Annotated in this window: 49 protein-coding genes (2 of these 49 cut by a window edge); 27 read left to right on the top strand and 22 right to left on the bottom strand. The window is 42.7% G+C overall.

The annotated features are described in order from the left end of the window. The 3 genes from ppc to cdd form a co-directional block, all read left to right on the top strand. A protein-coding gene (gene ppc, locus BET10_RS01450) for a phosphoenolpyruvate carboxylase (protein WP_070983045.1) crosses the window boundary here: on the top strand, positions 1-2,323 show its 3' portion. It extends 311 nt beyond the left edge of the window; the window shows 2,323 of its 2,634 coding nt (coding positions 312-2,634); the start codon falls outside the window, past its left edge; its stop codon occupies positions 2,321-2,323. Positions 2,324-2,516: 193 nt separating this feature from the next. Next, complete coding sequence (locus tag BET10_RS01445; protein WP_070983044.1) at positions 2,517-2,885, top strand: hypothetical protein; 369 nt, start codon at positions 2,517-2,519, stop codon at positions 2,883-2,885. A gap of 44 nt (positions 2,886-2,929) precedes the next feature. After that, entirely contained in the window at positions 2,930-3,796 is an 867-nt protein-coding gene (gene cdd / locus BET10_RS01440) for a cytidine deaminase (RefSeq protein ID WP_070983043.1), read from the top strand. 60 nt (positions 3,797-3,856) lie between these two features. Here cdd and udp read toward each other — a convergent pair whose 3' ends face one another. Further along, positions 3,857-4,609: a uridine phosphorylase gene (gene udp / locus BET10_RS01435; RefSeq protein WP_070983042.1), complete on the bottom strand. Its 753-nt coding sequence runs from the start codon at positions 4,607-4,609 to the stop codon at positions 3,857-3,859. A gap of 156 nt (positions 4,610-4,765) precedes the next feature. On the opposite strand from udp, the gene BET10_RS01430 reads away from it, so the two are divergent. The 3 genes from BET10_RS01430 to BET10_RS01420 all read left to right on the top strand — a co-directional run bounded on the left by BET10_RS01430 (position 4,766) and on the right by BET10_RS01420 (position 7,803). Next, entirely contained in the window at positions 4,766-5,545 is a 780-nt protein-coding gene (locus BET10_RS01430; protein WP_070983041.1) for a DUF2189 domain-containing protein, read from the top strand. Positions 5,546-5,853: 308 nt separating this feature from the next. Then, positions 5,854-6,966 (top strand): arginase family protein, encoded by a 1,113-nt coding sequence (locus BET10_RS01425; protein ID WP_070983040.1) that lies wholly within the window; start codon positions 5,854-5,856, stop codon positions 6,964-6,966. 141 nt (positions 6,967-7,107) lie between these two features. Continuing rightward, entirely contained in the window at positions 7,108-7,803 is a 696-nt protein-coding gene (locus tag BET10_RS01420) for a type 2 periplasmic-binding domain-containing protein (protein WP_070983039.1), read from the top strand. A gap of 25 nt (positions 7,804-7,828) precedes the next feature. On the opposite strand, the gene BET10_RS01415 is transcribed toward BET10_RS01420, so the two are convergent. Further along, positions 7,829-8,074 (bottom strand): VF530 family protein, encoded by a 246-nt coding sequence (locus BET10_RS01415; RefSeq protein ID WP_070983038.1) that lies wholly within the window; start codon positions 8,072-8,074, stop codon positions 7,829-7,831. A 24-nt stretch (positions 8,075-8,098) separates the two neighbouring features. Then, positions 8,099-8,389: a DUF1496 domain-containing protein gene (locus tag BET10_RS01410; protein ID WP_070983037.1), complete on the bottom strand. Its 291-nt coding sequence runs from the start codon at positions 8,387-8,389 to the stop codon at positions 8,099-8,101. Between the two features lie 113 nt (positions 8,390-8,502). Between BET10_RS01410 and BET10_RS01405 the strand changes: the two genes are divergently transcribed. Further along, on the top strand, positions 8,503-8,733 hold the full coding sequence (locus BET10_RS01405; RefSeq protein ID WP_070983036.1) for a TIGR02647 family protein: 231 nt from the start codon (positions 8,503-8,505) through the stop codon (positions 8,731-8,733). A gap of 3 nt (positions 8,734-8,736) precedes the next feature. Here the strand turns inward: BET10_RS01405 and maiA are convergent, their stop codons facing one another. Together maiA and hmgA are read right to left on the bottom strand one after the other, a co-directional pair. Beyond that, on the bottom strand, positions 8,737-9,363 hold the full coding sequence (gene maiA / locus BET10_RS01400) for a maleylacetoacetate isomerase (RefSeq protein ID WP_070983035.1): 627 nt from the start codon (positions 9,361-9,363) through the stop codon (positions 8,737-8,739). A 70-nt stretch (positions 9,364-9,433) separates the two neighbouring features. Continuing rightward, positions 9,434-10,729, bottom strand: coding sequence for a homogentisate 1,2-dioxygenase (hmgA, locus tag BET10_RS01395; RefSeq protein WP_070983034.1), 1,296 nt, complete (start codon positions 10,727-10,729; stop codon positions 9,434-9,436). A gap of 128 nt (positions 10,730-10,857) precedes the next feature. On the opposite strand from hmgA, the gene BET10_RS01390 reads away from it, so the two are divergent. Then, positions 10,858-11,292, top strand: coding sequence for a MarR family winged helix-turn-helix transcriptional regulator (locus BET10_RS01390; protein ID WP_070983033.1), 435 nt, complete (start codon positions 10,858-10,860; stop codon positions 11,290-11,292). Positions 11,293-11,347: 55 nt separating this feature from the next. On the opposite strand, the gene BET10_RS01385 is transcribed toward BET10_RS01390, so the two are convergent. The 3 genes from BET10_RS01385 to BET10_RS01375 form a co-directional block, all read right to left on the bottom strand. Continuing rightward, positions 11,348-14,560: a TonB-dependent receptor gene (locus BET10_RS01385; RefSeq protein WP_070983032.1), complete on the bottom strand. Its 3,213-nt coding sequence runs from the start codon at positions 14,558-14,560 to the stop codon at positions 11,348-11,350. A gap of 208 nt (positions 14,561-14,768) precedes the next feature. After that, positions 14,769-17,861, bottom strand: a complete 3,093-nt coding sequence (locus BET10_RS01380; RefSeq protein ID WP_070983031.1) for a TonB-dependent receptor — start codon at positions 17,859-17,861, stop codon at positions 14,769-14,771. Between the two features lie 38 nt (positions 17,862-17,899). Next, positions 17,900-18,751: a S1/P1 nuclease gene (locus tag BET10_RS01375; RefSeq protein ID WP_070983030.1), complete on the bottom strand. Its 852-nt coding sequence runs from the start codon at positions 18,749-18,751 to the stop codon at positions 17,900-17,902. A 383-nt stretch (positions 18,752-19,134) separates the two neighbouring features. On the opposite strand from BET10_RS01375, the gene BET10_RS01370 reads away from it, so the two are divergent. Next, on the top strand, positions 19,135-19,872 hold the full coding sequence (locus BET10_RS01370; RefSeq protein WP_338053280.1) for a PhnD/SsuA/transferrin family substrate-binding protein: 738 nt from the start codon (positions 19,135-19,137) through the stop codon (positions 19,870-19,872). Further along, positions 19,862-20,785, top strand: coding sequence for a hypothetical protein (locus BET10_RS01365; protein WP_070983029.1), 924 nt, complete (start codon positions 19,862-19,864; stop codon positions 20,783-20,785). Before BET10_RS01370 ends, BET10_RS01365 begins: the two co-directional genes overlap by 11 nt. A gap of 31 nt (positions 20,786-20,816) precedes the next feature. Here BET10_RS01365 and ushA read toward each other — a convergent pair whose 3' ends face one another. From ushA to BET10_RS01350, 3 genes are all read right to left on the bottom strand, one after another. Then, positions 20,817-22,397: a bifunctional UDP-sugar hydrolase/5'-nucleotidase UshA gene (ushA, locus tag BET10_RS01360; protein WP_070983028.1), complete on the bottom strand. Its 1,581-nt coding sequence runs from the start codon at positions 22,395-22,397 to the stop codon at positions 20,817-20,819. A gap of 73 nt (positions 22,398-22,470) precedes the next feature. Beyond that, positions 22,471-22,656, bottom strand: coding sequence for a hypothetical protein (locus BET10_RS01355; protein WP_070983027.1), 186 nt, complete (start codon positions 22,654-22,656; stop codon positions 22,471-22,473). A gap of 99 nt (positions 22,657-22,755) precedes the next feature. Continuing rightward, positions 22,756-23,145, bottom strand: a complete 390-nt coding sequence (locus BET10_RS01350) for an MAPEG family protein (RefSeq protein ID WP_240503614.1) — start codon at positions 23,143-23,145, stop codon at positions 22,756-22,758. 150 nt (positions 23,146-23,295) lie between these two features. On the opposite strand from BET10_RS01350, the gene BET10_RS01345 reads away from it, so the two are divergent. Next, positions 23,296-26,178 carry an insulinase family protein gene (locus BET10_RS01345; protein ID WP_070983025.1) on the top strand — a complete coding sequence of 961 codons (2,883 nt, stop codon included), beginning with the start codon at positions 23,296-23,298 and terminating at the stop codon, positions 26,176-26,178. Positions 26,179-26,238: 60 nt separating this feature from the next. Beyond that, positions 26,239-26,748 carry a GNAT family N-acetyltransferase gene (locus BET10_RS01340; protein WP_070983024.1) on the top strand — a complete coding sequence of 170 codons (510 nt, stop codon included), beginning with the start codon at positions 26,239-26,241 and terminating at the stop codon, positions 26,746-26,748. Here the strand turns inward: BET10_RS01340 and BET10_RS01335 are convergent. From BET10_RS01335 to BET10_RS01325, 3 genes are read right to left on the bottom strand one after another with little or no spacing between them, the layout of a single operon-like run. Continuing rightward, entirely contained in the window at positions 26,720-27,334 is a 615-nt protein-coding gene (locus BET10_RS01335; protein ID WP_070983023.1) for a PqiC family protein, read from the bottom strand. The two genes, BET10_RS01340 and BET10_RS01335, sit on opposite strands and share 29 nt — an antisense overlap. After that, positions 27,335-28,990 (bottom strand): intermembrane transport protein PqiB, encoded by a 1,656-nt coding sequence (gene pqiB / locus BET10_RS01330; RefSeq protein ID WP_070983022.1) that lies wholly within the window; start codon positions 28,988-28,990, stop codon positions 27,335-27,337. After that, positions 28,983-30,191, bottom strand: coding sequence for a paraquat-inducible protein A (locus tag BET10_RS01325; protein WP_070983021.1), 1,209 nt, complete (start codon positions 30,189-30,191; stop codon positions 28,983-28,985). The genes pqiB and BET10_RS01325 overlap by 8 nt, the downstream gene beginning before the upstream one ends. A gap of 196 nt (positions 30,192-30,387) precedes the next feature. Here BET10_RS01325 and BET10_RS01320 point away from each other — a divergent pair, with 196 nt between their 5' ends. Next, a complete protein-coding gene (locus BET10_RS01320; protein ID WP_083330390.1) occupies positions 30,388-31,158 on the top strand; it encodes a substrate-binding periplasmic protein in 771 nt (256 codons plus the stop codon). Here BET10_RS01320 and BET10_RS01315 read toward each other — a convergent pair. Then, positions 31,155-31,946 carry an acyl-CoA thioesterase gene (locus tag BET10_RS01315; RefSeq protein ID WP_070983020.1) on the bottom strand — a complete coding sequence of 264 codons (792 nt, stop codon included), beginning with the start codon at positions 31,944-31,946 and terminating at the stop codon, positions 31,155-31,157. The two genes, BET10_RS01320 and BET10_RS01315, sit on opposite strands and share 4 nt — an antisense overlap. 237 nt (positions 31,947-32,183) lie before the next feature. Between BET10_RS01315 and dnaK the strand changes: the two genes are divergently transcribed. From dnaK to BET10_RS01275, 7 genes are all read left to right on the top strand, one after another. After that, positions 32,184-34,109: a molecular chaperone DnaK gene (gene dnaK / locus BET10_RS01310; RefSeq protein WP_070983019.1), complete on the top strand. Its 1,926-nt coding sequence runs from the start codon at positions 32,184-32,186 to the stop codon at positions 34,107-34,109. A 122-nt stretch (positions 34,110-34,231) separates the two neighbouring features. Continuing rightward, positions 34,232-35,365: a molecular chaperone DnaJ gene (gene dnaJ / locus BET10_RS01305; protein WP_070983018.1), complete on the top strand. Its 1,134-nt coding sequence runs from the start codon at positions 34,232-34,234 to the stop codon at positions 35,363-35,365. A 379-nt stretch (positions 35,366-35,744) separates the two neighbouring features. Further along, positions 35,745-36,203, top strand: a complete 459-nt coding sequence (gene ybaK, locus BET10_RS01295; RefSeq protein WP_070983016.1) for a Cys-tRNA(Pro) deacylase — start codon at positions 35,745-35,747, stop codon at positions 36,201-36,203. A gap of 240 nt (positions 36,204-36,443) precedes the next feature. Then, complete coding sequence (locus tag BET10_RS01290) at positions 36,444-37,280, top strand: ion transporter (RefSeq protein WP_070983015.1); 837 nt, start codon at positions 36,444-36,446, stop codon at positions 37,278-37,280. Between the two features lie 353 nt (positions 37,281-37,633). After that, positions 37,634-39,883, top strand: coding sequence for an acyl-CoA dehydrogenase (locus BET10_RS01285; RefSeq protein WP_070983014.1), 2,250 nt, complete (start codon positions 37,634-37,636; stop codon positions 39,881-39,883). 120 nt (positions 39,884-40,003) lie between these two features. Beyond that, entirely contained in the window at positions 40,004-40,963 is a 960-nt protein-coding gene (locus tag BET10_RS01280; RefSeq protein WP_083330384.1) for a phosphotransferase, read from the top strand. Positions 40,964-40,965: 2 nt separating this feature from the next. After that, the gene (locus tag BET10_RS01275) at positions 40,966-41,784 is read left to right on the top strand and encodes a DMT family transporter (RefSeq protein WP_070983013.1); all 819 of its coding nucleotides are present in this window, start codon (positions 40,966-40,968) and stop codon (positions 41,782-41,784) included. Between the two features lie 45 nt (positions 41,785-41,829). On the opposite strand, the gene BET10_RS01270 is transcribed toward BET10_RS01275, so the two are convergent. Next, on the bottom strand, positions 41,830-43,449 hold the full coding sequence (locus BET10_RS01270; RefSeq protein ID WP_070983012.1) for a S8 family serine peptidase: 1,620 nt from the start codon (positions 43,447-43,449) through the stop codon (positions 41,830-41,832). Between the two features lie 200 nt (positions 43,450-43,649). Beyond that, the gene (locus BET10_RS01265) at positions 43,650-44,708 is read right to left on the bottom strand and encodes an ABC transporter substrate-binding protein (RefSeq protein ID WP_170829087.1); all 1,059 of its coding nucleotides are present in this window, start codon (positions 44,706-44,708) and stop codon (positions 43,650-43,652) included. 144 nt (positions 44,709-44,852) lie between these two features. On the opposite strand from BET10_RS01265, the gene BET10_RS01260 reads away from it, so the two are divergent. Then, positions 44,853-45,245 (top strand): cytochrome b562, encoded by a 393-nt coding sequence (locus tag BET10_RS01260; RefSeq protein WP_070983010.1) that lies wholly within the window; start codon positions 44,853-44,855, stop codon positions 45,243-45,245. Between the two features lie 146 nt (positions 45,246-45,391). Then, on the top strand, positions 45,392-45,655 hold the full coding sequence (locus tag BET10_RS01255; protein WP_070983009.1) for a hypothetical protein: 264 nt from the start codon (positions 45,392-45,394) through the stop codon (positions 45,653-45,655). 325 nt (positions 45,656-45,980) lie between these two features. Here BET10_RS01255 and BET10_RS01250 read toward each other — a convergent pair whose 3' ends face one another. After that, on the bottom strand, positions 45,981-46,634 hold the full coding sequence (locus tag BET10_RS01250; protein WP_070983008.1) for a DUF6058 family natural product biosynthesis protein: 654 nt from the start codon (positions 46,632-46,634) through the stop codon (positions 45,981-45,983). A 425-nt stretch (positions 46,635-47,059) separates the two neighbouring features. Between BET10_RS01250 and BET10_RS01245 the strand changes: the two genes are divergently transcribed. From BET10_RS01245 to BET10_RS01230, 4 genes are all read left to right on the top strand, one after another. Beyond that, positions 47,060-49,774 (top strand): TonB-dependent receptor, encoded by a 2,715-nt coding sequence (locus BET10_RS01245; protein WP_070983007.1) that lies wholly within the window; start codon positions 47,060-47,062, stop codon positions 49,772-49,774. Between the two features lie 216 nt (positions 49,775-49,990). Next, entirely contained in the window at positions 49,991-50,905 is a 915-nt protein-coding gene (dapA, locus tag BET10_RS01240; protein ID WP_070983006.1) for a 4-hydroxy-tetrahydrodipicolinate synthase, read from the top strand. Between the two features lie 58 nt (positions 50,906-50,963). Further along, on the top strand, positions 50,964-52,268 hold the full coding sequence (locus BET10_RS01235; RefSeq protein ID WP_070983005.1) for a DEAD/DEAH box helicase: 1,305 nt from the start codon (positions 50,964-50,966) through the stop codon (positions 52,266-52,268). Positions 52,269-52,649: 381 nt separating this feature from the next. Further along, complete coding sequence (locus BET10_RS01230; RefSeq protein WP_139158571.1) at positions 52,650-52,835, top strand: hypothetical protein; 186 nt, start codon at positions 52,650-52,652, stop codon at positions 52,833-52,835. A 240-nt stretch (positions 52,836-53,075) separates the two neighbouring features. On the opposite strand, the gene BET10_RS01225 is transcribed toward BET10_RS01230, so the two are convergent. The 3 genes from BET10_RS01225 to BET10_RS01215 all read right to left on the bottom strand — a co-directional run bounded on the left by BET10_RS01225 (position 53,076) and on the right by BET10_RS01215 (position 54,800). Continuing rightward, positions 53,076-53,453: a hypothetical protein gene (locus BET10_RS01225; RefSeq protein WP_070983003.1), complete on the bottom strand. Its 378-nt coding sequence runs from the start codon at positions 53,451-53,453 to the stop codon at positions 53,076-53,078. Between the two features lie 123 nt (positions 53,454-53,576). After that, a complete protein-coding gene (locus BET10_RS01220; protein WP_070983002.1) occupies positions 53,577-54,089 on the bottom strand; it encodes a RipA family octameric membrane protein in 513 nt (170 codons plus the stop codon). Between the two features lie 234 nt (positions 54,090-54,323). Next, the gene (locus BET10_RS01215; protein ID WP_070983001.1) at positions 54,324-54,800 is read right to left on the bottom strand and encodes a LabA-like NYN domain-containing protein; all 477 of its coding nucleotides are present in this window, start codon (positions 54,798-54,800) and stop codon (positions 54,324-54,326) included. A 139-nt stretch (positions 54,801-54,939) separates the two neighbouring features. Here BET10_RS01215 and BET10_RS01210 point away from each other — a divergent pair, with 139 nt between their 5' ends. Beyond that, on the top strand, positions 54,940-56,664 hold the full coding sequence (locus BET10_RS01210) for a collagenase (RefSeq protein ID WP_070983000.1): 1,725 nt from the start codon (positions 54,940-54,942) through the stop codon (positions 56,662-56,664). Between the two features lie 54 nt (positions 56,665-56,718). Here the strand turns inward: BET10_RS01210 and zapE are convergent, their stop codons facing one another. Continuing rightward, on the bottom strand, positions 56,719-57,671 hold the 3' portion of the coding sequence (gene zapE, locus BET10_RS01205; protein ID WP_070982999.1) for a cell division protein ZapE. 142 nt of this gene lie beyond the right edge of the window; 953 of the gene's 1,095 nt are visible here — the last part of the coding sequence; its start codon lies off the right edge, out of view; it ends in the stop codon at positions 56,719-56,721.

Here is a 57,671-nt window from a genome sequence, read left to right as displayed (position 1 = left end):
GAAGCACACGCTAAGCGAACTTAAAGTGCAACTTGATAATGGTAAACTTAACCTCAATGAGGTGGCGGATGCGGTTGCCAATTTGAAAATGGATCTTGTGCTTACAGCCCATCCGACGGAGGTAACAAGGCGCACCATTATCAGTAAACATGTTGAATTGAGTGAGTGTTTAGAGGCCTTAGAACTGCACGAGCTTGACGAACATCACAAGGACTATTTGTACAATAGAATAGAACAACTGATCAGTCAGGCGTGGCATACCAATGACATTCGAGACAAGCGACCAACCCCTCTCGATGAAGCAAAATGGGGTTTTGCTGTTATTGAAAACAGCCTGTGGCATGCCGTACCTTTGTTTATCAGGCAATTTCATCGTTATAGCAATGAAATTCTTGAGCTTAATTTGCCACAAGACTTTTCTCCTGTTTCTTTCACATCGTGGATGGGAGGAGACAGAGATGGCAATCCTTTTGTGACCGCTCAAATTACCCAAACGGTTCTAGACCATGGACGCTGGATGGCGCTTGATTTGTACTACAGAGATTTAGATAAACTCAGTGCCGAACTCTCAATGCACTGCGCAAGCGATGAATTGAAAGAGCAAGTGGGCTCACATAATGAGCCATATCGATACTTACTCAAAATTCTCAAAGCGCAAGTGAGCGAAACCATCGCAGCATTGGAGCATAAAATCAAACAGGAGCCGAGTAAAAAGCAAGACAAAATAACTCATGTATCACAATTAAAAGCACCGCTGGAGCTTATCTACCGCTCATTGACGCAGGTGAACATGGGAGTGATAGCCAATGGCCTGCTGCTAGATGTTTTGCGCCGTCTCAATTGTTTTGGCATAAATCTGTGTAAGTTAGACATAAGACAAGATTCTGCTCGCCATACTGAAGTCTTCAGTGAACTCACCGGTTACTTGGGCTTGGGCAAGTATGCGGATTGGTCAGAGCAAGACAAACAGGCGTTTTTACTTGCTGAACTTAACTCTCGACGCCCCTTGCTTCCAAAACATTGGCGCCCAAGTAGTAATGTGCAAGAAGTGCTAGATACCTTTGAGGTTATTGCCAATCAAGATGCGCAGGCGCTGGGTATCTACATTATTTCTATGGCGCAAAATGCATCTGATGTATTGGCGGTTGAATTACTATTACAAGAAAGTGGTTGTAAGTTCAAAATGCCTGTTGCGCCGTTGTTTGAAACATTAGATGACCTTAATCGCAGCGCGGAAGTGATGACTCAGCTGTTTGCGCAATCATGGTATCGTCAACACATTAACCGTAAACAGTTTGTTATGATTGGCTACTCAGACTCCGCCAAAGATGCTGGAATGATGGCAGCAGGATGGGCGCAGTACAGCGCCATGGAAAAACTGGTGGAACTGTGCGATAAGCAAGACATTGAGCTGAATTTGTTCCATGGACGTGGTGGTACAATTGGTCGCGGTGGGGCGCCTGCCGCACAAGCGCTTCGTTCCCAGCCGCCAGGCTCGCTTAAAAATGGGCTACGGGTAACAGAACAAGGTGAAATGATCCGCTTTAAGTTTGGTTTGCCAAAAGTGGCCGCCCAAAGCTTGGCGATATATAGTAGTGCCATTATTGAAAGTAACCTTTTACCACCACCACAACCTGAGGTGAGTTGGAAAGAGGTTATGGCGCTAATTACAGAGGCATCTTGCGCGCATTATCGCAGTATCGTACGCGAAGATCCGCAGTTTGTACCGTATTTCAGAATGGCAACACCTGAGGTTGAACTGGCCAAGCTACCACTTGGGTCAAGACCTGCTAAGCGTAACCCGCAAGGTGGTGTGGAAAGCCTCAGAGCGATCCCTTGGATCTTTGCTTGGAGTCAAAACCGTTTGATGTTGCCAGCGTGGCTAGGGGCATTACAAGGTTTACAAGCAGCGGTGGATCGCTATGGAGAACAAACGCTAAAACATATGAGCACACAATGGCCATTTTTCAGAACTCGTCTAGAAATGTTGGAAATGGTATTTTGCAAAGCGGATAGCTGGCTTAGTGAACATTACGAGCAGGGGCTTGTGGATGATGAATTAAAGCCTCTTGGCCAAAAGCTTAGAAATGAACTTGAGCAAGTGCGGGACTTGGTACAAAGACTCGCCCCAGATTCAACGTTGCTATCAGCTCAACCATGGATAAAAGAGTCTATTGCATTGCGCAACCCTTATACCGACCCACTTAATGTATTACAAGTGGAGTTGCTAAATCGAGCTCGAACAGGTCACAGCGCAGACATAGACAATGCACTGATGATCACAATGACTGGCATAGCCGCAGGTATGCGTAACACGGGCTAATCACAAATAATTAACGGTCATTGACAAAAGGGTGAGGTAAAACTCACCCTTTTGGGTTGTCTATTTGGGTTTTTATCGTTTTTTATGGTTAATTTATTGACATTGTATCTAGCTAACATAAAATCGTTCACTGGTTATACCAGATGGCTTTTTTATTGCTCCGACGCAGGGGCATTTTTTGACTAGAGGTTCAATGTCTACTCTTTCTACCAGTATCACTTACGATGATACGACGTCTTTGATCTTGATGACGCTACGTGGCCGCGTTAATGCAGAGGACGTGGTGAATGTCTATCAAATAGCGAACGATTATGCAAAAGTGCATAACAGCTCGAAGATTCTAATTGACTTAAGTGACGTAGAGCATTGCTTTGCGGCGATAGATATTGTTGACTTTATGCCGAAAGTTGCCCATTACCTGCGTGATTTCACAGTTGCTCGAGTCGTTGGCTTCGAAGGCTATATGCATGACTTATTTTTGCAAAAAGCAAGGCGCTACAACGTTAATGCAGAAAATTTTGAGTGCTTTAAATCTGCAAAGCAATGGTTGTGTAATTTGTAGAATCTGCTTAAACTGTGCTGCCATTAATCAATCATGTTTTAATAATGGCAGTATTTAATCCGCAACAATTAAAAAAACTAGAACAGCAAGCAAAACGCAATCGCGGTCACTTTTCTCACGCACAACTGAATGAGCTACAAGCGCAACTCAGTTGTGATCTAGATACACTTCTAAAAGCTTTATTACCTGTGGCTGCTACCTTTTCTCAGGCTCCTATTTCACATTTTAACGTTGGAGCAGTTGCTTATGATAAGACAACTGGAGGTGCGTACTTGGGAGCAAACTTAGAGTTTTCTCATCAGGCATTAAGTTTGGTGGTACACGCTGAACAATCAGCAATAAATAATGCTTGGCTAAATGGTGCCAATGAGATCAGTCGTATGGCCATCAGTGATGCCCCATGTGGCTATTGCCGACAGTTTATGAATGAACTAGATAAGTGTGCAGAACTTGCCATCATGTTGCCAACCTTGAATACCAGCTTGAAAGAATTATTGCCCAGTGCTTTTGGTCCACAAGATTTAGACAACTCCCAGCGTTTACTAGCAAGCACTCAAAGCAATATTAAAAGCTTGTCTCATGAAATTAGTGATACGCTTAAAACACATCTACAAAACGCGTATGCGCCGTATACAGGCAATTTATCAGCGGTAGAAATAAGCACGCAATCCCACGGACAATTTTACGGTCGCTATGCGGAGAATGCGGCCTATAGTCCAAGTTTGTCTCCTATGCAGGGGGCATTGAGTCAACTCGCCTTAGCCGGATTAAAGCTTGATGAGGTAGCGATAAACGCGATTACTCTAGTCGAGACCAAGGGATATGAGAATCAGCAAGCTGTGGCTGATGCAGTATTGAAAAGCTATGCTACGGATGCGGCGTTGCTGCACGTACTGGCGGAAATGGAGTGAGATTAGATGTTCAGTCGCCTCAGGCTTTATAAGTGATTGAGGCGACTGTGGCGCGCTAAGTTATAGTAACAACTCAGCCGCTTTGATAACCACTGCTACAGAGTCATTCTCAACTTTAGCATGGTCGACCGTTGGAATTTCTTGACGGGTTCGATTAACTAGCACACCTGCCACACAGGCAGCCTTGAGTCCTAACGCCGCACACATGGTAAATAAAGTCGCAGACTCCATCTCATAATTCATAACATTGAGGTTTTGCCACTCTTGGCAACTTCCCTGAAAGGCTTTACTCACATAGCCTGAGTAGGTATCGTAACGCTCCTGACCAGGATAAAATGTATCGCTTGAAGCCGTAATGCCGATATGATGGTCAACGCCCAGCTCAATACACGCGTTAACCATAGCCTGTGTACAATGAAAATCAGAAACAGCTGGGTAGCTCAAAGGTGCAAAGTGTTGGCTGGCACCGTCCAATCTTACAGACGCAGTGCTAACTAGCACATCACCTTCATTAATATGTGGTTGAATGGCACCAGTTGTTCCTACTCGCAAGAATGTCCGAACCCCAAGTTGAGCCAGTTCCTCAACGGCAATAGAGGTAGAAGGTCCACCAATACCTGTTGAGCAAATCACCACTGACTGACCACGCAGCGTTGCCAAGTACACATGAAACTCACGTGTTTGTGCTAAACAGATAGGATCGCTTAGTTTGTGAGCTATGCGTTTAGCTCTCTCAGGATCGCCTGGTACAATGGCTAAAGTCGCACCGTTAAGTGCTTGTTTGTTTAGCCCTAAATGAAATACCTTGTCCATAGTAAACCTTATTTTTGTATAAAGCGTAATGTTTGTTATTAACAGCATTAAAGTACAGGACAGATGTCCGATTTAGCTTATGTGCCTACTCGCTTACTTGCAACTTTATTGCTCATCTTCTAAACCTAAAGTGTAGCAATAATAAGAGGAACCACTATGCCTACATCAGCACCGATTGATAAACATACGGAATTTGCGCGTTGTTTTGAAAGTAATAAAATAAGTACATTTTCTCCCTTTCATTGGCTGGCTCTAGCGTTAAAAGATATTGCCAGAGCGCCGGTGCTAAGTTTAATTTACGGGCTAATATTTACCCTAATACCCGCCACTATAATGTGGCTTGTGTATCAATCTGGTACGCACCTTGTGATACTACCTGCGGTTGTAGCATTTGCATTGATAGGCCCAGCTTTCGCTGCGGGTTTGTATGATGTAGCGTGGGAGCTAGAAAAAGGCCATACGCCTACCTTTACTCACAGCCTAAAATCTATGTTTAGAAACCCAGCGGGCGAATGGGGCTTTGCTGTACTTTTGATGGTGATTATGATCGTCTGGATGCGACTTGCCGCACTTATCCATGCCTTATATCCGAATGTAACAAACCCTACCTTTGAACAACTGTCAGCGTTTCTAACGCTTGGCACTTTGGTTGGGGGCATATTAATGGTATCTGTATTTGCTATTTCGGCATTTACGCCACAAATTATGATGGAGCGCAGAGTCGATATCATGACCGCGGTGGTTACTTCAATTCATGCGGTAAAATCTAACGTGGGTGCAATGCTTGTGTGGTGTGGCATTATCGTGACGTTAGTCTTGGTCGGATTTTTAACCGGCACTGCCGGCTTTATCGTGATTATGCCGTTGTTGAGTTATGCCAGTTGGCACGGTTATATTGCAATTATCAAAACTAAAAAACCAAGAGGGTATGAGTAACCCTTAACTATTCATCTGTAGTGAATATAAAACCACGGTCGCAAAATTTAGGTTTTGGACCGTGGTTGACTTTGTTCATAACGATGTTATACCTCCTGCAAGTTCACATTATTCATTGCGTTTTATCATTTATTGAGAAAATGTAATCTGCTTAATGCTTTGTTTTATATGGCTTTAATTAATTCATGAAAGTAAAGCTAAATTTGGCACAATGCACCAAAACGGGCAATCATCGAAGTCAGTCATAATATTCGTCAAAGCAGCTAAACGCATGAATATGCAAGAATCGTTATCTTAGGAGGTTTTAAATGACAATTACAAAGCAACAATTCCAACAGAAACTCGAACACTGTTTATGTCCTCCTGGGGACGGCGTATTTACCGTTAATACAGCAAAAGAAAGAAAGGACGCGTTAAGAACTAAACTATATGGTCAAACAGACGGTGTCGATGCTCTTTGGAAAGAGTCTTTAACCACACTAGAGAACAGCGAATACAAAGCGGCGATTTTGGGCATTAGCTCTGACTGTGGTGGGGGTATTTTGCGTGGGGCCAACTGGGGACCGTTATTTTTGCGCTCAACACTCATCGAGCAACACCCTCACATCAATGCTTTTGATTTAGGTGATGTGCGTGTTATTCCGCATTTGCTTCACGATAAGTATCTGAATGAAGCGACAATCAGCAACTGTCAAAAAGCACTTTATCAAGACGCTAGCAGCGATTACTACGTCTCTCCGTTGTCGATTACCGAAGATGTCTGTGATGGCTTTTATCAACAGCACCCTGACAAAGGTATCTTTGGTATTGGTGGGGATCATTCAATAAGCTATCCGTTGACCAAATCTTATCTAAAAGCCAAAAGAGATGCGGGGAAGCGTACTGCTATTATTCATTTTGATGCGCATACGGATTTATTGGTAGAGCGCTTGGGCATTGATTTGTGTTTTGGTTCTTGGTGTACACATATACTAGAGTACCTTCCTGCGCCCCACCATTTGATCCAGTTTGGCATACGTTCAAGCGGTAAAGATAAGTTACACTGGGAGTCTACCTTTGGAGTGAAACAACACTGGGCGCATGAAATTCGTGAACAGGGAGCCGATGCGATAGTACAGCAAGTGATTGCCCAGCTTAAAGTCGATAAAGTAGATGAGCTATATGTGAGCTTTGATATTGATGCACTTGATGAAGAGTTTGCTGCTGCTACTGGCACGCCTGAGGGGAATGGTATGACCCCAGATGAAGCGATGACTATTTTACGTGCGCTGCGTGCTGAGTTTCCTATAACAGGCGCTGATATGATGGAAATTGCGCCATTTACAGATAGCTCGTTAGTTGGTCAGTCTAGCTCTGAGACTACGTTGCGTGAAGGCGCTAAGATATCCGCATTTCTAATTGATGCAATCAACAACGCTTGATAATTCATTCTCGCATTTTGAACAGGTAGTGATTTAAGCATTACCTGTTCCAAACAGCTACATTCCTTAGCCAATTCTGTTGTAATTCTGGTAAATACGCTATATTTCTTGTTAGTCCACAGGGTTACAGGTTGTTGTTACATGCGTGCATGGTTAATCATATTGACAGTGTTTTCATACGCAGTTAGTGCAAGTGAACTCAATGTGTTAACTGAAGAATTTCCTTACTTTCAGTATACTGATGAACGTGGTGACCTTGTTGGCTCCGCCGCAGATAAAGTGAGAAGGGTGCTGAATAATGCAGAAATTGACTACAGTATCAATGTAGATACATGGTCAGTTACATACAATGCAGCCCAACGAAACTCCAACAGCTGTATTTTTTCTATTGCTCGTGCACAATCCCGTGAAAAGCTTTTTGATTGGTTGTTTCCTTTAGGACAGTTTAGCGTGTCATTCTATGGCTTGCGGGATAAAAAATACTCGATAAATTCGCTTGAAGATGCAAAGCAATATAAAACAGCGGTGATTAGGCAAAACTTCAGTCATTTATATTTAAAAGAAAACGGCTTTGTAGATGAGCAGCACTTGCTGATCATCTCTACGTTCGACAATGTGTTTGAATTGCTGGCTACGCGTAAAGGTTTGCTCGACTTAGTGATTTTGAGTGATATCCAGTTTGAGTATAAGAGTAAAACGGAACCACTCGCTAAAGAACTTGAAAAGTTATACACCTTGCCAAACTTCGGTTCTCAGCTGTATTTTGCGTGTAATAAAGAGCTATCAACGAGTACGAAAAATAAAATCATACGCGCGCACGATGCCTTGTATAAATAAGCTGTGCGCAGGCTAATGAGATTGTTCATTTCTTTATGGTTGGCCACACAAAACCATGAAAAGTATCTAAATATAATTGCTCTACTTTTTCTCTTGCCCAAGGCGTTTTGCGTAGAAATTTCAGACTAGATTTGACACTCGGATCATGAGTAAAACAGCGAATGTTGACCACTTCTCCCATCGCTTTCCAGCCTAATTCTTGCTCAAGCTTAACTATGATATCTTCTAGTTTTACGCCATGAAGAGGGTTATTGGGCTGTTGTTGTGTCATTACATCACCTAAATCTTAAAACGCCTATTTTACCCTGATTGTCTTTACTGGGTCTAGCCTAATGGGTTGTCCTTCTTTATCGGCCTTTAGCCACACCAACTGACTTTGCGGTTGGTTTACATATTTATGTGTACAAACAAAAGTATGCTCTAACTGTTTAATGAGCGACCCTTCACTGTACTGTACTCCTTGATACCAACAAACGTTGTACGGCATCTCCAGTAGAGTCACATTTTTGTGATTTGTATCAACTGCACGCGCCTGAGTTGTTGTTAATAATAATGTAAATAGCGCGATATAAATAAGTGATTTCATGGCAGAACTCCCAGAGTTGGCTAATCTTAAATTAACGCAATTTAAGTGCACGCTATGCATGACACGATATCGCTAACTATATAACAAGATTAAAATAAAAGAAGGGGATCGCAATGGCGTTTGATCAAAATATGATGGCAGAGCTAACATTACTGGCGAAGTTTCCCAGAACCAGTATGCATCAAGGGATTAAAATACATAGTAATGCGGAGCAAAGTTTGCGTGATGCGGCGCAAAGGCTTTATGACAAAGGCATAATAGATAGCCCAGATGGCGGTTATCTTACCGATCTGGGCTTGGACTTGATCTCGCACTTAGATCAGGTTCACTGTGCTTTACAGTAAACTCTATTGCGCGTCAGGTTGGTTCTCTGGCGCAGCGTCACTAAATGCAGCCATTTCATTACAGCGCTGGTAAATAGCGGCAATTTTCGGGAATGGTGTCATATCCACTTTAAAGCGTAATGCGTTAAATACCTGTGGTACCAAGCAAACATCAGCAAGCGTTGGTTTATCGCCAAAACAGAACGGTGAATCACCTAGCATAGCTTCAAGCTTCTTAAACCCTTCAATGACCCAATGACGATACCAAGTATTCTTCTGTTCATCGTCGACATTTAGTTCTTGGCTGAGATACTTCAGTACGCGCAAGTTATCGATAGGGTGGATGTCACAAGCAATTGCATAGCAGAAGTTACGTACTTGTGCCTTTTGCCAAGGATCATTTGGCAGTAGTGGAGTATCTGTGTGGGTTTCTTCTAGCCATTCTAAGATAGCAAGAGATTGCGCTAGCACACCTTGTTCTGTTTCAAGTGCTGGCAGCAAGCCCTGTGGATTTTTCTTCGTATACGCTTCACCTTGTTGTTCTGATTTGAGTAGGTTTACACCTACCAACTCATGAGGGATGTTTTTTAGGTTAAGAGCAATACGTACACGGTATGCTGCGGATGAGCGAAAGTAAGTATATAGTTTCATTGCTTGTTCCTTAATCACGACAAAAGGCACTCATTATGAGTGCCTTGTGAATTTTTCTATCAGGCTTAGCTTACGCGCCTTTGTAGTATTTTTTAATGCCTTTCCAACAATCGGCGTAATTTGGCTGACGCTCTTTGCCTTCAAGGGCATACTTAGTTGGAGAGATAACATAGCGAGACTCAAACATAAACGCTAGCGTGTTTTCGTAGCGCTGCGGCTCAAGCTCCGCATTTGACGCTTTCTCAAATACATCCGCTTCAGGGCCATGTGGAGACATACAGTTATGTAAGCTCATGCCTCCTGGTACAAAACCATGCTCTTTTGCGTCGTAAACACCTTCGATTAAGCCCATGAATTCACTCATAATATTACGGTGGTAATACGGTGGACGGAAAGTATTTTCTGCCACCATCCAGCGAGGTGGGAAGATCACAAAATCAACGTTTGCCACACCAGCAGTACCTGATGGCGAAGTCAGTACAGTAAAGATTGATGGGTCTGGGTGGTCAAAGCTCACTGTGTTCATGACGTTGAAACGGGCTAAGTCATATTTATAAGGTGCGCTGTTACCTGTCCATGCAACAACATCAAGAGGTGAGTGGCCGATATCACAACGGAATAGGTTACCGTTGAACTTAGCAACTAGCTCAAAATCACCTTCTTTATCTTCAAACGCAGCCACAGGATACTGGAAGTCACGTTCGTTGGTATAACCGTTTGCACCTACAGGACCACGTTCAGGAAGAATAAGCGGATGACCATAGTTTTCACAAATATAACCACGCACTTGGTCACTGATAAGCTCAACTGAGAATTTAATACCACGAGGAATAACAGCAATTTCGCCTGGACGAATGGCCAATTTACCACACTCGGTGTGAAGCACGAGTTCACCCTGTTGTGGTACAAATAGGAGTTCACCATCCGCATTGTAGAAGTAGCGACCTTCCATTGAAGCATTTGCCACGTATACGTGAATACCAATACCGGATTGACCATTCGCACTACCGTTGGCTGCCATGGTAACTAACCCGTCGATAAAATCGGTTTTCTCAGCTGGAATTTCGATAGGGTTCCAACGGAGCATAGTCGGTGGTGTCGGCACTTCTGTGATAGGTGCTGTGCGTACCAAACCGTTATCCATTGGCTGGTAGTCACCTTGTACGACTGAAGGACGAATTCGATAAAACCAGTTACGGCGGTTGTCTGCACGTGGGGCTGTAAACGCAGTGGTATTATATTGCTCTGCGTATAGATCGTATTTTACTTTCTGTGGCGAAAACTGGCCGATTGGTAAAGCACCCGGTAGTGCTTCAGTTTCAAACTCGTTACCAAAGCCTGTTAGGTATTGAAATTCGTTGCTCATAGTCTTTGACTCCTTAGTAGATAGGGTTAAGATACTCTCATGTGAGAGTATTATCAAGTGTCTTTCAATGATCCTTTTGTATATAATTGTTTACGCATGTATGGGCGTATGGCTAAGAGTTGAGTGAGATGTCACTAAAAATAGACGAATTTTTACCTTATAGACTGGTGAAGCTGGCAAATAAAGTAAGTGCCGCTTTCTCTGAGGTTTATTTTGAACAGGCGGGTTTAACTGTGCCTCAATGGCGGGTGATTGCGCATTTGGCGCAGCAAAAGCAGTGCTCTGCAAAGCGCTTGTGTGATCTCGCAGAGATTGATAAATCCACCATGTCGCGGGCGGTGAAGCAGCTAACGGATAAACAACTTATTGAGCTTTGTGCAGATCCCAATGATAAGCGCGCAAAACTCTTAAGCTTAACCAAAGGCGGAGAGGCGCTTTATGCACAACTTTCGCCAAAGGCGCTTGAGTGGGAAGAAGGCTTGTTAAGTGAGCTTTCTGATGATGAAAAGCAGGTGTTACGACATGTTATGGATAAAATAGAGCAGCAAGTTGATAAACAATAAAAAAGGCCAACATGATGTTGGCCTTTTAAAAATTTATACGCTAATCAAATGGTGATTAGAACGTGTAACGGATACCGATTTTCGCTCTCCATGCAGATGCTTCACTGATTTCAGTGTAGTTACGAACATCTGCGCCTTTATAGCGCGGTTCGATGATAAGTTTACCGTCATCGTCTAGGCCACCGAAGTCATAAACAGCTTGGTCTGAGAAACGAAGCTTCTTCTCAACGCCCCAATCGCTGTTAAGCAGGTTAGCGAAGTTCTCAATCATTACGTAGAACTCACCCTTATGATCTTTGTAGAAGCCAGGGATTTCTTGCTTGAAGCTTACATCCATAGTGGTAACCCAAGGCTGTGTGCCTGTGTTACGGTCAAGCAACTGGCCACGCTCAGAGATACCCGCACGGTTTAACAGTCTCTCTAACTCAGCCCAAGAAAGACTAGACTCATCCCAGTTTACATTGGCATCATCAGCACCTGATGGGATGTATGCAAGATATGCCGTCGTGCTGTTAAAGTCACGGGTATCACCTAAGTCACCATCGCGGAATTGACCCATAGTGTAGCTAAATGGACGACCTGAACGACGCTCAAAGAATACGTTGAATTTAGACGCATAGCCATCGAAGAACTCAGTGTTGTAGCTCATAGTAAGCTTGAAGTTGTGCTCAACTTCGTAGTGGCCACGGCCAACTAGGTCAACGTTGCGGCTGTGCACAGTCGCATATTGGTAGTTACTTTGAGCACGAGATGAACTTCCTGGGTTTACATCTTCAACGTCTTGGTGCGTGTAGCTTGCTGAAACATAAAGACCGTTGTCCCACTCTTTTGCAAGTGACGTACTGAAGATCACAGAACGACCATTCTCTTTTGAGTTAGTCATCATGATATCGAAGTTGTCTTTTAAGTTATCTTCGTAGATGCTTTCATAGATAACACGGCCTGTTGCAGATGTGCCCACCGGTGTGATTGCCGTATTACGCCATACAGCTTCGTTCTCTTTCTTGTGATAAGCAAGTTCAGCTGTCCACTTGAAGCCATCGCCTAGTAGTGCTGAGTCGAAATCATACTCAAAGCCTACCTGTGCGCGAACGCTTGAAGGCAGTTCGAAGTTAGGATCTGTGTAGTTTGTGCTACCAGCACCTTGTACTAATGAGTTTTTAATATCATCAGGTACACGGGTAATATCAACTTGCTCAACGCCTGCAAAGTAATCATTAATTGCATTTTGTGGCGCAGTTACATAAGTAATACCATCGTTTTGGAATGGTGCATTATACCAAACGTTTGGAATACCACCTTGGAAACGACCAATACCACCGTTAATGGTTAGTGATTCAGTCGCGTAGTACTTGAATCCAACACGTGGCAAGATGATGTCTAAACCATCTAGGTTTTCAGTGTTTGAGTAGCCATAGGTATTTAGGAAGTTTTGGTTTAGCTGAGCTTCATCGCTTGAAGATAAACGCTCATAACGAAGACCTGCCGTTACTTCTAAATCATCTGTTGGGTAGAACTTATCTTCAACGTAAAGTGCAAATTGGTTGCGCGTTGAGTCATACGCCATATCGTTGGCATCATTGGTGTACGCATTACCATAGCTGAATCGATAATCATCTCTGCTAATGTGTAGCTTCTTATTTGCGAAATCTTCTAAGCTGCCAAATGTCCAAGAACCACGAGAGTTCTCTGCAAAGAGGTTGTAAAGACGTAAGTCTTTATACTGAGCACCAAAACCTATTTCGTGCTCACCAAGTAGGTAAGTTGCGTCGAACGTTAATTCTAAAGTTTCAGTTTCACCAACGTTGTTGTGGCGGAATTCCGTTGCACCAAACTCAAAACCAGCACCACGACCACCATCTAAATATACGTTGATTTGACCCAAGTCAGAATTTGTATGGCTGACATTACTTACATCTTTATACGCAATGCCAAATTCAGTGGTGAAGTCATCAGACCAATCAGAATAAATCTTCGTTGCAAAGTTGTTGAACTTATAAGTCATTGTGTAAAGACTAGACTGCATTTGCACAGTTTCATTGTCGTCTTCTTGGTAATCTCTGACTTCTTCTTCGTTTTGCCACTGGTAAGTAAAATCAGCACGGTGAGCATCGTTGATGTTCCAGCTTAGCTTAACAAGGATACTGTCACTGCTGTCATCAGGGTTACCGCCAACCGTGTCTTGGATACCATAAACGTCATTTAAAGTCGTGATAAACTGGTCGTAATCGGCTTGGCTAGCAACAAACTCTTTTTCTGCACCTGAGCCTGCAAAGCCGTAACCTAGTTCTTTTTCTTTTCTCCATGCGTTGTAGTTAACGAAGTAGAAAAGCTCATCTTTGATGATAGCGCCACCCGTACTGAAGCCCAAACGCTTTTCAGTGACTTCAGTTTTTACTTTCTTAGAATTATAAGTTCTGTGTCCGTCTTCATCTAATACGGGATCACGGTCGTCGAAAACCTGTTCTATGTTTTCTACTTTACCACCTAAGCTTGGAGAGCTGTGCTCGTAAAAGCCTGTGAATGTGTACTCATTTGAACCTGACTTAGTAACAGCGTTGATTGTACCACCGCCGAAGTTACCTTTTTTAGCTGAGAAAGGAGAAGCGTCAACAGAGATTTGCTCAATCGCATCAAGAGCTACTGGAGGTTGTACAGTTGGGTAGCCACCTTTTGAAAGACCAAAGTCATCGTTTTGGCCGATGCCGTCAACAGTTAGGCTGTTACTACGTGGATTGTTACCAGCAATAGTCAGTTCGCCGTCACCATTAATGCTTGCTAATGGGTTGATACGAGCTACGTCTTTAATGTCATTGTTGAAGCTTGGTGCATTTTCAATTGTATCAGCACCAAATACGCTGTTTGACCCGCCAGCTTGCTGAACGATTTTATAACCAGTGACTTCAATTTTTTCTACTTGTTGTAGTGGTTCTAACTGGTTAATGATACGGTGAGTATCGCCAAGTTCAAGGAAGATGTTGTCAAGTTGCGCATCAGAGAACTTGTCAGAATCAAGTACTACGCGGTAAGGACCGCCAACACGAAGACCTTTTGCGATGAACGCACCAGATTCGTTAGTAGTAAAAGTACTGACTGTGCCTGTTGGCTCGTGAATAACAGTAACTTTAACGTTTGCGGCAGCGTCCCCTGAAGGAGTCGTGATTTTACCACGCATTGCAGATGAAGTGTCAGAAGCGAACGCGCTTGCTGATACGCCAAGAGCTAATGCTAAAGCGCCGGCCACTTTTGTTAAGCGAACGTTTTTCATTGTGTTGTTTCCCGTGTGTTTAGGTTATGTTGATTTCAATTAATAAAAGCTAATTTGATGCGTCCCTGAACAAAGCAATATTTAGCTGTAAAACTATTGTACCTATTAATTGAGGTAGATTAATCACAACAAAACACGATTAGCTCCGAGAGGGAGACTAACCGTGTTTAACTTATGTATTAATAATTCAATCGATAGGGTTTAGCGCTTAGAAGTTATATTTAACACCGAAGCGAATTTCGTATAACGATGGCTTTATTTCAAAGTCTGTACCTGATGGGTTGTTGAACTTTTCAAATACATACTGGCCATTGTCATTGATAGAAGCGGTTACCGCGTTTTGCATCGAGCTACCGGTTTCTAATGTGCCCCAATTGTCGTTTAGCAAGTTGCCAACGTTCTTAATGACAAAGAACGCTGAGCCTTTATGACCTTCTGCAAAACCACCAAACTCTTGCTCAACTTTAAGGTCAAACGTTACCCACCATTCACCTTCTTGTGAGTTACGACCTTGAATATGACCGCGTTTCAAGCCTTCACTCTCAACCCACTTGTCAAATGCTGCTTTGTCGAAGTCTTCACCATATACCACCAATGCATCATCTGCATTTGGTACGTACAGCAAGTCACGCTTTTCATCGGCAAAACCGAACATGCCTGTGTTATTAAACGTATATGAGTAAGGGTTTGTAACACTTGCTTGACCAAATAGGCTGAACTTAGTGTCTAGTCCGTCGAAGAACTCATGGCTGTATGACAAAGACATAGTTGCACGATGAGGCACTTCATAGTCAGAGCGAGAAACACCTGGGTTTTGTGGGTCATATGCTGCAATTCTATGGAAGTTAGAGAACGCAACTGAGCTGCCCATTGGGTGTACATCTTGTGAAACTGTATAAGCATATGAAAGGGCAAGGTCTATGCCGTTGTCGAACGACTTGTTCATACCGAATGATAGAACATGGCTGTAACCGTCATCACCTTTCACATTGGTCAGCATTAAGTCAGACTCACGAGAGTGTAGCGAGTCGTTATAAATTGGACGACCATCTGGTGCTGTTTCATCTGTTGCCAAAGTGATGTTTTTGATAATCGCTGAATCTTGCTTGTCTGTGTACAAGTAATCTGCTGTGAATACATAATCTGATTCTGTGATATATGTAGCACCTAGCGAGAACTTCCACTCTGAAGGAATTTCAAAATCAGGGTCTGTCACGTTTGTACTATCGTCTACACCACCTGCGCTGATCGCGTCATATAGCGACTGCGGAATAGCGTAACCTGGCTTGCCACCGTCTACGAACGCAACTGCATCAGGACCAAGTAGCTGAACGTCACGTGCGCTATCTTGAATGTTACGAACACCGTCGTTTGAATAGCTGTTTGAGATCCAAACGTTCGGGTTACCACCTGAGTACAGACCAATACCACCGCGCAGTTCTAACTGGTCGTTATACACCCAGTTGACACCTAAGCGTGGTTGTAACAAGTCAACACCGTCAAGGTTTTGCTGGTTAGAAAAGCCAAAACGCTCTTGGAAATTCGGGTTATGGGCTGGTACGTCATCACTTGTGTACCAATCATAGCGAAGGCCTGCTGTGATGGTCATATCGTAGTCGATAAGGTCAAACTTATCTTGGAAGTACAAAGTATTCAACGCGTACTTAAACTCACCTGCTGCATCAGCTGGGTTATGAGTTGAGGCGTTACCATAGTATACACGGGCTACACCGTCACGAAGTGCATCGATGCTGCTAAAGCGGTGTTCACCTTCGTTATGTTGTACGAACATGTTGAATACATCTAACTCTTCACGTTCATAGCCAAAGTAAAGCTCGTGGTCATCAAGGTAGTATGTACCAGCAAACTTAAGAGATAGGTTATCGTATTTAAGCTTGTTAGCTTGACGTGAGTCATCAGGGCCTAAGTAAACCGTTACGTCGCCAACATCAACTTGGAACTCACCAAAACCAGATGCACGGTCTAAAGAGATTTGGCGGTTATCAAGCTCTGAGTAGCCGACGCGTATTTCAGTGGTGAATACATCACTCCAATCAGAGTAGAGTGAGGTCACAAATGATTGTAGTTCTGCACCACGTTCATAAAAGTGGTTTGATAGTGAAAGTCTATCTGAGCCAGAGTCTGATTGAGACAGTGAGTAACCATCGTTGTAGTTGTAAACAAAGCTTGCTCGGTGGTCTTCATTGATGTTCCAGTCAAGCTTCACCAATAGCTTTTCGTCTTCAACAGGCATACTTGGGATCATAGAGCCTGCATCATAGCCATATAGATCTTTAGTGATAGCTACAATCTCATCAATGTCTGCTTTTGAGATCTTACCGTTGGCATACGGCGTATATTCGAAAATTTCTGAACCTTCTAGCTTTTCATAGCTGGTGAACAAGAACAGTGAATCTTCAATTAGCGGCAGGCCAACATTGAAACCATAACGTTTCTCGTTGTAGTCACCGATATTTTGCTTTTGATCTTCGATTGTGTCACCTGAGAGTGAGTCATTGGTATAATCGAAGAACACACCGCCTGTTAGGCTGTTAGTACCTGACTTTGTTACTGCGTTGATATTACATGATGTAAAGCCACCATATTGAACATCAAATGGCGCAAGCTCAACCGCTACTTGTGCGATTGAGTCAAATGAGAACGGCATACGTTCAGTAGGGTAACCATTGCTGTTTAGACCAAAGTTATCATTCATGCGCATACCATCAACAGTTAAGCTGTTGAAACGCGGGTTACCGCCGGCACATTGAATCGCACCAGAGCTGCTTTCATCTACGTATATACGAGGGTCTGTACGAACAATATCTTTGATATCACGGTTGATTGCAGGCTTGCTTTGCAACTCAGCCAGTGAGAAGTGTGTTGCAGGGCCTGTACCACCAGATTGCGCTGTAATAGGGCGGCCTGTTACAACGATTTGTTCCATGTTCTGTTGTGACTTCAATTGCACAGAAACAGGGTAGGTTTTACCAAGAGACAGGTAAATGTCTTCAAGCATCGTATCTTCAAATTTATCTGAGTCTACAATGATTTGATATGGACCGCCTACACGAAGGCCCTTTGCTGAGAAAACACCACTTTCATTAACTACGGCTGTTTTAACTGAGCCAGAAGGGGTGTGAATAATGGTAATTTTAGTACCAGCTGCTGGGTTGCCTTGTGGACCTACAACTTGTCCTTTAAGGCTTGATGCCGTGTCATTGGCAAATGCAACACCGCTGGTAGCTAAACTTGCAGCAATCGCGAGGGATAGCGAAGTTTTGCGCAAAAGAGTTTTCATTATGTTGTTTCCCGTATAATTTAGAGCTTACTAGTTATTTAATCAGCAGTTTTAGAAGTCTTAAGCGCTTCTTTTAATGGCTGCGCCTTTTTATCAAAAATTTGGTTTAATAAGCCTGCGAGTCTAATACCGCCTTGTTGTAAGCGAGTCTTAACAGTAGGCATATATTTGTAAATGTAACCGTAACTTATGTCAGTTTCATTTAAGTTATAAATTTTTTCAGAGATATGATGCGACTCTAATAACCAGTCCGCAGGTTCACTGTTCAAATAGTCTTCAATAATAGCGCTATTTGACGTTTTTATGAAATTTGTAAACTCAGTGTAAGAAAGGCGTTCGTTTTCTATAAGGCGAGTGTCCCATGTGCTGTGCAGGTTGGTTTTGTCGCCAAAGAATGTAACGTCAATTTTATTACCACCGTGGTCGGCTGCGCGACCCGCATGGAAAGGTTGGTGGCTATCACCAACTAAATGTACTAAAAAGCGCAGAGCAAATCGTTTTTCGTCAATTGATGTAGAGTCTGACTTTAGCGTGTTGATGCCGTAATAAATGCCATCAAGAATATTCTTTACTTGTTCTTTTGAAGAGATGTTGTGATGAACATGCTGGTGCATGTTGTCGGCGTCTGAAACGTTAATATAGTGCCACTTAGAAGAAGTCTTGCTCCAAAACTTGCTGCTGTCAGAGCGCATTTCGTCGGCCCAAGTTGATATCTGAGCAAGCGACTCTCCTTCAAGCAGTGGAGTGAGGGCCTGTTCGGTTGTAGCCGTTAGATGTTGCTCGGCTAATTCTCCAACAATACGATGACCATTTTGGCCCCAAGCTATTGCTTGAGATGAGCTCACTAGTGCGGCAACCGCCACTAATTTTGACAAATTTTTTATTAACATGACTTATTTACTCTGAGTAAAACACGGTGTTCAACCGCCATTTCAATAAGGTCAATTGTCCGTGTTTTTCAAGAAAATAAAAGGAGTCAATTAGATTCATAATTTCTTGTTAATAAAGCTTTATAAACAAGTGGTTATATTTATTAAGTAAAGTTACCTATTGCAATAAGTAAAGGAACTTGTTGTAATGACTCTGTTTCTGGTCCAATAAGTTTTCCGTTTTGAATATTCGATACCGTCTGAACAAAAAAACAGCGTTTTTTTTAGTGCTACTACTGAGTTTGATAGGGACATGGTCGCTACCTCATCTAATGGTTAACAGCGATTTAAATAAACTGCTACCTGTTAGTTCTTACTCATATACATGTAAGTTTCCTTCTGCTGTGAATGATGCAGTGTTCAGAGTGCATGTACCAGTGCAAGGTATAGCCAGCAGGCTACAAAGCGCATTGTGTGATAATGAGGTGCTAGCCAAGCAATTTGGCGCTGTTGAAGTTTATTGGGGTGGGAGCTTAGCTGAGCAAATAGAGTTTTTAGCTAAGGGGATTGCCGATCTCATTTTGAGTAAAGACAATATCATGGATGCTATGATGGCGGAGTCTACCCAAAACTATATGCCTTTAATCGGTTACCCCAGTTATACCGCTTTCTTTATATCCAGCCGCGAAAAACCCAAAATAGAGAAGGCTTATTTTTTGGATAAGAAAATAGGGTTGGTTGACTATCCTACTAGTCGGTCGGGGCACATTTTACCCAAGCAGATTTTCAAACAGCTGGACATCGACGTTTCAGCCTTGAGCATTGTTTACGCCAGTTCCCACAGTGCATTGAGAGATCTACTCTCCAAAGGAGAGGTCGACATCATTGCCTCATATTGGCAAGAGCATGATCAACTGAGGTTTTCAAAGAATTACATTACGCCTATCGCGGATAATGTAAGTGGTAGCAAGTGGTATATTAAAATGAGTGATGAAAATACTGATTTGGCTTGTTCATTGCAAAGCAGCGTAAATGATGTAGTGAACGATATGCAGTCAAACTACTTTCACTCTCTTAAACATTACTGGCAATGTAGTACAGCGCCATACGGGCTGATTGAGGGAAGTCGTGATGAGAACTAAATATCATATGCTCTCTAGCTTGGTGCTATTTGTTATTATCTTTGTTTGCACATTTACGGTTTCTAAAGATTCAGCGATAAGACAAAATAGCCAGTTGGATATAAGTAAATTAGCTACGCGTATCGCGCTTGATCTCGATATGCTGCCTATTGCAGATCCATTGTTTAACTATAGTGGCAATGAACAAAAGGTTGCGCAATACATCGTGTCTATAAATCAGCAACTAGAAACTAACAAATCGCGAGTCCGACTTCTGAAGTTAACCAGCTCAGGTAACATCAGTCAGCTCCATAACAGCCATCACTACACTCTTAACTCTGCACACCGCCAAGTGGGCTTTGTTTATGAAGTTAACACGTATCTGTCCTGGGTGAGTTACATTTTGCCCGTTGCGGTAGCGCTGATGGTCTGGGGAGCCTATTTATGGGCGTTTATATTTAGTCGTCGAGAAATAAAAGAAATGTCTTTCCAAGAGTCGGTGGTGCCGAACTTAGTGATTGATCTGAATACTAAGTATGTGAGCCTAAGTACCGATCAGCAAGTCCAAATTCAATTGGCGAATAAGCCATTGTGTTTCTATATCGCGCTTGTGGAATACAGTGTTGCCAACCCCGACGTGATCCTTAATCCAAATAAGGATGTACCGGATGAATTGATTGCAATTGCTAACAAGTACTTTGAGCGGTTAACAACCCTTGGCCATACGGTGCGTAAAAAGCCAAACTTTTCGAATAGTCTAGAAAAGACATTAAGTGAAATTCGCGCAGCCTTGGATGAAGTCTTCGCTGAGCTCCCTGAACTTAAGACAAAGTACTATCCTCCAAAAGCGTATGGAGAAGGGTCACGTTCAAAATTGCACAGTTATAGTCTGGTGCATATTGAGCTTGAAGATATTGAAGTTATAGGGAAATAGCAAGGGAGACGCTAGCGGCTCCCCAATATACTTAAAGTAAGTTAACTTTTATAGGCGAATAGGTCTGCAAATATTGTTTGAGGACCTGAGCATCGGTTAAATTGGTTGCCTTGTAACCCGCCATATTTACCAGCGTTGGATAGCCATCTCCACCTGATGCATTATAGCTGTTAATGCTCATTTTATAGGTTGCATTAAAATCAAGTGGTTTGCCATTAATCATGACATTACTAAGTTTGCCATCGCTGTAATCAAATGACAGACCGTAATATTGTAAGTAAGCTCCCGAGTCAGGCGGAAAACGAGTCACCGTATTTAAGTACTTATATAGCTCGTCACCTTGCCACTGCATCAATGTGATACGGTTTTTAAAAGGATGTACCTTTAATATGTCTTTGTAGCTAACATCACCAGCTTCGATGCTGTGCCTAATACCGCCGCCGCTGATTAAGCCGAAATCGGCACCTACCGCCGCCATTTGCGCCTTAATAATTAAACTTGCCAATTTACTTTGTTTAAACCGCACGGTATTGCGTTTGCCATCAAGGTAACCATCGACAAAGCCCACGCTACCCTTTAATTTCTTTTCGCCAAATGCTTGATACGGTTGGAGTAATGCTTTCATTTTCGCATCTGGCTCAATGTATGCGTTAACAAATTCACCGTTGTTATTTTTTAAGTTGACTGGAATAAGCTCGTAACTAATAAGCGTTTTTATACCGTTTTCAATTTTAAACTCAGCCTTGCCAACATATTTCCCCCATTCATGCGCTTGCATGATCCAAACACCATTTTGTTTATCTGGCTTACAGGCTTTACCTGGGGCAAATAGCTTATCTTGTCTACCTTGCGCGTCGACACATACTGGCTCTTGCGAATGTCCCCCAATTATCATGTCCAAAGTATCTGGGGCAATGCTGCGTGCCAGTGTCACATCTCCAGGCGCGTTAATACCAAAATTAGCATCATGATAATGGCCCATGTGAGTGACCGCGATGACGACGTTGACATCATGTGATGCTTTAATTGCTGCAACGGTTGATTCCACGATCTCTGCTGGGTCCACAAACACGAGGTCGCCTAAATACTCAGGGTTGGCTATTTTGGCTGTGTCTGTTGTGGTGAGCCCTACAACGGCTATCTTCAAGCCTTGCTTTTCAATAAGCGTATAAGGTTGGTATGCATGACTTCGGTCGTTTGCGTGTAGAATATTGGCAGACAGCAGCGGGAAGTTTGCCCACTGTTGTTGTTTTTCTAACACGTGAAGTGGGTTGTCAAACTCGTGGTTACCAATCGCCATGGCATCATAACCAAGTAAGCTCATGCCTTTGAAGTCAGGCTCGGCAAACTGTAAATCTGACTCTGGAATACCTGTGTTTATGTCACCACCAGAGAGCAGTATAACAGCATGACCATTCTGGTCGGCTTGATTTTTTAACCGATCGATAAGTGTCTTACGGGCGGCCATACCATACTCGCCTTTTTCATTGTGCCAAAAGCGACCATGATTATCATTGGTATGAAGTACTGTTAAATATTGCGCTTCGCGATTAGAAGTGAGCTGACACGAAGAAAGAAATATACATAAAAGTACAGAAAGCAAAATGCGCATATAAACCTTTTTCAGGTAAATTCAAAATATGCGCCCATTTTAAACTAAAAACTCTAAATGGAAATGATAAAAATTATGAATTTTTAGTGCTAGCGCAGGCTGCGAACACGGCATCTTCTCGACGTGTTAATTCTTGCTTTGCTAGTTGTGACTTATCGTGGTTGACTTCAACCATCCAATTAAGAAAGCTAGCAGGGAGCTTAGTATAAGGTTCTCCAGCATGGAGCCCAAAATCACATATTGGCATTTCGTTGTTCATTCTATTCACCCGTTATGATTGCTGGGACACATGCTAACAAAATATACCATTAGATAAAGAATTTTATGTTACATACTGCGCAGTTTTAATAATAACTAGTTATATAAATGTTGCTACAAGTGTTAGCCATTGCAGTAAGACGAACAAGCAGCCAAGCATAAATAATCTAAAGCGTGTTAAAACATGATTGTTTGTTAAATGAACCCAGCTGTGTGCAACGCGAGAAACAACAAATAGAGCGCCATTTACTGCAAAAAACCAGCCTGTAACTTGCAGATGCAACCCTAATAAGCAAGCCACAAAAAATAGCACCGGAATTTCAAATTGATTTTCAAAGTTTCTACTCGCAAGCTGTACATTTTCAGGCGCTTGTCCTAGCTGCATGGTTTTAAATGATGCTAAAGGAATATCACCTTTACGTGCGGCTGCAAAACGGCGCCTTCCCATGATCACCATCACAGAAAAAGTTAGAAAGACTTGTAAAAACATAGAGGTAATTATAATTTTAGTTGGGGTGAAGAGCATAGTGATATAGTCCTTGGTTTACAGAGTGTTACAATCTCAATAGTTAATTAGTTGCAAAACATCACCATAGTAAAGACTATTGATGTCGTTAAGCAAATTTAAAATGGAATCGTTATGAAAAAGCTTGTTGCAATAAGTGTGTTAAGTCTTGCTGTAATGACAGGGTGCAGTAGCCATAGTCAGTCTGGCGTGAAGCGTCCTGCACCTTCTGTTTTAAGCCAAAAATTGGTGGTAAGCCCAAATGATGATCGAGCATATCAAACCTTAACCTTAGAAAATGGTATAGAGGTTATTCTTGTTTCCGATCCGAGTGTAGATAAGTCAGCCGCTGCGCTGAGTGTAGGTGTTGGGTTATTACAAGACCCGATGACACAGCAAGGTATGGCACACTATTTAGAACATATGCTGTTTTTAGGGACTGAGCGTTTTCCAGATTCCAGAGGGTACTCAGACTTCATGACAGAAAATGGCGGAGCTCATAACGCTTACACTTGGTTAGATATTACTAACTATATGTTTAAAGTAAACAATAATGCCTATGATGAAGCGCTAGATAGGTTCTCGGATTTCTTTAAATCACCAAAACTTTACCCTGAGTACACTGAAAAAGAAAAAAATGCTGTAAATGCAGAGTGGTCAATGCGACGTGAAATGGACTTTTTTGGCCAGTTTAAACTGGCTAGAAATATGCTGGGTGAGCACCCTGCAAACCGATTTTTACCAGGCAACTTAGAAACCTTAGGCGATAAGGAAGGCAGTAAGCTGCATGCTGAAACGGTGGCGTTTTATCAACGATACTATTCAGCCAACATCATGAAGTTAGCCATGATCTCTAGTGAACCGTTAGAGGAAATGGAGAAAAAAGCACGCAAGCATTTTTCCACAATAGAAAACAAAAATATTGAAAAACCTACCGTTACAGCTCAGTTAGACTTTTCAAAAATTGGTCAAAAGCGCATCCATTACAAGCCAAATGAAGACGTTAAGCAGCTAAAATTGGATTTTACGATTAAGAATAACATTGACCAATTTGCGGTTAAACCTAACTATTTTGTCACCTATCTGTTGAGCAATGAAATGCAGGGTAGCCCCGCACAGGTGCTAAAAGAGCAGGGGTTGATCTCGTCGCTTACAGCGGGCGCCAGTCCAGACCTGTACGGCAACTATGGTGTGCTGAGTATTGATATAAGTTTAACAGATAAAGGAATGCAAAATAGAGAACTTATTGTCGCGACAGTGATGCAATATATAGAGCTTATTAAGCATCAAGGGATAGACAGTAAGTATTTCGATGAAATTCGCACGTCCCTGAACAATCAGTTTTTATTTCTAGAAAAAGGCGATGAATTTGGCTATGTAAGTAGTTTGACTGACAGTATGCAGAAATACCCTGTTAATCACGCAATCAACGCCAATTACTATTATGCTGAGTTTGATAAGGGGGCAGTAAAACAGGTTCTTAATCAGTTAGATAGCAAACATTTGCGTGTTTGGTACATCAGTAAAGAAGAGCCAACCGAGAGCCAGTTACATTTTTATGATGGCAAATATAAGATTACGGATATTCCTGAACAAGAGATTGCGAGTTGGTCTGAGCCTAGTCAAATGGCGCTACAATTGCCAAGTATTAATAGGCTGTTACCTGAGCAATTTGCAATCAAAACAACGGCAGAACAGGCGAAGTTAGGTGTTCAGAAAGTATATGAACAACCGGGGTTGGCTATTTGGCATACTCCGAGCGAGCGTTTTTCACATCAGCCTAAAGGTAGTCTGCATATTTATATCAATTCGCCAAAACGCATGGCAGATATTAATACCGACATAAGTTTAGCTCTGTGGTCAGACTTATTTGCAATTGCACAGAGCAAATTGCAAACCGAAGCGCTAGTGGCTGGTATGTCTTTGTCATTAACACCAAGTAACGGCATGGTAATGCGAGTTGCAGGGTTTACGGATAAGCAGTCTGAGTTACTCACTCAGAGTATGAAACATATTCGTGTTAATGTGTCCGAAGATGACTTCACACAAGCGGTAGACCGTTACGTTCGATCATTACTTAATGAAGGTAAACAGTTTCCAATTTATCAGGCATTTGGCCAGCTAGGAAAAATGATCCAAGCAGGACAATACGATACACAAGCTTTGATAGATGCAGCACAAAGCTTAACGTTAGAACAGTTCAATGCTATTCAAGATGGCGTGCTAAGAGACAATCAGGTAAGAGTATTCAGCTATGGAAATTACAATCAGGATGACTTAAATCAAGTTGCACAGGCGATCACAGATGCATTACCTGAAGAAAAAGAACATACCAACTATGTGATGACCAAGTATTGGCAGCCGAAAGCTGGAGAAACGCTTGTTTGGCAGCAGGACATTGATGTCGCCGATGTTGCTATCATCGATATGCATGTTCATCCAAAGCCAGGTTATAAGCAAAAGGCGGCGGCGCTGATTTTACAAAATCATTTGAAAACTAACATCTTTGATACACTACGCACTGAAGAGCAACTCGCTTACGCCGTTGGAGCGACGGTGCGTAATATAGATGATTATTCTGCGTTGGGCTTTTATATTCAAACACCGGTGATGGATGTCCAGTCAATGCAGGCGCGTTTTGATACCTACAAACAAGAGTACGCGAAAAAGCTTGCACAACTGGATGAAGCGACTTTTGCACAACTGAAAAGCGCAGCCCTAGTGTCATTAAATGAAGAACCCAAGAACCTGAGCGATGAGCTATCACCTTTACTCACAGATTGGTATAGAGAAAGGTTTGAATACGACTCAAAAGAAAAGCTGGTAAAAGCAGTTGAGCTGGTAGAGCTTAAAGATGTTCAAAGTTACTATCAACAAACAATGTTAAACCCTGACGCTGCGAGGCTTAATATTCAGATGCGCGGGACTAAGTTTACAGAGAAGCCCTTTGCACAACTGCCCAAACAGACAAAGCTTGTAACTTTGGAAGAGCTATATAAGCGCATTACTTTACAGTAAATTGGACTCAAGGTGGGAGTGCTCTGTGCTCCCACCTGATTTGACTAAAGGTAGCCTACAATGACAATAATAAGAACCAATCGTTTAGCACTTCGTCGAGCGACTCTTGATGATGCTAACTTTGTTTTACAGTTGCTCAATCAACCAAGTTTTATCGACAACATTGCAGACAAAGACGTACGCACAGTTGAAAGCGCGCACAATTATATTCAAAAAGCTTTCTTAGAGCCTTATACTCAAAGCGCTAAAGCGCCATATATAGTTACACTGGATGATGGCACTGCCATCGGTGTTGCTGGTTTTTATCAACGGCCAACCTTTAATGTACCGGACCTTGGTTATGCTTTTTTAGATGGCTTTACAGGGAAAGGGTATGCAACTGAGGCGGCTATTGGGTTATTAGAGTTTGCGCGAGATAAACTTGCGTTAGAAACTGTCTTGGCGATAACATCGCCAAACAATGCACCTAGTGCAAAGCTGTTGCAAGCTTGTGGTTTTAGTTTTCAACAGGAGGTTATACTAGATAGTAGTAAGGAGCCTGCTAATTTATACCGCCTTGACTTTGAGTAATATCAATAAGTTCAGAGGCTATCTCTTTGCTAAGTTCCTGCCATGAATTTTGTAGTGCTTGCACTAAAGGAGAAAAGCCGTTTTCCTTCAGTGGTTCCGTTAATGTAAACCTTCTATGCACGAGTAGTTCAGGGCTACCGTTTTGATAAGTGTAGACAAACCAACGACCACTGATTAGCGAGCCGACTTCATAATGTCCTGCAAAATCGTCGACAACAATCGACAATGCATAGCTGTTGAGTGGAGTAGCAGGGACTTCTGAATCTATAACTTTCCACGTCGGCAATTGCCCAGAAAGTGTATGAGTCAAAGAGCGTGTAAGCATATATCGAGGGTTTTCAGCCCAGAAGTGATATTGTGCGACTGAAACTATATTATTGTCTAACCGTTGCACAATACCTTGCTGATCGGCTGTGCCACTCATCTTAACGGTATTTACTTTTAATGTATGAGTATATTGATGTGCCTTTGAGTCTTGCTTTTGCGGCAGAACGATTGAAAAGCCATAATATTGGCTGGTTTTGCTTGTAGGATTACTACAAGCGCTCAACAACAAAATAAATAAACAGGTCCCAAGATGGCGCATTTACTTTTTCCTTGGTTCTGGGTCGTCAGGTGTTTGTTTATTGAAAATTATCATGTTTGGTTGTTCGTTTAAGCCTTTAGCAAACGGCTTTAACGTATTGGATAAACTTTCTAACTCTTCCAAGGTATCAGTCAGTTGTTCAACCATGGTTGAGTCTTGCTGATAATGGGTAAGTGTCTTTTCAAACTGCCTTAAGCTGGATGTTAACTGTGTTAACGTGACTTTGATAGTATCTAGGTTTTCATTCACTTTGTTAGTAGTACCAGATTGGTTAAATGAGCCAATTAATTCATTCATTTCCATTGCCAGTTGCCTATATTCTCTCAACGTTCCATCTAATTGGTCTAACGTCTTGTTTACTGGTAGGTCATTGAGTTTGTTTAATAGTTTAGTGACCTGTTCCGATAATGCGGTGAAGCCGCTTGAGACACTTGGCAGTGTTGGATAAAGCGAAGATGTCATCACGCGTGCGTCTGGCGCATCAGGGTAGAAATCTAGTTCTATATAGATCGCACCCGTTAACATATTGCCACTTTTTAACGAAGCTCTCAATCCATTTCTAATCCATTTTTCTATATGTTGCTGCCAATATTCTCGGGCAATCGCGCTGCGCTCAAATAAACGACCATATTCAATACGGATCAAAACTGGTATTGAGGTGCTATCTTGTTGAAAATATAAAGGCTGGCCATTGCGCTTTAATTGTGCAGGTGCTTGTTCAACCGTACCAATACGCATACCTCTGTATTCAACAGGCGCACCAGCGCGCAAACCCCGAATGGATTGTTCAAATTCAATCAGATAAAAATCATAGTCATCAAAACGTTGCTCCAGAGCTGTGGAAAAGTTTTCGTGTAAAGTGAAGCTCACCTGCTCTTGAGCAATTTCAGATGGGGCCTGATCAGGTGGATAGTCAACGGAAATACCTCCTTTGATTAGTTTCGATAAGCTGCCAGTTGATACATCTATGCCTTCTGTAGATAGATTAATGGATACCCCTGATGCGACCCAAAATATCATATTATTCGTGATGAGCTGGTCGTAGGGTGAGAAAATGAAGACCCCGTATTCCATTGCAAGATTATCAATATTGAAGTTAGCGGACTCAATTTGGCCGATTTTAAAATTACGAAAATAAATGCCAGTACCAACGTCTAAAACCTCCGCATGTTTGGATTTTAGCTTATATCGCTTACCCTCTATATCAGTGCCTATGAGTGCGGGTTCATCCTGCAAAGTAAATAATGAAGATTTCACTTTACTCGTTCCTGGTTCAAGCTCTAAATACACACCCGACAGCAGTGTGTTCATGCCTGAGATACCGGATTCGTCAATACGGGGTTTTACTACCCAAATTTTTGCATCAGAGGTTAGTAAAGGTTCATACATGGTATCGATTTGAACCTTAGCGATTACGGCATTTTGGTCCAGTTGTAAACGTAGCGATTCTACTTGACCGATTTTAACACTACGCACTCTTACTTGGGTTTTGCCTGCGATAATGCCGTCAGCATTGGACATTTTCACAAAAACGGTATGACCTTTATTTAATTGATGCTGGTATAACATCCAGATGGTTACGCATAGAGCGATAATTGGCACAAACCAAATAACGGAAAACTTAGGTTTTGACTCTATATATGCATGTTCACTCATGAGGGTTCAATCTATCCCATAAAATTCTTGGATCAAAGCTATGTACTGACATCATCTGACAAAGGACCATAACCGCGAAAAATACAATGCCAATCTGAGGTTCAACGGTTAAGACTGTACCCAGCTGTACCAAAGAGACCAAAATGATGACAACAAAAACATCAATCATTGACCATTTACCCATCCATTCCAACCATCTGTAAAGCTTTGATGCTTGTTCTACTTTTTTGCAGCGCTGGGTTTCAATAAGCAAATAAAATAATGCCAGTGCCTTGATGATTGGAATACAAATACTGGCAGCGAAAATAATAATGGCAACTGGATATGAACCATCTTGCCATAGAATAACAATACCAGAGAAAATTGTAGCGAAGGTATTCTGGCCAAGGTTAACTGTATTCATGATAGGCAATAGGTTTGCAGGTATCATCAGCACTAAGGCGGTAACCATCCATGCTAGGGCTCGGGCGTTAGCTTGTGGCTTTCGAAAGTGAGTTTTGGCATAACAGCGAGGGCAATGCGTGTCAGACGTTAACTGGCCGCACACATTACACTGCTTAAGCGCTTGCGATTTAGCGCTTTTACCGCAATGCAATGTTTTTGGTTCAAATTGAGGTTGCTGACGCTGCCAAAGTTCATTTTCATCGATCAGGGTCAGCAGCTCTATGAAACAAAACACAAATAGCACATACGACCAAAATCCATAGCCCAATTCTAGCTCGGCATACGCCATTAATTTGAACGCGCTTACCAACACAGCCACCAAAAAGATATCTGCAAGATTTAGAGGCATAATGTAACTCAAAGATTTTGAAATCCACCGCGCATTATGTGTGTTAAGTCGCGTCCACAATGCGCTTTGTGTAATGAGTACCAATGAACACACCGCAAGTGGCATCAGTAAAATCGTAAAAATAAAAACGAATGCCAGCATCGAACTATATGTCTCGCCCAGCAGCACGACTGCATCCCAAAGGCTGATTTGTTGCTTGAGGCCGTGTTGGCTAAATGAAATAAATGAGGGGTAGAGGCTAGAAAAAAGAAATAGCAGGGAGGCAACACTAAACGCATTGAGCCATTGTTGCTGGTTGCTGCGGCAACTAAGGAGTTGCGAGCCACAATATGGACATATTGCACGTTGTTGCTTTGCGATATGACCAACATTGATTATCTTGTCGCAGTGTTTACAAGCGAGTATCACACACTAATCTTCTAAATTCAGAACCTTACTCTTAGTGTGCGGCAAATATGAGGGGAGTGCAAATGTGTCATCAATGTTGGCGCTAATTGGCGGCGTTTTTGGTGCCCGTAACAACAGATACACAGGTGTTCAAAGCCCATATTTTACACTAGTATTTATGCTACGCAGTGAATTTGAATGCTGGACTAGGGGATATATGACACGAGTTATTTTAGCTATTTGGTTTAGCCTTTGCCTTGTTGCGATGTCTGCGGTGAAGGTAGAACACAGTGAGCAGATTATCGTTGCTGCAAGTCCACACTTACCGCCTTATGTGATCCAAAAAGGTGATGATGGGATTCAACTTCAAATACTTAAGCAGGCTTTTGCCCAACAGGGTATAACGAATGTAAAGGTTCTTTATATGCCTAACAAGAGAGCCGAGCAGCAGTTGCTCAGTGGGGAAGTTGATATTGCCTTAAACTTTCCTGCAAATTTAAAAGCGTTAGTTCACCAAAGCAATAGTTTACTGAGCTACCAAAATGTCGCGGTGTCTTTACGCGAAAATGCATTCAAGATAGATCAGGTAAGCGACCTAAAAGGCAAGAGTGTACTGGCCTTTCAAAATGCGCCTGCGTTTTTAGATGCGCCTTTTAAACGGATAACAAAATCATTGCTTTCCTATGAAGAAGTGGTTAATCAAGAGGCACAAATTGCGCACTTGATGAAGCGCAGAGTGGATGTAATCGTATTGGAACGGCGTATTTTTCTTTACTACTTAAGCCTGTATGAGCGCAGTAATGAGGTTTTGCCTTTTCGTGTTCATGCTATTTTTTCTGAAGCGCCAAGACCTGCACACTTTAGTGATGCATTATTAAAAGCAGTATTTGATGAAGGGCTGGCAAAAATTAAACAAAATGGTCAGTACCAAGCCATCATGGAATTTGATGGCAAGGATTATAGCAGTTTGAATTCAAAACAATTCTAATCAAATAAAGCCACTGTTTGACGCGTAAGCGCCAGCAACTCTCCGCGACTGCTCCAAATACAGCCATCCTCGAGTCCGTAGCCGTCTTTACAATGATGAGTGATTGCTTCGAATCCCAACCAATCGTCTGGATTAAGCTGTGGTTCACGAACAAACTCTAGGTACCAAGACATACTGCTTGCGGGAGCTGGCTGCTTATACATTTGTAATAGGGTAGGAGGCCATGCGTCTGTTAAGGCGATTATGTGTGCTTCATTCATACCCTGTGGTGTGTCTTTAAAGCGCATCCAGCCACCTAGATGAGAAGTGTCTACGCCGCTAAATGGCATCCCACCTTGTTGTGGGCACAAGGCAACATGTTGGAAGAACTCAGGCATTATACCTTTTTGATACGGCAGCATATGACGCTCATCAACAGGTTTTAAGGTCATATTCTTTGAGACATCAACGTGAACATTTGAGGCGCGTCTGGCACCAAAGCACGCTTGTGTGAGAACGACAATTTGCTTATCTTGAGTGATTTTAGCCATCACTTGGCTACTATTCTTGCCTGTGCGCAGAACTTCAACTTGAATTGTAAAATCTCGTTCGGCTAAAAGTGGACCGACAAAATTAGTGCTCAGCGACAGCAAACGGCGATCGCTGTCCACATGCTGTCTGATTGCTTGATACAGCAGTGCTGCTGAGAGCCCACCAAATGCGGTGCGACCCTGACACCAGTTTGCAGGAAATTGCATAGAGCCACTTCCCAGAGTCGCTGCTTGAGCCAATAATTGATCGAAATGCATAACATCCCCTAAAGACTTTTGTTTAGTGGGTTTATAGCACAGCCCGCGAGGTCAGACCAGTTTAGTGAGATTAAAAAGAGGCAATAAATGTCCCTATTTTTTGACTAAAAAGCGGTCACGATGAAATAAAAGTAAAAAAAACGAAATTTTTTTCACTTTTAAGCTTGAATTCAATTTTGTCGCCCCTATTTACAAAGCATCTAACAGAACAACGAATTTTGAAGTCGGAGAAGATTCATGGGTAAAATTATTGGAATCGATTTAGGTACTACTAACTCTTGTGTAGCAGTACTAGATGGTGAGAAAGCACGCGTTATCGAAAACGCAGAGGGTGATCGTACAACCCCTTCGATTATTGCATACACAGCAGAAGGTGAAACACTTGTAGGTCAGCCGGCTAAACGCCAGGCGGTGACAAACCCACAAAACACATTATTTGCAATTAAGCGCTTAATCGGTCGTCGTTTTGAAGACGAAGAAGTACAGCGTGATATCAGCATCATGCCGTTCCAAATCGTGAAGGCTGACAATGGTGATGCTTGGGTTGAAGTACGCGGTGAAAAACGTGCTGCGCCACAAATTTCAGCGGAAGTACTGAAAAAAATGAAGAAAACTGCTGAAGACTTCTTAGGTGAAGAAGTAACTGAAGCGGTTATCACAGTACCTGCATATTTCAACGACTCACAGCGTCAAGCAACTAAAGATGCTGGTCGTATTGCAGGCCTTGAAGTTAAGCGTATCATCAACGAGCCTACAGCGGCTGCACTTGCTTATGGTATGGATAAAAAGCAAGGTGACAATGTTGTTGCTGTATACGATTTAGGTGGTGGTACTTTCGATATCTCAATCATCGAAATTGATGAAGTAGATGGTGAGCACACGTTTGAAGTTCTAGCGACTAATGGTGACACACACTTAGGTGGTGAAGACTTCGACAACCGTGTTATCAACTATCTAGTTGCAGAGTTTAAGAAAGACCAAGGTATTGACCTTAAAACTGACCCACTAGCAATGCAGCGTGTTAAAGAAGCTGCTGAAAAGGCGAAGATTGAGCTATCTTCAGCACAGCAAACTGAGGTGAACCTACCTTATGTAACTGCTGATGCAACGGGTCCTAAGCACATGAACGTTAAATTGACTCGCGCTAAGCTTGAGTCACTGGTTGAAGACCTAGTTGCTAAGTCTATTGAGCCGCTTAAGCGTGCACTAGCTGACGCTGACCTATCAGTGGGTGATGTAAACGACATCATTCTAGTTGGTGGTCAAACACGTATGCCGCTAGTTCAAAAGACCGTTGCTGAGTTCTTCGGTAAAGAGCCTCGTAAAGACGTTAACCCTGATGAAGCAGTTGCAGTAGGTGCAGCGGTTCAAGGTGGTGTACTTGCAGGAGACGTGAAAGACGTTCTACTACTTGACGTATGTCCTCTCTCTCTTGGTATCGAGACGATGGGTCAAGTGATGACAGCACTGATTGAGAAAAACACGACTATCCCAACTAAGAAGTCGCAAACTTTCTCAACAGCTGAAGATAATCAGTCTGCGGTAACGATTCACGTACTACAAGGTGAGCGTAAGCGTTCAAGCGATAATAAGTCTCTAGGTCAATTTAATCTAGAAGGTATTCGCCCAGCACAGCGTGGTGTACCGCAAATCGAAGTTACATTTGATGTTGATGCGGATGGTATCTTACATGTATCTGCAAAAGATAAAGATACAGGTAAAGAGCAGAAGATCACTATCCAAGCTTCTTCAGGTCTAAGTGATGACGAAGTAGAAAAAATGGTACGTGATGCGGAAGCAAACGCTGAAGAAGATAAGAAATTCGAAGAGCTAGTATCTTCACGTAACCAAGCGGATGCAATGGTTCACGGTACGCGCAAGCAAATCGAAGAAGCAGGTGATGCACTACCAGCTGAAGACAAAGAAGCGATTGAAGGGGCGCTCAGCGACCTTGAAACCGCTATCAAAGGCGACAACAAAGAAGAAATCGACGCGAAAGTACAAGCGCTTGCGGAGAAATCTCAAAAGCTAATGGAAATTGCACAAGCTAAAGCACAGGCTGGCCAACCTGGTCCTGATGCTGGCGCTCAGCAAGGTTCTTCAAAGCAAGACGACGATGTTGTTGACGCTGAGTTTGAAGAAGTTAAAGACGACAATAAGTAATTGTTGACTTGCAAGGGCGCGCTGGCGAATTCGCTTGACGCGCCCTTAGTGTATGTAAATTTTGGCCCAAGGCCAGCTTGATGAGCTTAGGCACATCATTTAACTAGAGTAATGTGATAACTATGTCAAAACGTGATTATTACGAAGTACTAGGCGTTAGCAAAGATGCCAGCGAACGTGACATAAAAAAAGCGTACAAACGTTTGGCGATGAAGTATCACCCAGACCGTACGGCGGGTAATGCTGACTTAGAAGCCAAGTTTAAAGAAGTAAAAGAAGCGTACGAAGTACTAACTGATAGCCAAAAGCGTCAGATGTATGACCAATACGGCCATGCAGCCTTTGATCAGAATGGCGGTGGCCACGGTGGTTTCGGCGGCGGTCAAGGTGACTTTGGCGATATTTTTGGCGACGTATTCGGTGATATTTTTGGTGGCGGTGGGCGTCGTCAATCTCGTCAGCAACGTGGTGCAGACCTTCGTTACAACATGGACCTTTCGCTTGAAGAAGCAGTGCGTGGTAAAGAAGTTGAAATTAAAGTCCCAACTTGGGTTAGCTGTAGTCCTTGTGATGGCAGTGGTGCAAAAGCAGGTTCTAAACCTAAAACTTGTACTACCTGTCATGGAGCAGGTCAGGTGCAAATGCGTCAGGGCTTTTTTGCTGTTCAGCAAACTTGTCCAACCTGTCAAGGCACGGGTTCAATTATTTCCGACCCATGTAATAAGTGTCACGGACAAGGTCGCGTAGAAAAGACTAAAACACTTAATGTGAAGATCCCAGCGGGTGTTGATACTGGTGACCGTATTCGCCTATCGGGCGAGGGGGAAGCTGGGTTACACGGCGCACCTGCGGGAGATTTATATGTTCAAGTCGCGGTACGTGAGCACCCGATTTTCACTCGAGATGGCAATAACTTGTACTGTGAAGTGCCTATCAGCTTCAGCACTGCGGCATTGGGCGGTGAAATTGAGGTACCAACGCTTGATGGCCGAGCGAATCTAAAGATCCCAGCAGAGAGCCAAACAGGTAAGATGTTCCGCATGCGTGGTAAGGGCGTTAAGTCTGTACGCAGTGGTGCTGTGGGAGACTTGATCTGCAAAGTCGTACTCGAGACTCCGGTTAATTTAAACGAACGTCAAAAAGAGCTATTGAAAGAGTTTGAAGAGAGCATGGGGGGTGAGAACAGCAAGAATCGTCCTAAAGCTCAGGGCTTTTTCGATGGTGTGAAAAAGTTTTTTGATGACCTAACAAAATAGCATCATAAATCATTAAAAAACGGCGCATTATGCGCCGTTTTTGTTTGTGCTGAATTAATTTAGCAGCACTAAGTAATCATGTTTGCTTTCACATATACAGGCCACCGTTTGGTCATACCTACCCAGTAACAACTGTCCTGTTTTACAACCTAATAATTCACATTTGGCGCTACAAGCGAGCGTGTCACTCCACATCAAGTATTCATCCTGCAAGAATTTTAGTAGCACCAGAAAAACAATCACTGTGAATAGGACAAAAAGATACTTTTTAAACATGGCTAACATCTTTTTAGTTCATAGTGACAATATAATACTTTAGTCTAATGTGTGGTTTTGTCTACTTTGTTGTAACTTAATTAGGATAACTAAGAGGGAAATCATGACGCCTGCAATTAACTTATTGGAAAAACAAGGGGTTCAATTTCAAATACTTAAATTTGAACATGAACCATCACAACATGGCTTTGCCAATGAAGCCGCTGAGAAATTGGGGCTGATCGCTGAGCAGGTCTTTAAAACCTTGCTTGTGGAGGTGGATGGAGTATTGAATGTGGCTATTTTGCCTGCAACAAGGCAAGTCGATCTAAAGGCATTTGCAAAGGCGTGTAAAGGTAAAAAGGCCATAATGGCGGATGCTAAAAAAGCCCAAACTGCTACAGGTTATTTAATCGGTGGGATCAGTCCCTTTGCGCAAAAGAAGCGTTTTAACACCTTGCTCCATAGCGATGCAAAAAAATTTGGAAAAATATATGTTAGTGCTGGAAAGCGTGGGCTGGAGGTTGAAGTTGCTCCTGAAGATTTAGTTCGACTGTGCAATGCCCAATTTAGACCGTTTTGAACAAACGGCACAACGGAAAAAATAGAGCGCACTGACAATGTTACATTCTTAAATACTCTTAGTGATAGTGTGTATATAGTGCTCGCTCCATTGATATTTTTTCTATCGAAATTTTAGGTTATAAGCTGATATTTCATCACTATTTTTCTTTATGTTTTAATAATAAATAGCTCCCTCAACTGCCGCCTTATAGATATAATCACGCAAGTTTCAAAACTCACTTATAAATTTTGGTAGCGTATGTACGAAAATATCAAATATCAACTAAACACTTTGAAGAACAACAAAGCGTTTGAGCTTTCAGTGGTTGCTGTGATTATTATTTCAGCCCTTGAAATAGGGGCGAAGACCTTTCCGCTCTCTAGTGGCGCTGTTTCTGTTACTCATGTGTTGGATATCTTTATCACGTTGTTTTTTCTGTTTGAAATAGCTGTGCGTTTTATCGCCGATGAGGATAAGAAGCGCTTTTTTACCAAAGGGTGGAATGTTTTCGACACGTTAGTTGTGGTGATCAGCTTGATCCCCGTTAATGATAGTGAAATGGCACTTTTGGCGCGACTCGTCAGGGTATTCAGGGTGCTTAGGATGGTGTCTGTCGTACCAGAGCTTAGAGTATTAATAAATTCGTTATTGAAAGCGTTGCCGCAATTGGGCTATGTTATTTTATTGATGTTTATAATCTTTTATATATATGCGGCTATTGGCAGTTTCGTATTCAATGATATAAACCCAAAATTGTGGGGAGATATCGCAATATCTATGCTGACTCTATTTAGAATTATGACATTTGAAGATTGGACAGATATTCAATATGAAACAATGGAAGTCTATCCAATGTCTTGGGTATTTTACTTAACCTTTATATTCTTCACTGCTTTTGCATTTTTAAACATGGTTATAGGCATCGTTGTTAATGTTATGGAAGACGAGCGCTCAAAGCTCAAGAAGGCGAAAGATGAAGCTCGCAATGTGCCGACCATAGAAGGTTTACATAACGAAATTCAACAGTTGAAAGCATTGATCGTGCAGCAACAGCAAAATCAGGAAGAGAGCTGTCGAAAAGACAGCAAGGTATAGGCTTGCTCAATATCAGATTTAGTAAACATGTGGCATTAAGTTGATGCTAATAACTTAAAACAGATACCTCAAATTAGTAAGCGGGATAGCCAATAGGTCTGTCCTGTTTACTATAACCTTTTTACAGCCTTCAAAAGTTTGAAGCCGTATATACAGAATTCACCCACTAACCCTTCTAGACTGCAAAAATCAATATTTCAGCGTACACGTGTAAGCTTTTAATTTGCTTATAAATATTCTTAATCAAATGAAACCGTAGTAAAAAACTAGTAAAAAATGTTTCTAGAGTGATTGATCTATTGTCATTTTTATGCCGTAATGTAGGTATATCTATCTGGTCGGATGAGTTGATTATGAGTTTAAGAACACAACTAAAGAAAGTATTACCAAGCATTTCAGTAACCGAACAAGAAGCATTAGATGCTGGTGATGTATGGCTTGAAGGGTCTATTTACCAAGGCAAGCCTGATTTTGACGCGCTAAGAGCTGTGCCAGAAGCAAAACTAAGTGCAGATGAGCAAGCGTTCTTAGACGGTCCTGTTAAAGAACTAATGGCAATGATCGATGATTCTGTTATCCAAAACAGTAAACATTTGCCAGAACATATATTAGAGTTTTTGAAAAAAGAGCGATTCTTTTCGCTTATTATTCCTAAATCATTTGGCGGTCTTGAGTTTAGCCCATACGCGAACTCTACAATTGTTGGTACTATTGCAACAAAATCTTCTGCAGTTGCGGTGACGGTAATGGTTCCTAACTCGTTAGGCCCAGGTGAACTATTGCTTCACTATGGTACTGAGGAGCAGCAAGCACATTATTTACCTCGTCTTGCAAATGGCCGTGAAATTCCATGTTTTGCGTTAACAAGTCCTGAAGCGGGTTCTGATGCTGGCGGTATCCCTGATATTGGTATCGTGAAAAAAGGTCAGTACAACGGCGAAGAAGTGATTGGTTTAGAAGTGACATGGGATAAGCGCTATATTACCTTGGCACCTATTGCTACAGTACTAGGTTTGGCGTTCAAAGTTGAAGATCCAGATGCTCTACTAGGTGGTAAAGAGCATTTAGGTATCACGTGTGCACTGATTCCTAAGTCACATCCAGGAGTGGAGCTAGGAAACCGCCACGACCCTATGGGTATCCGCTTTTATAACGGTACTACGCGTGGCAACAAAGTGTTTATTCCTATGGACTTCATCATTGGTGGTCAGAAGAACATTGGTCGCGGTTGGCAAATGCTCGTAAGCTGTCTGGGAGCGGGACGTGGTATTTCTCTTCCTGCGTTAGGTGTTTCAACAGCACAGGTTGCATTAAAATCAGCCTCAGAATACGCTGCTGTGCGAGAGCAGTTTGGTCTATCAATTGGTCAGTTTGAAGGCATTCAAGAAAAACTTGCTGACATTGCAGGTAAAACTTATTTGCAAGAAGCGATGCGAGTGTTAACCACTGAAGGTTTGGGCATGGGCCTTAAGCCATCTGTAGTTACAGCAATCGCTAAATACCACATGACGGAAATCGGTCGTGATGTATTAGACTCTGCAATGGATATTCAAGCTGGTAAAGCGATTCAAAATGGTCCACAAAACACCCTAGCAAGTGGTTATGTCGCACAACCAATCGCAATTACGGTTGAAGGTGCGAACATTCTTACTCGTAACTTGATGATTTTTGGTCAAGGTGTAATGCGTTGTCACCCGTATCTACAGTCTATGGTTGAGTCCATTCACAGCCAAGAAAAAGATGCAGATAAAACCTTTAATAAGATTTTACGTAAAACAGTGGGTTATAGCGTTGCGAACAGTCTTCGAGCGTTCCGCCTTGGCTTATTACCATTTACAGCTGGAAGTAAGTCACAGTTGCCAGAAGTACAAGCTTATGAAAAAGCTGCACACCAGCTCTCAGCCAAGCTTGCTGTTTATGCGGATTTCTCGTTACTAGTATTGGGTGGTAAATTAAAGCAGGCAGAAATGTTGTCAGCACGCTTAGGTGATGTGATGAGCTATTTATATGCGGCTATGGCATCGATTAAGTACTATGAGCAGAAAGTAGCCGTTGCCGATAGACAAGCTGCAGCACCATACTTTCACTATGCAACACGCTGGGCATTGCAAAATGCAGAAAACGCGCTGCATAAGTTCTTAGATAACTTCCCAGCGTCTGGCACTCGCAAGTTTATGCGTGTCATTACAATGCACTACACACATAGAATGCCAGCAATCAGCGATGATCTAGTACGTGAGCTTGCGAAAGCTGCTCAGTTAGATACAGCGTTTAAAGCACAGCTAACGCACTTGATTAAACCAACAGCTGGTGATGGTCATGATATTAATGAACAAGCCTACAAAGCTAAAATGGCATGTTTAGACTTGCTATCTAAAGTGAAGAAAGCACTTCGTAGCAAACAGATAAAAGCGGGTGTACGTTTCTCTGAAACACTTGATAATGCGCTTGCTGCAAATCTAATTAGTTCACAAGAATATGCTCAGCTGATTGATTATAACAAGAAGCGTGAAAAAGCGATTCGTGTGGATGAATTTGATTTTGATATGAATTTGCTAGATGACAATGCACAGCCTGTTGAGAAGGTTCAACAAGCGAGTTAACGCTCAACAATGCCTTAAGTGCCAGCAGTATCGGCACTTAATTACATTTAAAGCCCCTGAACATTAGGACAGGGGCTTTTTTTATTGCCAGAAAATGTTAGCGTTTAAGGCAAATAGATAATGAATGCCCCAAGTATGCTTTACGAAATACTAAGTGAAAAGTTCCATGATATTATAGATAAAGAAAGCAGTAGTCAGCTTTGGAGTGGCTGTGGCTGTGTAAACAGAATGTGTTTAGATGGTATGGATGTAGTGGTTAAATTTGCTCAGGTCCCCACACAGCTCATCCATAGAAACATTGTACAAACTGATTTTGCACTGGCGCGTAAGTTAAAATCATATCAAATAGAATTAGCGTTTTATCAACAACAAGCGGCTCGACTTGATGGTGTTTGTTTAGTACCGAAGCCCATACACGCTGTGCAGCGAGATTGTACGACTTGTCTTGTATTGTCGGACTTCTCTGGTGGTGGATTTCGCGCAGAAAGTGACCCTTGCACAGAACATCATCATCAAGTACTAACTTGGCTGGCAGATTTTCATAGTTATTTTATGATCCAAAATGACATTGGCTGGCAGGAGGGGGGGTACTGGCATTTGGCGACACGGCCCGATGAATTTCAAAGGATGGCTCATAGCGAGCTAAAAACACATGCAAACAGCATTGCTGCGCTTATCCGAGATTGTCCATATCGCACACAAATTCATGGTGATGCCAAAATCGCAAACTTTGTATTTAACTCAGAATTAGCTGTGCTGGGGTATGATTTTCAATATCTGGGTTCAGGGTTGGGGATTCAGGATGTCATGCTGTATTTCACGAGTGTATTTGATAATGATGGTCTGTACACTCATGCTGACGAATTGCTAGAATACTACTTTGTAAAGCTGGCTGATAACCTAATTACGAAACATAGTATGCAAAATTCTCGGGATATTGTGAGTTGTTGGCGAGAGTTATGGCCTGTGGTGTGGTCCGACTTTCACCGCTTTTTATTGGGGTGGAAGCCAGATCATTTTAAGATTAACGAGTATATGTGCAAGCAGTCACAAAATACATTAAGACTAGTCAGAGGTTAGTTATGTTGTTTGCGATGTTGAGTGCACTGAGCTGGGCTGGCTTTGATTTTTGCCGTAAGAAGTTGGCTGCCTATTACCGTGCGCCATTGATGTCGGTTGTTTTTAGTCTCAGCGTGTTACCGGTTTTTTTAGTGCTGTGGTTGTACGCTGGCGCGCAGCTTCCGACGGTTGAATATTTTTTGCCCGCCAGTGTAAGTGGATTGCTCGCAGCTGTAGCGAGCGTTTCATTTATTCGCGCGCTTGCAATTGGAAAAATCGCGATTGTGTTGTCCATGTTGTCCTTTACACCAGTGTGTTCTGCTTTGCTTGCATGGCTTTGGCTAAATGAGCCACTCACATCTGCGCAAGTATTGGGGATTGTGGGTATAGTTGGGGGATCGTTTTGGCTCATGGGCACACGATTTAAAGCTACTGAGAGCGGCATCTGGCATGCTTTACTGACCTCATTATGTTGGGGCTTTAGTATTGTTATCGATAAGTATGCGCTGCAATACGGTGATAAAGCGTTTCATGCCACCTACATCACTGTCATAGTGTTGAGTGCAACGGCTTTGGTGTTAGGTGTGCGCGTTAAGGCTGCTGACATTCAAAAACATGTTGGCTGGTGGGGACTGTCTGCTTTAGTGTTTTCCAGTGCGGTGATCCTTCAGCTTGTGGCAATAGAGCTCATGCAACCTGGGATTGTTGAAGGATTAAAGCGTTCGGTAGGAATTACTAGCGCAATGCTGCTGGGCGCTTGGGTCTTCAAAGAGCAACTAACAATTAAGCAAAGTGTGGCGATTATTTTTATGCTGTTGAGCACGCTTATACTGTTGTTATAAAAAAACGCCCGATATGACGGGCGCTTTTCATGAATCGTTTAAAGCTTAGTTACAAGCACCTAAACGCTTCCAAACGTTGCTGAAAATATCAGGCTGTGCAGAGCGAGACCACCATGTTGCTTCATACTTGTAGTTTTTATATGAAACTAGGTCACCCGTGTAGTACATTTTTGATGAAGACCAAGCGGCGATACCATCACATCCCTTAGGATCATCACCTGTAATGGTAACGGTTTTAGTCACGGAGTTAGATTTTTCACCATCTTTGGCAGTAAGCGTTACTTGGTAGTTGCCAGCTGCTGCATAGGTATGGCTAGGTGAAGCTTCTGTGCTGCTTGCGCCATCACCAAATTGCCACGAGTAGCTGCGTGCATCCTTAGATGTGTTTGTGAATTTAACCGTTTTACCGTTTACGCTATAGCTGAAGCTTGCGATTGGACCAGGTTGTGGGTCGCCGCTACAGCCATTTTGCGCGATATAATCATAAGCGGCTTTTGCTTGTACGATACCATGACCATAAGATGTATCACGACCCGGTGCACCTTTATCTTTGGCTGTAGCATTGAGCACCTTACGAATTTCATCGTTAGTACACTCTGGATAGTGACTCCATACCAGCGCTGCAACACCTGAAACGTGTGGTGTCGCCATAGAAGTACCACTGATAGATTTATATCCATTGTTGTTCCAAGTAGAGTTAACCCCTACACCTGGCGCCGCAATTTCAACCTGATTATTGTACTGAGAGAATGATGCTTTGTTTTCCGAGCTGTCCACTGCCGCAACAGATACTACGGCATCGTAAGATGCTGGGTAGCTTAGGCTGCTGTTGCCGCTGTTACCGGCAGCTGCAATATGTAACACGCCGCGATCATAACTTTGCTGGAACGCATTACGTTCTGCCGTTGAACTGCCGCTGCCACCCAAGCTCATACTCGTGACATTAGCACCTGATGCTTCACACTGTTCAATGGCTTTTATTAGATCCGAACCATATGCCCACTGGCCCTGATCGTTAAATACTTTTACGATATGCAAACCAAGTTGGCCCGATGGGTTTACACCGACAACACCTTGGCCATTACCGCCAATCGCAGCAATTGTACCGGCAACATGCGTACCGTGACCGTTACCATCGTTATACCAGTTGCCTGTATCATTTGAACCATGTCCATCATTACCTGTGATGCCTGTGCTAGGTAAGTCAGGGTGGTTAAGCGTATAACCCGTATCCATGATACATACTTTACGGTTACCGCTCATTGTATCTGCAAGTTGGTTTGCTTGAACCATGTTGATACCGTAAGGCGTTGACTCAGCCATTAAGTAACGCTTTGGATCCACCTCGACGTTCGCAACCTGTGGGTTCGCTTTAAGTTCAGCAAGCTTTTGTGGTGTTACGTTCATAACGACCGCATTAACACTTGGCAGCGCTGTCATTGGAGTGACATTTAATTGTTGAGCAAAAGTCGTTAGTGTTTGTTGTTTGTAGCGTGCAACATCGGCGCTTGATACAAGCACTGGGGCCGTTTTTACAGCGCTGTCATTTAGTGTCACGATAACGCGTTGCTCTTCGCTGGCAGATACATGTCCTGCGCTTAGGGCTGCGCCTACACAGGCTGAAAGAACTGAAAGCTTTACGTTGTTAGAAACCATTTTTTTCATTTTAAGTTACCTTTATTACATGTTGTTAACCTCTGTAAATAAAACAGGTAAATTGAAATGTGTCAACAGTGTGTTTTTTGTACTAAAAACTAAGTGGGAATATACAAATTATTAAAATTTGAATAATTGGATTGTTCTTCTCTAATATTTTTATAATCATATTTTTTTATCTAAAAAATTAATATAAATGAAATAAAAAATTATTTTACTAGCGCTGTCATATTGTCAAGTGTGAACGGTTTTGGCGTCGGCGAAGTATGCGTGATAGAGAAATATCGAAAGTCAATCTTATCTAGTGTTTTTGAATGAATAGCTTTATATAAAGGCTCGTACTTATTGTTATAAACCTTAAAAATGGGCAGCTCGTTATCACCTATTATGTTTGCTGGGTCATTAAAATGATCTGCAATTTTCACCAGTGTAAAGGCGCCCAGTGTGACGTGCCCTCCGACTGATGCATCTAATACTTTGTGGTGATCTTTATCCCAATTGACCCCACCAATTCTTATCTGTTGGCGTATCGACAATTTGGTAGCAGCCTCTGCCGCACCTTTTGCCATAGCATCATTGGCTGCCCAAATGAGTTTAGTTTCTGGGAAGCGCTTGAGCAGACCCTTCGTGATCCTGTAGGCTTCTTGTTGTGACCAGTTAGCATCAATGCGTTGTTGCAGTTTTAAATTGTAGGAGCGATTACTGTGACTGAGCAGTCCTTGCTCTCTTTGTCGAGCCGCTTCAGTGGCGGTTTCCCCCAGTAAAGCCAGTGAGTTGACGACTGGATTCTTCTTTGACCGTAAAACAAGGCTATCAAGTTGTTGGATAAGTAACCTTCCAGCTTGGAAGTTGTCCGGTACAATATTTCCTAGAATACCAAAGCCTTTACTTCTAAGCCTAATTTGCTCTTGTTTTGTAGGCGCGTTGAGCAAGAATATAATTTTATCGTGTGTTTTTTGAGAGGAAAGCAAAGCTTGGGCGACTACGGACTTTTCGTCTACCAATACCAAATAATGGTCATCTCTGGAGAGTGCCTTGTCGACCATTTTTTTCATATCGATATGATTTCTGTTAGCGTACATCACACTTAGGTCAATGTTGAGATCTTCTGCGGCCGCTTGCATAAAGGCTGTAACATTTAACCAGAAGTTCCCAGTAGGGTTGTCGTCAGAGAACCCAGGGTTAATAAACGTTACTTTTAGCTCGGCTGCCGCGCTTGGGATGGCGAACATCAAAAAAATGCACGTAAGTGCAAACTTTTTGAACACATTAACCTCATCAGTCATTTCGTTAAGTAGTTATTATGGCACAAAAATCTGAAATTATTTGAGTTGCCTGCTTGGGATGGTCCGTTATTGCTTTTTTCATAATCCAAAGGCCACTATAATGCCCTGAAATTTTTTGGAGGATTTATGCTTAGAACCCTATTGTTCGCTTTGTTCGTTATGTCACTGTCAGTCGCCGCTAAGCAAAGTAGTGATTTGGAAGTGACCATGAAAAACATGGGACTTGCCTACAAAAACGCTATGAAAAGCGAGTCACAGCAACAATTACTTGAAAGCTTAGACGCCTTTCGAGAGCACTTGTTAGTCAGTCAACAGCACCGCTTTGAACCAAAGCTTCAAGATAAGTCCACTGAGGGCTTACAAAGGGTCGCAAATGTACTAGCAAACAGTGAGCGATTGGCAAAAGAAGGTAAGCTGGCGGAAGCAAAAGAACAGCTGAAAAAGATTGATGCGCTCAGAAAACAATATCATGAGCTCCATGAGCCTCCCAGTATTTGGGAATTACTATTCGGTAAATAGCAATTTTGTGGAATAAATAATTAGTTGAAAAATTCTAATTTTTTTCACAGAACAGCTTGAATGTTGCGCAACTAGTACGATCAGGGGTAGCTATTCGCTACCAGACTGTTATAAATAAGGAGCGTAATGTTTAAAAGGGAGCCGCTATGACGGAGCAAAACCAACAATTAGATAATAGCGTCATTGCGACATTGAAAAACAAAGATCATTCAGCATTGAGTGAGAAGCTAGACGCTTTAGCCTGTACTCATACCGACATCATAGAGCTATTGGCTCAATATCAAGCCCTTAGCGATCAAGATGACGATGAACGCTTTGATGCATGGTACGACGAACTTTGTAAGCCGCAGTTAGAGGTGCTAAAAGCGTTCGAAGTTATGCGTGCACACTTTGATCAGGAATATCAATAGTCTCTTATATTTCTAGCAATTTACTCTAAACAGCCTGTGCTTTGGTGTGGGCTAATGTCGTGATATTGGCTATGTTGTGAGAACACGGGTAAATATATTTTGGCTTGAGGTGGGTCATCGCCTTGACGATTCTCTTGTGAAGCAGCCCACCAGTTTATCTTGACACTGAGTTTAAAATTTCGATTAGCGTATTCTAATTTTAGTAATCCAATATAAACTAAATGCCTCGGTTAACGAAGCATGAGAACATCCGTAAAGCGTTAGCTAATCGGTCGCGAAAGCTTTCCTTAGTAACTATGTGTGATGTGTTCAACATGTCGCACAGCTACTTAATCGATAAATCATACTTACACACCAAGGCATCTATATAGCGCTCTCGTAACGAGTGATTGCGTTCGTGTTTAGCGGGGTGGCTAAAGGCTCTATTTAGCAATTTTAGGGCATGCAGCAAAGCGGGACGGTGTTGTGCATTGATGCTAGCTGTACTGCGCTCTTCGGTAATTTCATCAACAATGGCTCGGCCGAGCTCTATATGCACCAGCTCCTCAACGAGTCCATTTTGGCTGATAACGCCATACTTACTGCATAAATATTGCTGCCAAGCGTTTTGTATCTGCTCACAAAGGTCATCACTAAAGCGCTCATCTTGGCAATGTAGTCCTTGCTGTTGGCATTTTTTTAAGCTTTGCGTGTAATGCTGAAAAAATAGCTCATATGCTTGTGCTGCGTTGCTGACTTTGTGTTTTATTAAATCTAGGCCCCACTGTACACAGCCTCGGGGATAATAGTCAGTGAATTCCTCACATTCATATAAACCGAGAAAAGAGCTACATTTAATCTGATTTTGAATACTGTAGCTGGGCTTAGGGAACAGACCACTTTCTTGCCAATGAGTGAGCTGCTCAGTATCAACCTTAAGCGCCTGACAAAGTTCTTCTGTACGATAAAAATGAGTGTTTAAGTGATTAAGTAAGCTCATACAAATTAAACTGGATAAATATACAGTGATTTGAATTTTGTACTATGTATTAAAATTTTACAAGCGCTAAAAATTAGTTTTTTTACTCCTGAGTTGCTCAGACTCAACAAAAATATTAAATAAGCTACAACTTCAATAAGTTAATTAAATCTCCAAGGCGTATTCCCATAATCAACAATCTGCAAAAGTTCGGTTGAAAACCACGAAGGAAAATAAAATTACTGATTTTGGGTAATTATTATTGCATATTGTATGCAATATATCGTATGTTGGTTGTGCATTTTACGGACAATGCACAGCTTACGCGAAAGTTCTGGAGGCTTTCGTATGTCGGCACACGCTGATAGGCGTCGTTAGTGAGCACTATGTCGCTGGCGCGTGAGATGCAGCAATCTGAACAATAACATCAACAATAGAGGCTTATAATGACAACTAAGTTAACCTTCAAATTCTCTGCGCTTTCACTGGCAGTGATCTCTTCAGTTAGCAGCATTAGCGCAAATGTCCATGCGGCAGACGACAACTTAAAAGAAGTTGAAAAAATTATGGTAACCGGTTCGAGAATCGCCCGTGCCGAAGTCGAATCTACTTCGCCAATCACAGTTGTGAGCAAAGAAGCACTGACCAATTTGGGTATTAGTGATGTTAGTTCTGCATTGCGTCGATTGCCTGCGCTGACTGGTAATACGGCGAACAACCAAAGCAGTGCGGGTAGCAACAATATTCAAACGGCTACGTTACGTGGTATTGAAGCGACCAATACTCTGGTACTGCTTAATGGCCGCCGCTTAGTTGGCTCTGATGAAGATGGACTGGTCGATTTATCCTCAATCCCGTTTGAAGCCATCTCTCAGATTGAAGTACTCAAAGATGGGGCATCAGCAATTTATGGGTCTGATGCTATTGCGGGAGTTATCAACATTATCACTCGCAAGAATTTTGAGGGATTCAAAGTTACCGCGCACTTTGGCAGATCATCCCGTGGTGATGCTGATGAGCGAAAAGTGGGTTTTGTTACAGGCGTGAGCACAGATAAAGCGAGCATTATGGTTGCAGCGTCAACCAGTAACAATGCTGGTTGGGAAGAAAAAGACCGCTACATGACCAAAGATGCGGACCAAACGTATCTTGGTGGTGGAAATGGGCGCTCTGGAACAGCACCTAATCCGAAATTAACTGGCTTTGGGTTAGGAGAAGGTACTTGGACTGTGCCTGATGCAAGTAATCCAAGTCAGGTTATTGCTTGGGATTATGATAAAGAGGGCTATAACTACCGCGCAGCACAATCGGGCGCTAACGACAATAAAACCACCAGTGTGTTCGTGTTTGGTGAATATGAACTTGCCGATGAGCTAACCTTTTTTACTGAATTGTCATTCCACGATGGCTTTGTGCAAGGCAATCAGGCACCGCCAGGCACAGATACAGGGTGGTATGGAGACAGCGTTGATACACCTAACGCGTTTAAACGCTATCCTGATGCAGACGGCAATAACTTCGGTGTTGGCCCAAATCAAAAATATAACCCATTTGGTGAGGCCGGTAACGTAAGTAAACGATTCAGTGAATATGGCTCGCGAATTTATCAGTCTAACAATACTATTACCCGTTATACGCTAGGTCTGCAAGGTATGCTGGCGGATGAGTATGATTGGGAAGTGTTATTCTCCAGCCAAAGCGCAAAATTGGTACAAGAAGGTGGCGCGCAACCGTCAATTATTCAAATTGAGCGAGCCTTATCAGATGAATGTGAAACGGCTGCGGACCCAGATTGTGTGGCGCTTAACGTGTTTGGCCCAGAAGGGTCAATTACTCAAGACATGCTCGATTTCATCAATACGACCGCACCATCGCAAACCAACAAAAATGACTTGTCATTTATTCAAGCAAGTATTGCAGGGCCTGTGATGCAGTTAGATGCAGGTGAGATGATGTTTTCAGCAGGAGCAGAGTATCGAGAAGATCAGTTGTCACTGAGTGTCGATCAGGCACAGCGAACAGCTACATTTGACGTTTCTTGGGGGGGCTCGGTAACGCCAGTTACTTCGCCAGTGCGGGAAATTTCTGAGTACTACCTAGAGCTGGCAATCCCAGTGCTTGAAAACTTAGATGTAGAAGCCGCAGTAAGATACAGCGATTATAGCGACATCGACCAAACAACAACCAACCCTAAGTTTGGCATTATTTACCGCCCGTTAGAATCGGTGAAAATTCGCGGCAGCTATAGCACTGGTTTTAGAGCGCCGACAATGGCACAGATGTATCAAGGACGCACATCGTCTATCAACACCAATATGTACGACCCATGTAACCCAAACAATGATGCCAACTACTTCAACACGTCGATAGCAGGTTGTGCTGGGCTTAACCCTGCGTTTAGTAAAAATGAAATTCAAAGTAACGACATTATCGGCGGCGGCAACCCTAACTTAAAACCAGAAGAAGCGGATAACATGACCTTAGGTCTCGTTATGGAGCCGCTTGATGGGCTTGGCGTAACGTTAGACTACTTTGACATTGAACAGTCAAATGTAGTGTTTTCAAGTTCGCGCTATGTGGTTGATCAATATGTGGCCGGTAACCCTGAATTTGCCAATGCGGTGATCCGCAGCAACAACGGCACGGGTTATATTCAAACAATATTCTCATCGTCAAACAATATAGCCGCGCGTAATCTGTCAGGTTATGACCTAAACATCAATTACTTGCATGAAAACAACCTTGGCACTTGGCGCTTTAATTTAGATGCGACGTATATGGCAGATTTTGAGGTGCAAGACACGAGTGATACACCATTTAGAGATGTAGTGGGTACTTACGATAGTGCGTTTGGCAGTATTCCTGAATACAAAGCTAACCTTCAGTTGGATTGGGAACAGGGCAATTATCGAGTTACTTGGGATGCAGCTTATAACTCCAAGATCACAGCTGCTGAGGATGATGTGATGGACGCAACAGTGTTCCACAATATCCAATTGGGCTATTTCATCGACCAGCTGCAAACAGATGTACATTTTGGTGTGCAAAACCTGTTTGATAAAGAGCCGCCATTCCTAAAAGCGAACGGCACATCTACAGACGACAATCTGTATTCATTTAGAGGACGATTCTACTACGTAGGGTTAAGTCGTTCTTTCTAAAACACCTCCCCGTTGTGATAAGCACTAAAGCCACGGTTTAAACGCTGTGGCTTTATTTATTGTTTTGCAATACACAGGCTTAGCTGTAAATCAATCGGACTAGTTTGTTGTCTAGACTTTACTGTTTTTGCAAATTTAATCGGCTTTTCCCTCGGATCATATCGTCATTTATGGTAAAACAGTGCGCAACTTTGAAAACACCAAGATTTGAGCACAATGCGTACGATTCAAACGATAAAACAAGCGAGCCTAATTACGGCAATTAAAACGCCTTACACTATGGCGGGAGATATTGACCTGCAAACCTATGATGCGTTGGTTGAGGCGCAGATAGCAGCGGGTGTAGACGGTATCATTGTTGGTGGTACAACGGGTGAAGGCCAATTGATGAACTGGGAGGAGCATTTAATGCTCATCGCCCATAGCGTTAATAAATTTTCAGATAGACTGATTATTGTGGGCAATACCGGTAGCAATAATACTCGTGAAGCCATTAAAGCCACAGAATATGGCTTTGCATCGGGTATGGATGCTGCACTGCAGATCAACCCATACTACGGTCGTACCTCAATTGATGGACTGAAAACGCATTTTCAGTGTGTGTTAGACATCGGTCCTGCATTTATTTACAACGTACCAGGTCGTACTGGTCAAGATCTTACCCCTGATATCATTGAACCAATGGCAAAACATGAAAATTTCATTGGCGTGAAAGAATGTGGCGGTAATGAGCGTATCGCACATTATGAAGCACAAGGTATTGCTTGTTGGTCAGGTAATGATGATGAAGCACATGATAGCCGTCATATTTATCAATCTCACGGTGTAATATCGGTGACTTCAAACTTGATCCCAGGCTTATTCCGCCGGTTAATGGATAAAGAAAACAAAGAGTTGAATGCTCAGCTACAACCATTGATGCAATGGCTGTTCTGCGAACCCAACCCGATTGCGATTAACACGGCGCTTATCATGACTGGCGCGGTTAACCCTGTGTTCCGTCTACCCTATGTACCGCTTAACAGCGAGCAGCAAGCAACGGGTATGGCGCTTATTAACCAGCTCAGTGAAGCGGATATCGTCGGCGGTAAAGCACAGGCAATTGACGAAACATTATTAAAGCTTTGTTAGGTTTGCACAAATAACGTATAATCTGCGGCCCTTAAGTATTGGCCGCAGGTTTTTTACCATGAACTTTAAATCTTTTAGCTTTTCACCTTTGCTGTTACAAGCATTAGACGAATTAAATTTCCATACCCTAACTCCAATACAACAAGCCGCAATCCCTGTGGTTCGCAAAGGGCATGATGTGCTGGCAACTGCGCAAACAGGTACGGGTAAAACCGCTGCATTTGCTTTACCAATTATTCAAAAGCTACTTGAAAATGAAAGCGAAGAGGCTGGTCAGCCGCGTGCATTGATTGTTGCACCAACACGTGAATTGGCTGAGCAAATAGGTCAAAATTGCAGTGCTTTTAGCAAACATACCCAGTTGAAAACGGTCACTTTATTTGGTGGTGTAAGTGCTGAAGGCCAAGCGCAATCGCTGGCTAAGGGTGCTGACATTGTGGTGGCAACACCGGGCCGTTTACTTGACCATATTCGTCTTGGTAATTTAAGTTTGGCAAAAGTAACACATCTTGTGCTAGATGAAGCAGACCGTATGCTAGATATGGGTTTTATCACCGATATGCAGCAGGTCATTGATTTGGTGGATGATGAACGCCAGTTGTTGTTGTTCTCGGCCACGTTCCCACCGGCGATGAAACAGTTTGCCAGCCGCGTATTGCGTCACCCTAAATACGTGCAGGTTACGCCTGAGAATACCACCGCAGAGACGGTACGCCACGTAGTGTACCCAGTTGAGCAAGGGCGCAAGCGAGAGCTGCTTTCAGAACTAATTGGTAAGAAAAATTGGCAACAGGTACTGGTGTTCGTCAACATGAAAGATGTTGCCGATGAACTGGTGGAAGAACTTAACCTTGATGGTATTCCTGCGATTGTTTGTCATGGCGATAAAAAGCAAGGTGCTCGTCGCCGCGCATTACGAGAGTTCAAAGAAGGTAAATATCGCGTATTGGTAGCTACAGAAGTCGCAGCGCGAGGCATCGATATTGAAGGTCTACCTCGCGTGGTGAACTTTGACTTACCTTATCTTGCGGAAGATTATGTACACCGCATTGGTCGTACAGGTCGTGCGGGCAATCAAGGGCAGGCAATTTCCTTTGTTTCTCGTGAAGAAGAGCAAGTGCTTATCCACATTGAGCAGTTGATAGAGCAACAGATCAAACGCTACTACCTACCGGGCTACGAAGTCAGCAGCCGCGATACGTTAATCAAAAAGTTAACGAAAAAGCCCGCTCACCAGCGTCGCCAGCCGCGCAGCAACCGTCCTAGCAACCAAGCAAGCGGTGAAGCAAGAGCCAAAAACCGTGCCCGTATCGCTAATGTACGCAAGCAGATTAAGGGCAAGAAATTGGGCCTTGATAAATAATTACGGTTTAAATATGGTGTGGCTCTTAATAAATAGAGCCACTTACTGCCGCAGCTTTTACTAAAAACCCAGTTACTTAACTAAGTTGTATTTAAGGATAAAATATGACGTCGAGTAATATATCGATCACCTCACCGAACTTTTCAGAACTCAAGCTATTTAGGCCACTGATTAAAAACGTGCTTGAGAATGTTGACCAAACCTACATAAAAAACAAAAAGATACTTTGTTGGGTGGCGCCTTCGGCTTAACCAACCTACCCATTGACGTAGGTCGGTATAAGGCGCGAAGCGCCGCCATCCGACAAAAGTGATGAATTTACTAGAAGTAATACGACTTATCGCGTTGTTCTTGCTCGCACCAGAAAAGAGGGCATTTGAAATGAAAGATGTACAAAGCAAAATCAAAGAAATCATGAATGAACTCAAAGTGGCATGCCCGTATGCGCTGAGAGCGTCGTTAAGTTATTCATCTATACATCAAATTAATTCAGATTCGAGCAAAAGAAAAGGAGAGCAAACCGTAGGTATGATCATCATCGCGTCACGAACGGTCGATATCTATTGAATGAGCTTACAAGCGAGTTTTACTTATGACACAAGTATTAGATTGTGATCACTTTCCTTATCATTTAATTCAAGTGGTTAGTTCCACGAAGTGCAGGAAGTGGATCGTCAACGCGTGCATCTGACACTCTGTTGGGTGGCGCCTTCGGCTTAACCAACCTACCTTTTGGCGTAGGTCGGCATAAGGCGCGCAGCGCCGCCATCCGACAAAAATGATAAATCTACCTAGAGACAACCCGACTTACCGCGTTGTGCTTCCAAAGTAATTAGCCTTACTTTGGTATGTTTTGGATGCACTGACCAACGAGGCTGTGCAAACACTGCAATAGTGACCGAGTTGACCGTGCTTGAACTCGAAAACCATTTTTGCCGATTCAATATCTTTTGGCTCGAAACCCTCAGCAGTTACCAAACCGTAGAGTGTTTCTTTGAGAGTATTTAGTGCCAGCCTTAGTGGCTCTATGTTTAGAAACCTTTTTGGGCATGGCTCAGCATCAGACAAATAGATTTCTATGGAATCTAGGCCTGCTTCCTCACAGGCTTGACCAAGATGAGGATGCACAAAGGAAAGCGCACTCACTGCATGGTGAGCCAAGCTTTGTGCAACACTTTTAGTCACTTATGAGATGCCATGATTCTCCTGATACATAACGCCAAGTTAACCAGCAGCCGGAGCGCTGCGTAGGCTGTCCGAGCGAGGAACGAGCGTTGTTGAACTTTTTGTTAGCCTTTTTGATTTTCACTACGAAAATATTTTGATAATGATGAGCAAGCCCCATGTGGCAACAAACACCAAGGACAAGAGTGTCATGTTATAACTTACAGAAGGCTTTTTAAGTGCTTGTTGTTCAAGCCACTTCTGAAACTTACCTTTTGTGTTTGCGCCATGAGAAAAACTAGCTTCAACATCAGCTTGAATAGTTGTTGAGTCAGCTGAGAAAAACTCAAGATCACTTGCTATTTCGTTTTCTTTTTTGTTCAGACGATGTTCCCAGCGCGCCTGCCAATACTTACTACCTAAATTGACCCTGAACCAGAGAAATGAGACGAATGCCCCGAGACACGCAAGTAAAATAGAATATTTATTGTCAGACAAACGAAAAAAGCCAATCGCTAGAGCCGCGTTCAAAACCAAGAAGTAATTTGATCTTTGCCAGAATAACCCGATTTCCAAGTTGCGGGTTTCCAAGGCTATTTTGTAGGCCTCTAAGCCACTTACCTTTTCATTATTTTCTTTATCTTCTTCAGCGCTCATTTCTTTTCCAATACGAGGCTAACGCCGTAAATAATTGGCAAATGCTTGCTGGCTATAATACCCGAAGAATGAGGGGCAGCCAGGGAGCATTTGTCCATGTTTGATTTGTCTTGTTATATTAAAGCAGATCAAACTCTCTTGATAATCATACCACAACACATAATTAGCTCGTGATTACGGCACTTGGCTTTTTATACCTACCGTTTAAATCAATGATGTGTATTAGCCACGGGGTTATGAGAGTAATAGGGCATCATCAATTGCGCTAAACACATCACAGCTATCCATAAGTAATTGAGAGGTAAGCTTAGGTGCGCCGTATACTCGGCTTGAGACACCGTATTGATTACGCAAGTGAGCAAGCAAAATGGCGAAGTCTCCGTCGCCAGATAGCAGTATGACTTCATCCACTTGTTTGGCTGTTTCCATCATATCTATGGTGATGCCGACATCCCAATCACCTTTTTTAGAGCCATCAGCACGTTGAATGTAAGGTTTGAGCTTAACCTCAAAGCCAATCGCTCGAAGTATGTTTTGAAACTGTGTTTGTTTATCATCACCGCGATAGGTGGCATAGGCATAAGCGTATTCAATATCGCCTAGTTGTTTGGCGTGTGCCCAAAAGGCGTTGTAATCAAAGTTCTTTCCTAAAGACTGCTTGCAGGTGTAGTAAATATTTTGCACATCTACAAACAAAGCGATTTTTTTCATCAAGTGACCTCTTTACGTTAAGCAACCCACCTTAACTTAAATAGGCAAAAAACAACAACTAAGATTGAAAAGTACATTTGGTATATTCTATATTATTCAAAAATAATAATTAGGAGCAGGTGATAAGGCCTGTCATGCCATGTTGAAAAAAGCCGTATTTATTCCATTGTCGATAGCCATATTAAGTGCTTGCAACAGTGTTAAACCTGCCTCCTCAATGAGTGAAACTTTACCCGTTGGCCCAGTAGGCGGCTGGTGGCAACACAATATAGATAAACAACATTTCGCTCAGGCACTCAGTTATCTAGATAATCAAACTACACTCAAGCACCCTGACTGGAAGGCAATCAATAGCGTGTTGTACGATTTGCGTGGGTTTAGTTATTTTGCAGATTTAGATAGCCTTAATACCGATGATTATCAATCTTTGTCGAACGTACTGTTAAAGTTATTCAAAAATGCGCCTAGCGTAGCCGAGCAAGCTCGCTTTGCCGAGAATTATGCGGTACTGGTCTATCGTTTGCTAACCCAAGAAAAAGAACTGACAAACTGGCCCGAGCAATTGTCTGCTTTGGTAGCGTTGTTTAAAACCCTTGGTGATGTTGAAGGACTAGGGCATGACTATGCGCGATGGGAACTCTATCGAGCAATTGGTTTTAGCGCTTTTATGGCGCGCAGAGAGCCTGAGTTATCAACGCTATTTGCAAACCAATCGGCGCTTATCAATATCTTACTGGATGAGGTATCTCAGTCATCATGGCGCAGAGATCACGCGCTGTGGAGCCTTGGCTACATTCATCAACTGATACCAGATACTCAGCAACAACAACTTGATGAGAAAGTGTGGTCAAAGCTTGAAAGTATCAGCGGGGCTTCGACAAAGGATAAGCAAACTTGGTACGCCAGCAACTACTTAGTGAATAGCTTTCGTGGCTTGAGTGAATGCAATGAAAGCCAGCAAGGGCGTTGCATTAGTTTTGATATTGATACCGTGTTGCCGATTAAGCATAAATGCTCAGATAGACTGTGGATCCGCGCCACGTCTTTAGACCATGAACAGCTCACCTATTCCTGTAAAAGGCTAACGTCACAAGAGCAAGATTTTCACCAATTGTTTGCCACCAAAATGCGCAGTGTGGCAAATGATTACAACCACGCATTACAGGTTGTGATTTTCGATAACTACAGTGACTACAATCGCTATGGCCAGTTATTGTTTGATATTCACACCGACAACGGCGGCATGTACATTGAAGGCACACCGAGCGACCCAAATAATCAAGCAACATTTTATAGCTTTCAGGCGTTTTGGACCGATGATAAGTTTAAGGTGTGGAATCTAAACCATGAATATGTACATTACTTGGATGGGCGTTTTAACAAATATGGGGCCTTTGGGCACTTTCCGCAGAAGTTAGTATGGTGGAGTGAGGGGCTCGCTGAGTTGATTGCAAAAGGCGATGATAACCCTAAAGCCATTCAAGTATTACGAGATACCAATCAAGACCAGTGGCTTGATTTAGAAAGTATATTTGCAACCAAATATGGGCAAAGCACTGAGCAAATATATCAATGGTCTTATTTGGCAATCAGATACTTATCACAACATGATCTTGGTGGGCTTAGAGCATTACAACGCAACTTGCGCTCAGACTTTTATGGCGGCTACAATGACAAGCTCACGCAACTGGCTGCGCAGCATCAAGATACCTTCAAGTCGTTTTTGACGTCATTGCTCAATGATGAGGGCGAACAAAAATCCAGTAAACAGGCGCGCATTAACAAAGAGTATCGCTATCTATATCGCAGTTATTTACGACCACCGCACTTAAAATTATCAGCCCAACACCAACACTACTTTTAAAGGCTAAATAGAGCATCTAAGCGCAAACGGCTTAGATGTTCTGCCTGATATTCACTAATTAGCTGGTAAAGCGGCTTTATCTAACGTCCATTGTTGCATTTCAACGAGTCGGCTTTTGGTACGTTCGAACTCAAAGGCCAGTTGCTCACCAACATAGAGCTGTTGTAAATGGACTTGAGAATGTACCACAACCAAGCATTTTTGCTCGTAACACTCATCAACGAGGGCGATAAAGCGTCGGGCGTGGTCGTCAAGTAGGTGAGCATTGTCTAAATGCGAAGCGCGCTGATAGCCATCTTCAACCCCTTGTGTTGTGGTGTGCTGCAACGGTTTTGAACCCATCACTGGCACATTAGCGATAAAAATAGCACGGTATTGCTGTGTCAGTGCGATGTAGTCAGCGGTGGCTCTTGGTGCACTACACAACGCATAGAAATCAAAAGCAATGGCATTTTGAGCGATGCCCATTGCTACAACGGGTCGATTACATATTGTGATGTGATGCTCAAAAAGCTGGCCTTGAACTTGTGTAAATAGACTTTCAAATGAGGTGCGTTCATTTACAAAATAATACTTACTATCAAAACCTTTGGCAAAACGATGGTCAACTTCTCCGGCTACATCAACAATGTCACAGTGTTGTTCAAGCAGGTCAATGGTGGGGAGAAACCTTTGTCGCTGAAGACCATTGCAATAAAGCGTTTGTGGGTGGCAATTAGAAGTTGCGACCAGTGTTACGCCATGCGCAAAAAGTTGCTCAAATAACCTTGCCATAATCATGGCATCGCCAATATCACTGACATGGAACTCATCAAAACAGAGCACGTTGACTTTATCGGCCCAGCGCTTGGCTATCTGCGAGAGCGGGTTAATTTGGCCTTGAATCGCATTGAGCGCATCGTGTACCTGAGTCATAAAGTGATGAAAGTGAAGTCGCTGTTTGGCTATGTCATCAGACAAAGTTCGATAAAACAGATCCATCAGCATGGTTTTACCCCGACCAACAG

It is taken from the genome of Pseudoalteromonas amylolytica (genome assembly GCF_001854605.1).
In the GTDB taxonomy this organism is placed as follows: Bacteria; Pseudomonadota; Gammaproteobacteria; order Enterobacterales; family Alteromonadaceae; genus Pseudoalteromonas; species Pseudoalteromonas amylolytica.
This window is presented reverse-complemented; position numbering and strand designations above follow the sequence as displayed.

Bases quoted from the DNA above. Each gene is read 5' to 3' on its own strand.
- BET10_RS01445 (WP_070983044.1), top strand. From the start codon at position 2,517: ATGTCTACTCTTTCTACCAGTATCACTTACGATGATACGACGTCTTTG.
- cdd (WP_070983043.1), top strand. From the start codon at position 2,930: ATGGCAGTATTTAATCCGCAACAATTAAAAAAACTAGAACAGCAAGCA.
- udp (WP_070983042.1), bottom strand. From the start codon at position 4,609: ATGGACAAGGTATTTCATTTAGGGCTAAACAAACAAGCACTTAACGGT.
- BET10_RS01430 (WP_070983041.1), top strand. From the start codon at position 4,766: ATGCCTACATCAGCACCGATTGATAAACATACGGAATTTGCGCGTTGT.
- BET10_RS01425 (WP_070983040.1), top strand. From the start codon at position 5,854: ATGACAATTACAAAGCAACAATTCCAACAGAAACTCGAACACTGTTTA.
- BET10_RS01420 (WP_070983039.1), top strand. From the start codon at position 7,108: ATGCGTGCATGGTTAATCATATTGACAGTGTTTTCATACGCAGTTAGT.
- BET10_RS01415 (WP_070983038.1), bottom strand. From the start codon at position 8,074: ATGACACAACAACAGCCCAATAACCCTCTTCATGGCGTAAAACTAGAA.
- BET10_RS01410 (WP_070983037.1), bottom strand. From the start codon at position 8,389: ATGAAATCACTTATTTATATCGCGCTATTTACATTATTATTAACAACA.
- BET10_RS01405 (WP_070983036.1), top strand. From the start codon at position 8,503: ATGGCGTTTGATCAAAATATGATGGCAGAGCTAACATTACTGGCGAAG.
- maiA (WP_070983035.1), bottom strand. From the start codon at position 9,363: ATGAAACTATATACTTACTTTCGCTCATCCGCAGCATACCGTGTACGT.
- hmgA (WP_070983034.1), bottom strand. From the start codon at position 10,729: ATGAGCAACGAATTTCAATACCTAACAGGCTTTGGTAACGAGTTTGAA.
- BET10_RS01390 (WP_070983033.1), top strand. From the start codon at position 10,858: ATGTCACTAAAAATAGACGAATTTTTACCTTATAGACTGGTGAAGCTG.
- BET10_RS01385 (WP_070983032.1), bottom strand. From the start codon at position 14,560: ATGAAAAACGTTCGCTTAACAAAAGTGGCCGGCGCTTTAGCATTAGCT.
- BET10_RS01380 (WP_070983031.1), bottom strand. From the start codon at position 17,861: ATGAAAACTCTTTTGCGCAAAACTTCGCTATCCCTCGCGATTGCTGCA.
- BET10_RS01375 (WP_070983030.1), bottom strand. From the start codon at position 18,751: ATGTTAATAAAAAATTTGTCAAAATTAGTGGCGGTTGCCGCACTAGTG.
- BET10_RS01365 (WP_070983029.1), top strand. From the start codon at position 19,862: ATGAGAACTAAATATCATATGCTCTCTAGCTTGGTGCTATTTGTTATT.
- ushA (WP_070983028.1), bottom strand. From the start codon at position 22,397: ATGCGCATTTTGCTTTCTGTACTTTTATGTATATTTCTTTCTTCGTGT.
- BET10_RS01355 (WP_070983027.1), bottom strand. From the start codon at position 22,656: ATGAACAACGAAATGCCAATATGTGATTTTGGGCTCCATGCTGGAGAA.
- BET10_RS01350 (WP_240503614.1), bottom strand. From the start codon at position 23,145: ATGTTTTTACAAGTCTTTCTAACTTTTTCTGTGATGGTGATCATGGGA.
- BET10_RS01345 (WP_070983025.1), top strand. From the start codon at position 23,296: ATGAAAAAGCTTGTTGCAATAAGTGTGTTAAGTCTTGCTGTAATGACA.
- BET10_RS01340 (WP_070983024.1), top strand. From the start codon at position 26,239: ATGACAATAATAAGAACCAATCGTTTAGCACTTCGTCGAGCGACTCTT.
- BET10_RS01335 (WP_070983023.1), bottom strand. From the start codon at position 27,334: ATGCGCCATCTTGGGACCTGTTTATTTATTTTGTTGTTGAGCGCTTGT.
- pqiB (WP_070983022.1), bottom strand. From the start codon at position 28,990: ATGAGTGAACATGCATATATAGAGTCAAAACCTAAGTTTTCCGTTATT.
- BET10_RS01320 (WP_083330390.1), top strand. From the start codon at position 30,388: ATGACACGAGTTATTTTAGCTATTTGGTTTAGCCTTTGCCTTGTTGCG.
- BET10_RS01315 (WP_070983020.1), bottom strand. From the start codon at position 31,946: ATGCATTTCGATCAATTATTGGCTCAAGCAGCGACTCTGGGAAGTGGC.
- dnaK (WP_070983019.1), top strand. From the start codon at position 32,184: ATGGGTAAAATTATTGGAATCGATTTAGGTACTACTAACTCTTGTGTA.
- dnaJ (WP_070983018.1), top strand. From the start codon at position 34,232: ATGTCAAAACGTGATTATTACGAAGTACTAGGCGTTAGCAAAGATGCC.
- ybaK (WP_070983016.1), top strand. From the start codon at position 35,745: ATGACGCCTGCAATTAACTTATTGGAAAAACAAGGGGTTCAATTTCAA.
- BET10_RS01290 (WP_070983015.1), top strand. From the start codon at position 36,444: ATGTACGAAAATATCAAATATCAACTAAACACTTTGAAGAACAACAAA.
- BET10_RS01285 (WP_070983014.1), top strand. From the start codon at position 37,634: ATGAGTTTAAGAACACAACTAAAGAAAGTATTACCAAGCATTTCAGTA.
- BET10_RS01280 (WP_083330384.1), top strand. From the start codon at position 40,004: ATGAATGCCCCAAGTATGCTTTACGAAATACTAAGTGAAAAGTTCCAT.
- BET10_RS01275 (WP_070983013.1), top strand. From the start codon at position 40,966: ATGTTGTTTGCGATGTTGAGTGCACTGAGCTGGGCTGGCTTTGATTTT.
- BET10_RS01270 (WP_070983012.1), bottom strand. From the start codon at position 43,449: ATGAAAAAAATGGTTTCTAACAACGTAAAGCTTTCAGTTCTTTCAGCC.
- BET10_RS01260 (WP_070983010.1), top strand. From the start codon at position 44,853: ATGCTTAGAACCCTATTGTTCGCTTTGTTCGTTATGTCACTGTCAGTC.
- BET10_RS01255 (WP_070983009.1), top strand. From the start codon at position 45,392: ATGACGGAGCAAAACCAACAATTAGATAATAGCGTCATTGCGACATTG.
- BET10_RS01250 (WP_070983008.1), bottom strand. From the start codon at position 46,634: ATGAGCTTACTTAATCACTTAAACACTCATTTTTATCGTACAGAAGAA.
- BET10_RS01245 (WP_070983007.1), top strand. From the start codon at position 47,060: ATGACAACTAAGTTAACCTTCAAATTCTCTGCGCTTTCACTGGCAGTG.
- dapA (WP_070983006.1), top strand. From the start codon at position 49,991: ATGCGTACGATTCAAACGATAAAACAAGCGAGCCTAATTACGGCAATT.
- BET10_RS01235 (WP_070983005.1), top strand. From the start codon at position 50,964: ATGAACTTTAAATCTTTTAGCTTTTCACCTTTGCTGTTACAAGCATTA.
- BET10_RS01230 (WP_139158571.1), top strand. From the start codon at position 52,650: ATGAAAGATGTACAAAGCAAAATCAAAGAAATCATGAATGAACTCAAA.
- BET10_RS01220 (WP_070983002.1), bottom strand. From the start codon at position 54,089: ATGAGCGCTGAAGAAGATAAAGAAAATAATGAAAAGGTAAGTGGCTTA.
- BET10_RS01215 (WP_070983001.1), bottom strand. From the start codon at position 54,800: ATGAAAAAAATCGCTTTGTTTGTAGATGTGCAAAATATTTACTACACC.
- BET10_RS01210 (WP_070983000.1), top strand. From the start codon at position 54,940: ATGTTGAAAAAAGCCGTATTTATTCCATTGTCGATAGCCATATTAAGT.